Annotated in this window: 47 protein-coding genes and 1 pseudogene (2 of these 48 only partly in view); 25 read left to right on the top strand and 23 right to left on the bottom strand. The window is 71.4% G+C overall.

The annotated features are described in order from the left end of the window. From JOD64_RS04510 to JOD64_RS04525, 4 genes and pseudogenes are all read right to left on the bottom strand, one after another. A protein-coding gene (locus JOD64_RS04510) for a transglycosylase domain-containing protein (protein ID WP_239559409.1) crosses the window boundary here: on the bottom strand, positions 1-1894 show its 5' portion. Its footprint begins 311 nt before the window's first position; only the first 1894 of its 2205 coding nucleotides appear in the window; it begins with the start codon at positions 1892-1894; the stop codon falls past the left edge of the window. A gap of 178 nt (positions 1895-2072) precedes the next feature. Beyond that, positions 2073-2929 (bottom strand): annotated as a pseudogene (locus JOD64_RS04515) (hypothetical protein). A 151-nt stretch (positions 2930-3080) separates the two neighbouring features. Then, positions 3081-4187 carry an SPFH domain-containing protein gene (locus tag JOD64_RS04520; protein WP_204941047.1) on the bottom strand — a complete coding sequence of 369 codons (1107 nt, stop codon included), beginning with the start codon at positions 4185-4187 and terminating at the stop codon, positions 3081-3083. 5 nt (positions 4188-4192) lie between these two features. After that, positions 4193-4666 carry an NfeD family protein gene (locus JOD64_RS04525; protein ID WP_204941048.1) on the bottom strand — a complete coding sequence of 158 codons (474 nt, stop codon included), beginning with the start codon at positions 4664-4666 and terminating at the stop codon, positions 4193-4195. Positions 4667-4786: 120 nt separating this feature from the next. Between JOD64_RS04525 and JOD64_RS04530 the strand changes: the two genes are divergently transcribed. Next, complete coding sequence (locus JOD64_RS04530; RefSeq protein WP_204941049.1) at positions 4787-6100, top strand: serine hydrolase domain-containing protein; 1314 nt, start codon at positions 4787-4789, stop codon at positions 6098-6100. A 109-nt stretch (positions 6101-6209) separates the two neighbouring features. Here the strand turns inward: JOD64_RS04530 and JOD64_RS04535 are convergent, their stop codons facing one another. Further along, a complete protein-coding gene (locus JOD64_RS04535; RefSeq protein ID WP_204941050.1) occupies positions 6210-7022 on the bottom strand; it encodes a DUF3097 domain-containing protein in 813 nt (270 codons plus the stop codon). A gap of 167 nt (positions 7023-7189) precedes the next feature. Here JOD64_RS04535 and JOD64_RS04540 point away from each other — a divergent pair, with 167 nt between their 5' ends. Then, positions 7190-7984, top strand: a complete 795-nt coding sequence (locus JOD64_RS04540) for an Rv1486c family protein (protein ID WP_204941051.1) — start codon at positions 7190-7192, stop codon at positions 7982-7984. Between the two features lie 301 nt (positions 7985-8285). Here the strand turns inward: JOD64_RS04540 and JOD64_RS04545 are convergent, their stop codons facing one another. From JOD64_RS04545 to fabG, 4 genes are all read right to left on the bottom strand, one after another. After that, on the bottom strand, positions 8286-9065 hold the full coding sequence (locus JOD64_RS04545; protein ID WP_204941052.1) for an HAD-IIA family hydrolase: 780 nt from the start codon (positions 9063-9065) through the stop codon (positions 8286-8288). A 15-nt stretch (positions 9066-9080) separates the two neighbouring features. Further along, the gene (locus tag JOD64_RS04550) at positions 9081-10109 is read right to left on the bottom strand and encodes a ferrochelatase (RefSeq protein WP_204941053.1); all 1029 of its coding nucleotides are present in this window, start codon (positions 10107-10109) and stop codon (positions 9081-9083) included. Between the two features lie 110 nt (positions 10110-10219). Beyond that, positions 10220-10987 (bottom strand): enoyl-ACP reductase FabI, encoded by a 768-nt coding sequence (gene fabI / locus JOD64_RS04555; protein WP_204941054.1) that lies wholly within the window; start codon positions 10985-10987, stop codon positions 10220-10222. Between the two features lie 27 nt (positions 10988-11014). After that, positions 11015-11719 (bottom strand): 3-oxoacyl-ACP reductase FabG, encoded by a 705-nt coding sequence (gene fabG / locus JOD64_RS04560; protein ID WP_204941055.1) that lies wholly within the window; start codon positions 11717-11719, stop codon positions 11015-11017. Between the two features lie 155 nt (positions 11720-11874). On the opposite strand from fabG, the gene JOD64_RS33410 reads away from it, so the two are divergent. The 5 genes from JOD64_RS33410 to JOD64_RS04585 all read left to right on the top strand — a co-directional run bounded on the left by JOD64_RS33410 (position 11875) and on the right by JOD64_RS04585 (position 16294). Beyond that, entirely contained in the window at positions 11875-13110 is a 1236-nt protein-coding gene (locus tag JOD64_RS33410) for a sensor histidine kinase (RefSeq protein ID WP_204941056.1), read from the top strand. Further along, positions 13107-13769, top strand: coding sequence for a response regulator (locus JOD64_RS04570; RefSeq protein WP_204941057.1), 663 nt, complete (start codon positions 13107-13109; stop codon positions 13767-13769). Before JOD64_RS33410 ends, JOD64_RS04570 begins: the two co-directional genes overlap by 4 nt. Before the next feature lie 99 nt (positions 13770-13868). After that, a complete protein-coding gene (locus tag JOD64_RS04575) occupies positions 13869-14774 on the top strand; it encodes an alpha/beta hydrolase (RefSeq protein ID WP_204941058.1) in 906 nt (301 codons plus the stop codon). Then, positions 14771-16015 (top strand): acyltransferase family protein, encoded by a 1245-nt coding sequence (locus JOD64_RS04580; RefSeq protein WP_204941059.1) that lies wholly within the window; start codon positions 14771-14773, stop codon positions 16013-16015. The genes JOD64_RS04575 and JOD64_RS04580 overlap by 4 nt, the downstream gene beginning before the upstream one ends. A 63-nt stretch (positions 16016-16078) precedes the next feature. Beyond that, the gene (locus tag JOD64_RS04585; RefSeq protein ID WP_204946370.1) at positions 16079-16294 is read left to right on the top strand and encodes a hypothetical protein; all 216 of its coding nucleotides are present in this window, start codon (positions 16079-16081) and stop codon (positions 16292-16294) included. Here the strand turns inward: JOD64_RS04585 and JOD64_RS04590 are convergent. After that, the gene (locus JOD64_RS04590) at positions 16288-17478 is read right to left on the bottom strand and encodes an MFS transporter (protein ID WP_204941060.1); all 1191 of its coding nucleotides are present in this window, start codon (positions 17476-17478) and stop codon (positions 16288-16290) included. The genes JOD64_RS04585 and JOD64_RS04590 overlap by 7 nt on opposite strands. 73 nt (positions 17479-17551) lie before the next feature. On the opposite strand from JOD64_RS04590, the gene JOD64_RS04595 reads away from it, so the two are divergent. Continuing rightward, complete coding sequence (locus tag JOD64_RS04595; protein ID WP_204941061.1) at positions 17552-18424, top strand: LysR family transcriptional regulator; 873 nt, start codon at positions 17552-17554, stop codon at positions 18422-18424. Positions 18425-18428: 4 nt separating this feature from the next. On the opposite strand, the gene JOD64_RS04600 is transcribed toward JOD64_RS04595, so the two are convergent. The 3 genes from JOD64_RS04600 to JOD64_RS04610 are packed head-to-tail and all read right to left on the bottom strand — an operon-like array spanning position 18429 to position 21444. Then, positions 18429-19379 carry a VWA domain-containing protein gene (locus tag JOD64_RS04600; RefSeq protein ID WP_204941062.1) on the bottom strand — a complete coding sequence of 317 codons (951 nt, stop codon included), beginning with the start codon at positions 19377-19379 and terminating at the stop codon, positions 18429-18431. Continuing rightward, positions 19376-20371 carry a DUF58 domain-containing protein gene (locus JOD64_RS04605; protein ID WP_204945893.1) on the bottom strand — a complete coding sequence of 332 codons (996 nt, stop codon included), beginning with the start codon at positions 20369-20371 and terminating at the stop codon, positions 19376-19378. Before JOD64_RS04605 ends, JOD64_RS04600 begins: the two co-directional genes overlap by 4 nt. Further along, positions 20350-21444 carry an AAA family ATPase gene (locus tag JOD64_RS04610; protein WP_204941063.1) on the bottom strand — a complete coding sequence of 365 codons (1095 nt, stop codon included), beginning with the start codon at positions 21442-21444 and terminating at the stop codon, positions 20350-20352. The genes JOD64_RS04605 and JOD64_RS04610 overlap by 22 nt, the downstream gene beginning before the upstream one ends. A gap of 241 nt (positions 21445-21685) precedes the next feature. Here JOD64_RS04610 and JOD64_RS04615 point away from each other — a divergent pair, with 241 nt between their 5' ends. The 3 genes from JOD64_RS04615 to JOD64_RS04625 are packed head-to-tail and all read left to right on the top strand — an operon-like array spanning position 21686 to position 24082. Then, positions 21686-21919, top strand: a complete 234-nt coding sequence (locus JOD64_RS04615) for a hypothetical protein (RefSeq protein WP_204941064.1) — start codon at positions 21686-21688, stop codon at positions 21917-21919. A 17-nt stretch (positions 21920-21936) separates the two neighbouring features. Beyond that, positions 21937-22467 carry a PH domain-containing protein gene (locus JOD64_RS04620; protein WP_204945894.1) on the top strand — a complete coding sequence of 177 codons (531 nt, stop codon included), beginning with the start codon at positions 21937-21939 and terminating at the stop codon, positions 22465-22467. A 43-nt stretch (positions 22468-22510) separates the two neighbouring features. Beyond that, positions 22511-24082 carry a PH domain-containing protein gene (locus JOD64_RS04625; RefSeq protein WP_239559410.1) on the top strand — a complete coding sequence of 524 codons (1572 nt, stop codon included), beginning with the start codon at positions 22511-22513 and terminating at the stop codon, positions 24080-24082. A gap of 173 nt (positions 24083-24255) precedes the next feature. On the opposite strand, the gene JOD64_RS04630 is transcribed toward JOD64_RS04625, so the two are convergent. Beyond that, positions 24256-25329, bottom strand: a complete 1074-nt coding sequence (locus tag JOD64_RS04630) for a phosphatase PAP2 family protein (protein ID WP_204941065.1) — start codon at positions 25327-25329, stop codon at positions 24256-24258. A 138-nt stretch (positions 25330-25467) separates the two neighbouring features. On the opposite strand from JOD64_RS04630, the gene JOD64_RS04635 reads away from it, so the two are divergent. Continuing rightward, positions 25468-25872, top strand: a complete 405-nt coding sequence (locus JOD64_RS04635) for a thioesterase family protein (protein ID WP_204941066.1) — start codon at positions 25468-25470, stop codon at positions 25870-25872. Beyond that, on the top strand, positions 25869-26699 hold the full coding sequence (locus JOD64_RS04640; RefSeq protein ID WP_204941067.1) for an MBL fold metallo-hydrolase: 831 nt from the start codon (positions 25869-25871) through the stop codon (positions 26697-26699). Before JOD64_RS04635 ends, JOD64_RS04640 begins: the two co-directional genes overlap by 4 nt. Before the next feature lie 42 nt (positions 26700-26741). Here the strand turns inward: JOD64_RS04640 and JOD64_RS04645 are convergent, their stop codons facing one another. Both JOD64_RS04645 and JOD64_RS04650 read right to left on the bottom strand, forming a co-directional pair. Further along, a complete protein-coding gene (locus JOD64_RS04645; RefSeq protein ID WP_204941068.1) occupies positions 26742-27677 on the bottom strand; it encodes a carbohydrate kinase family protein in 936 nt (311 codons plus the stop codon). 119 nt (positions 27678-27796) lie between these two features. Further along, on the bottom strand, positions 27797-28948 hold the full coding sequence (locus tag JOD64_RS04650; RefSeq protein ID WP_204941069.1) for an XdhC family protein: 1152 nt from the start codon (positions 28946-28948) through the stop codon (positions 27797-27799). A 200-nt stretch (positions 28949-29148) separates the two neighbouring features. On the opposite strand from JOD64_RS04650, the gene JOD64_RS04655 reads away from it, so the two are divergent. The 4 genes from JOD64_RS04655 to JOD64_RS04670 all read left to right on the top strand — a co-directional run bounded on the left by JOD64_RS04655 (position 29149) and on the right by JOD64_RS04670 (position 34276). Then, positions 29149-29628 (top strand): (2Fe-2S)-binding protein, encoded by a 480-nt coding sequence (locus JOD64_RS04655; RefSeq protein WP_204945896.1) that lies wholly within the window; start codon positions 29149-29151, stop codon positions 29626-29628. After that, positions 29615-30610 carry an FAD binding domain-containing protein gene (locus JOD64_RS04660; RefSeq protein ID WP_204941070.1) on the top strand — a complete coding sequence of 332 codons (996 nt, stop codon included), beginning with the start codon at positions 29615-29617 and terminating at the stop codon, positions 30608-30610. Before JOD64_RS04655 ends, JOD64_RS04660 begins: the two co-directional genes overlap by 14 nt. After that, positions 30607-32838 carry a xanthine dehydrogenase family protein molybdopterin-binding subunit gene (locus tag JOD64_RS04665; RefSeq protein ID WP_204941071.1) on the top strand — a complete coding sequence of 744 codons (2232 nt, stop codon included), beginning with the start codon at positions 30607-30609 and terminating at the stop codon, positions 32836-32838. The genes JOD64_RS04660 and JOD64_RS04665 overlap by 4 nt, the downstream gene beginning before the upstream one ends. Positions 32839-33139: 301 nt before the next feature. After that, positions 33140-34276 (top strand): lytic polysaccharide monooxygenase, encoded by a 1137-nt coding sequence (locus JOD64_RS04670; RefSeq protein ID WP_307813236.1) that lies wholly within the window; start codon positions 33140-33142, stop codon positions 34274-34276. A gap of 85 nt (positions 34277-34361) precedes the next feature. Here JOD64_RS04670 and asnB read toward each other — a convergent pair whose 3' ends face one another. Beyond that, complete coding sequence (gene asnB, locus JOD64_RS04675) at positions 34362-36323, bottom strand: asparagine synthase (glutamine-hydrolyzing) (protein ID WP_204941073.1); 1962 nt, start codon at positions 36321-36323, stop codon at positions 34362-34364. 133 nt (positions 36324-36456) lie between these two features. On the opposite strand from asnB, the gene JOD64_RS04680 reads away from it, so the two are divergent. The 3 genes from JOD64_RS04680 (at position 36457) to JOD64_RS04690 (ending at position 42412) form a co-directional block, all read left to right on the top strand. Next, positions 36457-37938: an aminopeptidase P family protein gene (locus tag JOD64_RS04680; RefSeq protein WP_204941074.1), complete on the top strand. Its 1482-nt coding sequence runs from the start codon at positions 36457-36459 to the stop codon at positions 37936-37938. A 530-nt stretch (positions 37939-38468) separates the two neighbouring features. Then, positions 38469-40442: a hypothetical protein gene (locus JOD64_RS04685; RefSeq protein WP_204941075.1), complete on the top strand. Its 1974-nt coding sequence runs from the start codon at positions 38469-38471 to the stop codon at positions 40440-40442. Between the two features lie 305 nt (positions 40443-40747). Continuing rightward, entirely contained in the window at positions 40748-42412 is a 1665-nt protein-coding gene (locus JOD64_RS04690; protein WP_204941076.1) for a hypothetical protein, read from the top strand. Positions 42413-42570: 158 nt separating this feature from the next. Here JOD64_RS04690 and pulA read toward each other — a convergent pair whose 3' ends face one another. The 4 genes from pulA to JOD64_RS04710 all read right to left on the bottom strand — a co-directional run bounded on the left by pulA (position 42571) and on the right by JOD64_RS04710 (position 50570). Then, the gene (pulA, locus tag JOD64_RS04695) at positions 42571-48066 is read right to left on the bottom strand and encodes a pullulanase-type alpha-1,6-glucosidase (RefSeq protein ID WP_204941077.1); all 5496 of its coding nucleotides are present in this window, start codon (positions 48064-48066) and stop codon (positions 42571-42573) included. A gap of 121 nt (positions 48067-48187) precedes the next feature. Further along, the gene (locus JOD64_RS33725; protein ID WP_204941078.1) at positions 48188-48895 is read right to left on the bottom strand and encodes a cellulose binding domain-containing protein; all 708 of its coding nucleotides are present in this window, start codon (positions 48893-48895) and stop codon (positions 48188-48190) included. Positions 48896-48995: 100 nt separating this feature from the next. After that, the gene (locus JOD64_RS04705; protein ID WP_204941079.1) at positions 48996-49676 is read right to left on the bottom strand and encodes a hypothetical protein; all 681 of its coding nucleotides are present in this window, start codon (positions 49674-49676) and stop codon (positions 48996-48998) included. A 141-nt stretch (positions 49677-49817) separates the two neighbouring features. Continuing rightward, complete coding sequence (locus tag JOD64_RS04710) at positions 49818-50570, bottom strand: hypothetical protein (RefSeq protein WP_204941080.1); 753 nt, start codon at positions 50568-50570, stop codon at positions 49818-49820. Positions 50571-50589: 19 nt separating this feature from the next. Between JOD64_RS04710 and JOD64_RS04715 the strand changes: the two genes are divergently transcribed. Together JOD64_RS04715 and JOD64_RS04720 are read left to right on the top strand one after the other, a co-directional pair. Then, positions 50590-50778, top strand: a complete 189-nt coding sequence (locus JOD64_RS04715) for a hypothetical protein (protein ID WP_204946371.1) — start codon at positions 50590-50592, stop codon at positions 50776-50778. A 1191-nt stretch (positions 50779-51969) separates the two neighbouring features. Next, positions 51970-52614, top strand: coding sequence for a C39 family peptidase (locus tag JOD64_RS04720; protein WP_204941081.1), 645 nt, complete (start codon positions 51970-51972; stop codon positions 52612-52614). Between the two features lie 91 nt (positions 52615-52705). Here JOD64_RS04720 and JOD64_RS04725 read toward each other — a convergent pair whose 3' ends face one another. Beyond that, positions 52706-53362 (bottom strand): DedA family protein, encoded by a 657-nt coding sequence (locus JOD64_RS04725; RefSeq protein WP_204941082.1) that lies wholly within the window; start codon positions 53360-53362, stop codon positions 52706-52708. A 280-nt stretch (positions 53363-53642) separates the two neighbouring features. Between JOD64_RS04725 and JOD64_RS04730 the strand changes: the two genes are divergently transcribed. The 3 genes from JOD64_RS04730 (at position 53643) to JOD64_RS04740 (ending at position 57241) form a co-directional block, all read left to right on the top strand. Further along, positions 53643-56495: an aconitate hydratase gene (locus JOD64_RS04730; RefSeq protein WP_204941083.1), complete on the top strand. Its 2853-nt coding sequence runs from the start codon at positions 53643-53645 to the stop codon at positions 56493-56495. A gap of 120 nt (positions 56496-56615) precedes the next feature. Continuing rightward, a complete protein-coding gene (locus JOD64_RS04735; RefSeq protein ID WP_204941084.1) occupies positions 56616-56870 on the top strand; it encodes a type II toxin-antitoxin system Phd/YefM family antitoxin in 255 nt (84 codons plus the stop codon). Further along, positions 56867-57241 carry a type II toxin-antitoxin system VapC family toxin gene (locus tag JOD64_RS04740; protein ID WP_204941085.1) on the top strand — a complete coding sequence of 125 codons (375 nt, stop codon included), beginning with the start codon at positions 56867-56869 and terminating at the stop codon, positions 57239-57241. Before JOD64_RS04735 ends, JOD64_RS04740 begins: the two co-directional genes overlap by 4 nt. A gap of 6 nt (positions 57242-57247) precedes the next feature. On the opposite strand, the gene JOD64_RS04745 is transcribed toward JOD64_RS04740, so the two are convergent. Next, positions 57248-57671 carry the end of an RNA polymerase sigma factor gene (locus JOD64_RS04745; protein WP_204941086.1) on the bottom strand. The gene runs 812 nt beyond the window's last position, so 424 of the gene's 1236 nt are visible here — the last part of the coding sequence; the start codon falls outside the window, past its right edge — the gene reads right to left on this strand; its stop codon occupies positions 57248-57250.

Consider the following 57671-nt stretch of genomic DNA (forward strand, 5'->3'; position numbering starts at 1 on the left):
GCTCGGAGCTACCCGTCTTACCGGCCACCGGCCGGCCGTCGAGGATGTCGTTCACACCGGTGGCCGTGCCGCCGTTGCACTGCCCGAACGCCGACTGCTGGCCCACCGGGCACCGGGCGGCGTCGGTCGCGGCACGGGCGACGTCGGCGTCGAGGACCCGCTTGCAGGACGGCTGCCCGACCGGCACCTTCTCGCCGTTCGCGTCGGTCACCGAGACCACCGGCACCGGCGTGCAGTAGGTGCCTTCGGCGGCCACCGTGGCGTACGCGTTGGCCAGGTCCAGCGGGGTGGTGGCGGCCACGCCGAGGGTGAAGGAACCCCAGTTGGCGGCGTTGTCCTTGGCGAAGGCGGCGTCCGAGTCGGCGCGGAACGTGATGCCGAGCCGCTGCGCCATCTCGACCACCTTGTCCTGGCCGACCTGCTCGGCCAACCAGACGAAGTAGGTGTTCACCGAGCGACCGAAGCCGTCCCACATCATCCGGTACCCGTCCATCCAGTCCGGGTTGGCGTTCGCCGGGCACCAGTGGCCGTCACAGCTGCCCGGGCCCTCGGCGGCGTACCGGGTGGGCAGCTTGGCGGGCGCGTCGAAGCCGGTGGAGAGGGTACGTCCCGCCTCCAGCGCGGCGAGCATGGTGAACAGTTTGAACGTCGAACCCGCCTGGTACCCGTCGACGCTCGTCCCGCCGGAGATCAGCGGGTTGACGGTGTTCGGGTAGTTGGCCTGCCCGGCCGGGTTGCCGTCCAGGCTGTAGTGCCGGTTGACCGCCATCGCCAACACCTGCCCGGTGCCCGGCTGGACCGCCGCGATCGGCAGGGCGCGCTTGTTGTCGTAGGAGTAGACCTTGGTGGCCTGCTGCTGCGCGGTGGCCTGGACCTTCGGGTCCAGCGAGGTGACCACGGTGTAGCCACCCGAGCGCAGCGCCTGCTCGCGCTCCGCGACGGTCGCCCCGAAGGCCGGCTGGGTCACCCACCACCGGCGCAGGTAGTCGCAGAAGTAGCCCCAGTCGTCATGGCCCTGGGAGACGGCGGTGCAGCCGTTGGGCTGGGCGGTCGGATGCAGGGTCAGCGGCTCCGCCTTGGCCTGGGCGGCCTGCGCGGCGGTGATCGCGCCGGTGGCGACCATCGAGTCCAGCACGTACGACCGACGGGTCAGCGCCTCGTCCTTGTCGCCGCTGATCGGGCTGTACGCGTCCGGAGACTGCACCAGGCCGGCGAGCAGGGCCGACTCGGCGAGGGTCAGCTGCGCCGGCGGTTTGCCGAAGTACCGCTGGCTGGCCGCCGCGATCCCGTACGCCCCGGAGCCGAAGTACGCGATGTTCAGGTACCGGTCGAGGATCTCGTCCTTGCCGAGGCTCTTGTCCAGCGCACTCGCGTACCGGATCTCCTGGATCTTGCGGCCGACGGTGGGGTCCGTCGCGGCGGCGCGCTCCTCGGCGGTGCGGGTGGGGTCGGTCTTGAGGACGTTACGGACGTACTGCATGGTCAACGTCGAGCCGCCCTGCTCGGTGCCGCCGCCCTTGACATTGGCCACCAGTGCCCGGGCGAGGCCGCGCAGGTCCGCGCCACCGTGGTCGTAGAAGCGCCGATCCTCGGCCGCCACGATTGCCTGCCGCATCACCGGTGCGATGTCCGCCAACGCGACGTCGGTGCGGTTCACGTCGTAGAAGGTCGTGATCAGCGTCTTGCCGTCGTTGGCGTAGAGGTACGAGCGCTGCGGCGTGGCCGGGGTGCGCAGCGAGGCGGGCAACGAGGCGTACGACGCGAGCGCCGAGCGGGCGGTGAACCCGAGCAGCAGGTTGCCCGGCAGTGCGGCGACTGCCAGGGCGAGCCCGGCCAGCAAGCCGGCGAGCAGCACGGTGAACAGCCGCGACAGCGGCGAGCGGGGGGCGGCCATGCTCCCCAGGATTGCCACGAAAGCCGCCAACCGACCACCCCCGCAGCCCAATTGTCAGCAACTTCACGGCCCCCCACCAGCCCCCACCCAGCCCAACCCACCAACCCCGGCACCCCGCCCCCGCCCCGCGCCCCGCGCCCCGCGCCCCCGCCCCGCGCTGTTGATCATGAGGTTATTGTCACGACACGCCGAGGCGAAGGGCAATAACCTCATGATCAACGGGCCGAGGGCAGCCGGGCGGACCGGGAGAGGCCGGGGGCCGGGCGGTTAGGGGTTTGGGGTATTTAGGCTGGCGGCGGCTGCGTCTCGGGCGGTTTCGCGGGGCATCAGGCGGCCGGAGCGGTAGCCGATGCCGATGCCGGCAACCAGTACGAAGATCGCGCCGAACGTCTGCAGCGACCCGATCAGGGCGCCTCCCAGGCCGAGAAGTGGCGCGGCGATGATCAGCATGACTCCGTCGCCGAGGCTGAAGGTGCCCGAGCGGGCCACCGCCCACCCGGTGAGGAACCAGCCCACGCTGTAGAACGTCGCGCCGAGCAGGACCAGCGACCGCGCGGTGGTGCCGAAGACCGGCGTCTGCTCGGCGAGCCCGGCGAAGGGCAGCATCAGCACAGTGCCGGCGATGCTGACCAGCAGCCCGGCGGCGGCCACCCGGCGGCTGCGAGTCGCGGCCAGCAGCCCGGTGAGGGCCAGCAGCGCGAGCAGGCCGAGCCAGACCGCCGCCACCCAACCGATCAGGTACACCGCCTGGCCGTCGGCGGGGTAGGGGTCGTTGCCCACCCCTCCGTCACTGGCCATCGCCACCGCGCCGTAAAGGATGGCGTACGCGGGCAGCAGCCACACGGCCGCCCGCGCGAACCGACGCACCGACCAGGCCCAGCTGGCGTTCGTGGCCGGACCGGCGGGGGTCGGCTCGCCGACGAACGGCAGTACGCCGAACCCGCCACCGCTGCTCCGGGAGCCCAGCGGGGCTACCGGGTCGTGTGCGCCGGGCACCGGGGCCGAGGACCACATCCGATTCGCCGGATCCTTCATGCGTCACCTCGCTTGTCCACGAGTGGTGCGAGACGCGCCGGGGCGCCCCGATTGCCTGGTCACCACCCGTCCTAGGACCGATCGTGGCAGGCGTCGGAGCGCCCCATGAGTCTTTCTCGCTTTTATCCGGCTGGTCGGCCGGCGTACTGGATCAGCCGCGCTCGCGCTGGTCGGCCGGGTCTTCGGTCAGAGTGGCCGGGGACACCGGCTCCGGCGCGGGCAGCCCCTGCGGCTTGTTGCCGCCGGCGGCCTGCGCCTCGGCGACGCGTACCTCGTCGTGGATCTGCTGGGCGGCGTCCGCCGCGGCCTGCGCCGCCTCCGCGGCCTCGCGCTCCACCTGGCTCGCGTGGTCGGCCGCCTCCGGCGAGGGAAGGTCCCCCACCATCTGGCTCAGCCCACCGAGCGCGCCGCCCATCCCCTCCAGGGCCTTGGTCAGCTCGGCCGGGATGATCCAGACCTTGTTGGCGCTGCCCTGGGCGATCTGCGGCAGTGCCTGCAGGTACTGGTAGGCGAGCACCTTCTGGCTCGGGTTCGCCTGGTGGATCGCGTCGAAGACCGTCCGGATCGCCTTCGCCTGACCCTCGGCCTGCAGGATCCGGGCCTGCCGGTCACCGTCGGCCCGCAACACCGCCGACTGCTTGTCACCCTCGGCGGTGAGGATCACCGACTGCTTGTGGCCCTCGGCGGTGAGGATCGCCGCACGGCGGTCCCGTTCGGCGCGCATCTGCTTCTCCATCGAGTCACGGATGCTGGCCGGCGGCTCGATCGCCTTGATCTCGACCCGGGTCACCTTGATGCCCCAGCGGCCGGTGGTCTCGTCCAGCACACCCGAGAGGTGCCGGTTGATCTCGTCCCGGCTGGTCAGCGCGCGCTCCAGATCGAGCGAACCGATCACGTTACGCAGCGTGGTGACGGTCAGCTGCTCGATGGCCTGCAGGAAGCTGGAGATCTCGTAGGTCGCCCGGACCGAGTCGACCACCTTGAAGTAGAGCACCGTGTCGATCGAGACCACGAGGTTGTCCGAGGTGATCACCGGCTGCGGCGGGAAGCTGACCACCTGCTCCCGCATGTCGACCTTGGTGCGGACCGCGTCGATGAACGGCACCAGCAGGTTGAGGCCGGGGCTGAGGGTGCGCTTGTACTTGCCGAGCCGTTCCACCACGTCCTGGCGTTGCTGCGGCACGATCCGCACCGCCTTGGCGAGCGTTATCACGGCGATCAACGCCACCGCGATCACCAGCACCCCGATTAAGGTCATCCCGTTCACCCTCTCGCTTCCGGCAGCTCACCGGCGGAAGAAATATCGTCCTGCCACACCAGGGCTGTCGCGCCCCGGACCTTTATCACCCGAACCCGCTGACCGGGTACAAAACTCTGCGTCGTGTCGTACGAGCGGGCGCTCCACAGCTCCCCGTCAATCTTGACGAGACCGTGCTCGGCGTCCACTCGTTCCAGCACCAGCGCCGTGGAGCCCTCGATCGCCTCGACGCCGAACGGCTGTTCGCCGCTCTCCAGCGCGGACCGGCGGTGCCGGCGGATGACCGGCCGGGCCACCACCAGACTCAACGCCGATACCACCGCGAAGACCAACGCCTGCACGGCCACCGGCGCGCCAAGTGCCGCAGCACCGGCAGCAGCGAACGCGCCGACCCCGAACAGGATCAGAAAGAGCGTCGTCGTGAAAATCTCGGCGACCGCCAGCAACACACCCAACACGATCCACACCACGGCGTCCACACCACGATCGTGACACGCAAATGCACGCGCGGCCTCCCCACAAAGATCAGTAGGCTCGGCGAAGCCCTTTTCGGCCTTCCAAAACACCACGATTCGGCGGCCCGACCCGAGGAGATCCCGTTGACCCTGCTGCCCGAGACCGCCCGCCAGATCGACACCCAGGTCGCCCAGGCGCAGCTCGACGGCCGCGCCCCGTCGCTGGTGCTGGGCGTGGTCCGCGACGGCGCACTGGCGCATCTCGCCGCCGCCGGCGAGCACCCACGCCCGGACGTCGACCTGCAGTACCGGCTGGGCTCGATCAGCAAGACGATGACCGCCACCCTGATCATGCAGATGCGCGACGCCGGACGGCTGGCCCTGGACGACCCACTCGAACGACACCTACCGGGCACCGGGCTGGGCGCGGTCACCCTGCGCCAGATGCTCGGGCACGCCAGCGGCATCCAGCGTGAACCCGAGGGCGACTGGTGGGAGCGGACGGCGGGCGTCGACCTGACCACCCTGCTCGCCGGCCTGACCGCCGACATGATCGCCTACCCGCCGCACCGCACCTACCACTACTCCAATCTGGCGTACGCGCTGCTCGGCGGGTTGCTCGAACGACTCAGCGGGATGCCCTGGGCCGACCTGCTCAACGAACGGCTCCTCAGCCCGCTGGGAATGCGCCGCACCACGTACGCGGCCACCGAGCCGTACGCCCGCGGCTACGTCGTACACCCCTGGCACGACACGCTGCGCGAGGAACCCCGTACCGACACCGGTGCGATGGCTCCCGCCGGGCAGCTCTGGTCGACGATCGAGGACCTGGGTCGATGGGCCGCGTTCCTGGCCGACCCCGACCCGTCGGTGCTGGCCCCCGAGACGGTGACCGAGATGTGCTCACCCGTGGTGATCAGCGACCTGGAGGCCTGGACCCACGGGCACGGTCTCGGGGTGGAACTCTTCCGGGAAGGAAACCGGGTGTACGCCGGGCACGGCGGATCAATGCCCGGCTACATCGCCTCGTTGGCCGTGCACCGGCCCACCCGCACCGCCGTGGTCGGCTTCGCCAACTCGTACGGCCTGCGCACCGGCCACCTCGGCGCGCTCGGCCGGCAACTGCTCACCCTGGTGCTGGACCGCGAACCCGCACCGGTCACCCCATGGCGACCGGCCGCCACCGCCCCGCCCGCCGAACTGGCCGAGCTGACCGGCCGCTGGTGGTGGATGGGCACCGAGATCGAGGTGACCGCAGACCCCGCCGGAGATCTGCACGCCGGCCCGGTCGGCGCGCCGGACCTCCGCTTCGTCGCCGAAGGCCCGGACCGGTGGCGGGGGCGAAAGGGCGACCAGGACGGCGAGATCCTCACGGTACGACGCGACGAGCAGGGCAGGGCGGTCGCTCTGGACATCGCGACGTTCGTCCACACCCGCACCCCCGACCAGGAGCCCTGAGGCACGCGTCCCCCCGTCCGGTGCGGGACACCCGCGCTCCCGCCCGCCTCCGCACAACGCACGGGGAGGCGGGTGCGGCGGACGGGGCGGGCGCGGCGGGCTCGGCGGGTCAGGCGGGCTCGGTGACGAAGTCGATCAAGCGTTCCATGGCGTTGATCAAGGGTGTCTCCACGTCGGCGAAGCTGTTCACCCGGGACAGGATGTGCCGCCACATGTCGGCCGGCTCGGCAACCCCGAGGGCCGCGCAGACCCCCTCCTTCCACGGCTGCCCCGGCGGCACCACCGGCCACGCCGCGATGCCCAGCGCCGCCGGCTTGACCGCCTGCCAGACATCCACGTAGGGGTGTCCGGTCACCAGCACGTAGGGCGAGTTCACGCGAGCCACGATCCGGCTCTCCTTGCTGCCCGGCACGAGGTGGTCGACGAGCACGCCAAGGCGTCGGGTCGGACCGGGGCCGAAGTCGCGTACCTCGGCGTCGAGGGCATCGATGCCGTCCAACGGCTCCACGACCACGCCCTCGATGCGCAGGTCGTCACCCCAGATCCGCTCGACCAGCGCGGCGTCGTGGATGCCTTCCACCCAGATCCGGCTGGCCTTGGCCACCTGGGCACGGACGTTGTCCACGGCTACCGAACCAGAGGCGGTCCGCCGACGGGCCGCCGGCACCGACGGGCGGGTCGGGCGGCGCAACGTCACCGGTCGACCGTCGAGCAGGAACGCCGCCGGGAGCAGCGGGAAGTTGCGCCGTCGGCCATGCCGATCCTCCAGAACCACGGCGCCGGCCTCGAAGCCCACCACCGCTCCGCAGAACCCGGAGTCGGCATCCTCCACGACGAGATCCGGTTCGGCGTCCACCTCGGGGGTGACCTTCCGCCGCCGCCAGTCCCCCGCCAACACGTCCTCGCCGTATCGCCCAGCCATGACGATCACGCTAACCCCCGCACCACGGCCCCCGCCCCCGACACACCGCCGCACCCACGGGGCGACGCGGGCGGCCGGATTCAGGGCGAAGGGGGCAGTTCGGGGCAGGCCGGGCGACCGGAGCGGCAGTCGAGACAGGGCCGGTCGTGACCACGTACCCTTTCGGCATGTCCACCCCCGCAACGGGCGCGGCCACACTCACGCCGCGCCGGTCGAGCCGGTTCGTTGCCTGGGTGCGCGCGTGGCGCGCCGGCTTGGTGCCGTACGACGAGGTCGCCGACGCCATCGCCGGCGACGAGGAGCATCTTGTTGCGGACGCCCCCGGCACCTGGACCGACGTCCCGCTGAGTGCCGCGCTGCCCACCCTGGCCAAGCTCTCCCCGGACGACATCCGCCTCGTGCTGCCGGCGCCGGGCGACCCCAGAGGGCTGCCCGGCCCGGGCGACTTCGCCGGTGCGGCGCTGGTCGCCGGCGAGGCGGTGGTCGCGGGTGGGCTCGGTTTGATTCCCCAGGTACGGCTGCACACCTCCGGCTCGGGAGACTGCTTCGAGACGGTGCTCTGGCGGGTCTACCCGCTGCCGGCCAACGCGCCCGCCGCCTCACTCTCGCTGCCCGGCGCGGCCGAGGCGGAGGCCGAGCTGGCCGCCGCGCTGGCCGAGACGACCGCCGCCCTGACCCGTCTCGACGTGGCCCAGTGGCGGCCCGAGCTGGCCGGTGCGCTTGCTGCGCTGCGCCGCCCGGACGGCGCCACCGACCTGCCACCGGGCTTCGACCCGCGAGCCCGCCGGCTCTTCGCCCGTGCCGCGGTGCTCGACCGGGTGCTCGCGTTGGCCGGGCACGCCGCTCCCGGCGGCGCGATCAACAACTACGAGGCACAGCAACGGGACGCGGCCCTGCGCCCACTCACCACGGCCTGCCGCCAAGCGCTGGTGGCCGCCTGCAACGCCCCGCTGCGCCCCTGACACACCCGCCACGCCACGCACACCGCAGCGCGCACACCGCGCCGCGCCACACCCCGCACACACCACGCCGTGCCGCAGCACGCCACACCGCGCACACCGCGCCGCGTTGTGCCGTGCCGCGGCAGAGTCGGCTGTCCCCCGCATGATCGTGCTCGATCCAGGATGTAGTGGCCTCCCAATCTGGGGTTACCACTACATCCTGGTTACAGCGTGATCAGCGGCGCGACCAGCGGCCAGCGGCCAGCGGCCAGCGGCCAGCGGCCAGCGGCCAGCGGCCAGCATGGACCCAGGGCCGGGCGCGTCAGACCTCGTCGAGCAGGTCCGCGACCGAGTTGATGATCCGGGACGGACGGTACGGGTACCGCTCCGCCTCGGTGCGGCTGCTGATCCCGGTGAGCACCAGGATGGTCTCCAGCCCGGCCTCCAGGCCGCACAGGATGTCGGTGTCCATCCGGTCACCGATCATCGCGGTGCTCTCCGAGTGCGCGTTGATCGTGTTGAGTGCCGAGCGCATCATCATCGGGTTGGGCTTGCCGACGAAGTACGGCTCCACTCCGGTCGCCTTGGAGATCATGGCGGCGACCGAGCCGGCGGCGGGCAGGGCGCCCTCCACGGACGGGCCGGTGACGTCGGGGTTGGTGCAGATGAACCGGGCTCCGTCGTTGATCAGGCGGACCGCCTTGGTGATCGCCTCGAAGCTGTAGGTGCGGGTCTCGCCGAGCACCACGTAGTCCGGGGCGAAGTCGGTGAGCACGTAGCCGACCGCGTGCAGCGCCGTCGTCAGTCCGGCCTCACCGATCACGTACGCGGTGCCGCCCGGCCGCTGGTCGGCGAGGAACTGGCCGGTCGCCAGCGCGGACGACCAGATCGCCTCTTCCGGCACGTCGAGCCCCATCCGGCTCAGCCGGGCGGTCAGGTCACGCGGGGTGTAGATCGAGTTGTTGGTCAGCACCAGGAACGGCTTGCCGGAGGCGCGCATCCGGTTGATGAACTCCGGTGCGCCGGGCACCGGCTGGCCCTCGTGCACCAGCACGCCGTCCATGTCGGTCAGCCAACTCTGCACGGGCTTACGGTCATGCATGATGATCCTCAGAGGTCAGGGGCGTCGGGTCGGCACGCAACAGACGGTGGGGCAGGTGTCCCACATGGGCAGCTCGCCGAGGCGGCGGCGCAGCTGCGCACCGTCCGGGTCGGTTCGCTCGGTGACCAGCTCACGCACCATGGTCACGAAGCGCGGGTCGGTGCCCGGGGTGGCGGCCCGTACGAAGTCCAGGCCGAGCTGCTTGGCCGTCTCCAGCGCCTCGGTGTCCAGGTCCCACACGACCTCCAGATGGTCGGAGACGAACCCGATCGGGCTGACCACGACGCCGGTGGTGCCGCCCTGCGCGAGGCTGGCCAGGTGGTCGTTGATGTCCGGTTCCAGCCACGGCATCTGCGGCGGGCCGGAGCGGCTCTGCCAGACCAGGTCGTACGCCAGGTCGGGGGCGGCGGCCGCGGCGACGAGCCGGGCGGTCTCGCGCAGCTGCGCCTCGTACCGGCCGCCGTGCGGGCCGGCGTTGGCCGCCATGGAGGTGGGGATGGAGTGGGCGGTGAAGACCAGCCGGGTGGTGTCCCGTTTCGCCGCGTCGAGTTGGCTCAGGGCCGCCCGCACCGCGTCGATGTGCGGGTCGACGAAGCCGGGGTGGTCCCAGAACTGGCGCAGCTTCTCGATCACCGGGGCGTCCGGGCCGACTGCGGCCCGCGCGGCGGCGATGTCCTCCTGGTACTGCCGGCAGGACGAGTAGCCGCCGTACGCGCTGGTGACGAAGGCCAACGCCCGGGTGACCCCGTCGTCGCGCATCTGGGTCACGGTGTCGGCGAGCATCGGGTCCCAGTTGCGGTTGCCCCAGTAGACGGGCAGGTCGAGGCCGTGCGCGGCGAAGTCCGCGCGGACGGCGGCCAGCAGCTCGCGGTTCTGCTCGTTGATCGGGGACACCCCGCCGAAGTGCTGGTAGTGCTCAGCCACCTCGGCCAGCCGCTCCGGCGGCACGCCCCGACCCCGGGTCACGTTCTGCAGGAACGGCATCACGTCCTCGGGCCGTTCCGGCCCGCCGAAGGACACCAGCACCACCGCGTCGTACGACATGGGCTCATTCTTGCCGGTCGGCCGGGACCACCCGGCGACGCCCCCTGGTCCGGACGCGTAGATCACGCGGACCGCGGTCGGGAGCGTCGCCGGTCGAGCACCAGGGGACGTCAGGAGCCGATGGCGTGGTAGCCGCCGTCGACGTGGACGATCTCGCCGGTGGTGGCCGGGAACCAGTCGGAGAGCAGCGCCAGGCAGGCCCGCGCGGCGGGCTCCTGGTCGGTGAGGCTCCAGCCCAGCGGGGCACGCTCGGCCCAGGCGTCCTCGAACTGGTCGAAGCCGGGGATCGACTTCGCGGCGATGGTCCGCAGCGGCCCGGCGGCGACCAGGTTGCTGCGGATGCCCTGCTTGCCCAGGTGCAGCGCCAGGTAGCGGGACGCGGACTCCAGGCCGGCCTTGGCCACGCCCATCCAGTCGTAGACCGGCCATGCCTTCGTCGCGTCGAAGGTCAGGCCGACCACCGCGCCGCCGGGCGACATCAGCGGCAGCGCCGCCATGGCCAGCGACTTGTACGAGAAGGTGGAGACGTGCAGGGCGGTCGCCACGTCCTCCCAGGGCGCGTCGAGGAAACCGCCGCCCAGGCAGCTCTGCGGGGCGAAGCCGATCGAGTGCACGACACCGTCGATTCCGTCGACGTGTTCGCGTACCCGGTCGGCGAGGCCGGCCAGGTGCTCGGTGTTGGTGACGTCCACCTCGATGACCGGCGCCGGCTCGGGCAGCCGCTTGGCGATCCGCTCGACCAGGGAGAGTCGGCCGTAGCCGGTGAGCACGACCTGCGCGCCATTCTCCTGAGCGAGCTTCGCCACCGAGAAGGCGATCGAGGCGTCGGTGATGACACCGGTGACGAGCAGTCGCTTACCGGCGAGCAGTCCGGACATCGCAGATTTCCTCCGTAGTCAAAAGGGTTAGTGGCCCATGCCGAGGCCGCCGTCGACCGGGATGACGGCGCCGGAGACGTATCCGGCGCTGTCGGAGGCCAGCCAGGTGACCACGGCGGCGACCTCCTCCGGGCTGGCCATCCGGCCGGCCGGGATGGACTTGAGGATCTCCGCCTTGCGGTCGTCGGAGAGGCCGGCGGTCATGTCCGTGTCGATGAAGCCGGGCGCCACCACGTTCGCGGTGATGTTGCGGCTGCCCAACTCTCGAGTGATCGAGCGGGCGACGCCGACGAGGCCGGCCTTGCTGGCGGCGTAGTTGACCTGCCCGGCGCCGCCGGCGAGGCCGACCACCGAGGAGATGAAGATCATGCGGCCCCACTTGGCGCGGAGCATCTTGCCGGAGGCCCGCTTCGCGACCCGGAACGCACCGGTGAGGTTGGTGTCCACCACGTTGGTGAACTGCTCCTCGGACATGCGCAGCAGCAGCGTGTCGGCGGTCATGCCGGCGTTGGCGACCAGTACCTCGACCGGCCCCAGCTCGGCCTCGACGGCGGCGAACGCGGCGTCGATCGAGGCGGCGTCGGTGACGTCGGCGCGTACGCCGAACAGCCCGTCGGGTGCCTCGCCGCTGCGGTGGGTGACCGCCACCCGGTCGCCCTGCTTGGCGAAGGCCTGCGCGATGGCCAGGCCGATTCCCCGGTTGCCCCCGGTCACCAGCACGGTACGGGCCACTGTTCCCCCTTGCGAATGGTCAGCACGAACGCGTCGGAGCCTAGGCGCTACCGGCAGGTAAGCGCTAACGGGAGTCGCGTCACACTGGGGTACGACACCGGGATCAACCCCTGGTGGCACGCCCGGTGAGGGTGCCGGCCCGTAGCCTCCCGGTGGTGAACCGGCAACCGATCGTTGTGGCCCTGCGGGCCCTGCGGCAGACCCTCCTGGGCCCGGACGCCCGGCCCGAACGGCCACTGCTGGCCCGCTGGCCCCGACTGGCCCGTTACGCCGCCCCGGCCGGGCTGCTCGCCGCGCTCGGCCTCTTCTGGATCACGCTGACCGTGGAGAGCAACTGGGGCCTGCCGCCGCCGATCGCGCTCCTGTTCGCGGCGATGACGGTGGCGCCGCTGCTGGCGCTGCCCCGGCGTCCTCTGCTGGCCTGGCGGCTGGGCTTGCTGGCCCTGCTGGTGTGCACGTTCAACGCGCCGGACGACCAGGCCTGGCCGTGGACCCCACCACTGGCGCTCGGGTCGGTCGTGGTGGCGGCGGTGGTCTTCGCGCGGGTCGATCGGCCGGTGCTGGGGTGGCTGGTGACCATCAGCACGGTGCCGGTGCTCACTCTGGTCGACGCCGAGAACCGGGCCGCCGTCCTGGCGCTGCTCGGCGCGCTGGCGATCGTCGGCGACCTGATCCGGCGCAACCGCCTGTCCCGGCGGGCGCTGGCCGCGCAGACCGAGCTGAGTGAGCGGGAGCAGGAGCGCCGGGCGGTGCTGGAGGAACGCACCCGGATCGCCCGGGAGATGCACGACGTGGTGGCGCACCACATGTCGCTGATCGCCGTGCAGGCCGAGACCGCGCCGTACCGGCTGACCGACGTGTCCGCGCCGGCAGCCGCCGAGTTCGTCGCCATCGCCGGCTCGGCCCGCGACGCGCTGACCGACATGCGACGGTTGTTGGGGGTGCTGCGCAGCGAGTCCGCCGGCCCGCAGATCGCCCCGCAGCCCGACCTGGCCGACCTGGGCGCGATGGTGGACACGGCACGCCGGGCCGGCCTGCCGGTGACCCTGGACGCCGGGCCGGCGGACGACGGGCAGGTGCCCGCGCCGGTCGGGCTGGCCGCGTACCGCATCGTGCAGGAGGGCCTGGCCAACGCGGCCCGGCACGCGGCCGGCGCCGCGGTGCGCGTCACCGTCCGCCCCGGCCGGTCGACCCTGACGGTACGCGTGCAGAACGCGCCTCCCGACGACGTGCGCGCCCCGCACAGCGAGGCCGGCGCCGGGCACGGGCTGACCGGCATGCGGGAACGGGCCACCTCGCTGGGCGGTACGTTCACCGCCGGGCAACTGCCCGACGGGGGTTACGCGGTGGCGGCCGAGCTGCCGTACGACGTGGAGGGCGGGGACCGATGATCCGGGTGCTGATCGCCGACGACCAGGCGATGGTCCGGCAGGGCTTCGGCGCGCTGCTCGCCGCCCAACCGGACCTGCTGGTGGTGGGGGACGCCGCCGACGGCGCGCAGGCCGTCGACGCCGCTCGCCACCTCGATCCGGACGTGGTGCTGATGGACGTGCGGATGCCGGTCATGGACGGGCTGGAGGCCACCCGCAAGCTGCTCGGAGACCGGTCGGCGCAGCGGCCCCGGGTGCTCATCCTCACCACCTTCGACCTGGACGACTACGTGTACGAGGCGCTGCGCGCCGGGGCCAGCGGCTTCCTGCTCAAGGACGCCCCGGCGGCCGAGCTGGTGCAGGCGGTCCGGGTGGTGGCGGCCGGGGAGGCGCTGCTCGCCCCGGCGGTCACCCGCCGGCTGATCGCCGAGTTCGCGGCCCGCCCGGACCGCCGCCGGCCGCGCCCCACCGACCTGGCCGGGCTCACTCCGCGCGAGACCGAGGTGCTGCGGTTGATCGCCCGGGGCCGCAACAACGCCGAGATCGCGGGTGACCTGGTGGTCGCCGAGCAGACCGTCAAGACGCACGTCGGGCGGATCCTGGCCAAGCTGGGGCTGCGCGACCGGGCCCAGGCCGTGGTGCTGGCGTACGAGACGGGTCTGGTGGCCGCCGGCGAGTAACCCCGTGGAGCCAGCCGGCAAACGGCTCCCTGGGACGACGACCGAGCACCGCCCACTCGCGCACTGTGCCTCCGGACACCATTCCGGAGGGAGCACAAGATGCGACGACGAGGTGCCAGCCGTCTGGCGTTGGCCGCGCTGCTCGGCGTGAACCTGGTTCTGCCGACCCGACCCGAGCCGGTCGCGGCGGCCGGGTTCGTCGAGGCGTACCCGGTCACCGAGGCGGCGATGCGCGCGGCCGGCCCCCCGTACGCGGACTGGGCCGCCGACGGGCGTCGCTTCCTGATGTTCGACCCGCGTGGCGACGGCCGGGCGGTCGAGGTGCTCGGCGACCTGGCCGGAGCGGATCGGATAGCGGTACTGGTGCCGGGGGTGGGCAGCACCCTGGCCGACTTCGACCGCGGGTTGGGCGGGGTGGCCCGCCGGGCCCCGGCGGTGCAGGCCGGGCAGCTCTACCAGGAGTTGCGGGCGACCGACCCGACGGCGGGGGTCGCGGTGCTGGCCTGGCTCGGCTACGACCCGCCCGACGGGGCGTGGACGGCTGCCGGCGGCGTCAGCGCCCGGCGGGGCGCGGCCGGGCTTGCCGTGCTGCTGCGGGAACTCGCCGAGCGGCGTCCGACGGCGACGATCACGCTGGTCGGGCACAGCTACGGGTCGCTGGTGGTGTCCCTGGCGGCGGCGGACGCCCCGGCCCAGGTCACCGACGTGGTCAGCCTCGGCGGTGTGGGCGCCGGGGTGCAGCGTGCGGCGGATCTGCCCGGCGGGCGGCGGTTCTGGGCGGCCGAGGCACCGAGCGACTGGATCCGCTGGGTGCCACCGGTGCGGCTGCCCGGCCTCGGCTTCGGCCGTCGCCCCGGCGACCCGGCGTTCGGCGCCCGCCCCCTGCCGGTGGGCGGGGTGGCCGGGCACGACAGCTATCTCACGACCGGCAGCGCCACGCTCGTGGCGTTGGCGGCGGTCGTGCTGGGCAGCGTCGACGCCGACCGGGTCGGAGACGCCCGGTGAACCGGGACCGTACCGTCGACGCGCTGCGGGCGTACGCCATTGCCGGGGTGGTGTTGGGGCACTGGCTGGTCACCGGGTTGGTGCTGACCGGCGACGGTGGGCTGCACCAGGCCAGCCCGCTGACCACGTTGCCCGGGCTGGCCCCGGTGACCTGGGTGTTGCAGACGCTCGGGTTGTTCTTCTTCACCGCCGGGTTCTCCTCGACCCGGTCGCTGGCCCGTCACCAGGGCGGTCCGGGCGGTTGGTTGGCCCGTCGGCTGCGCCGGTTGCTGCTGCCGACGGTGGCGCTGCTGGGGGTGGGCGCCGCGGTGCTGCTCGCCGCCACCGTCGCCGGGACGCCCGACGACACGCTGGCCGTCGCGCTGCGGCTCGCGGTCAGTCCCTTGTGGTTCCTGTTGCCGCTGGTGTTCCTGGTCGCGGTGACCGGTCCGCTGCGTTCCGCCGTACGCCGATGGGGGGTGGCGCGCTGCGTCGCACCGGCGGTGGCCGTGGTCGCCGCGGTCGACCTGGCCCTGCGACTCCTGCCGGCCGGGACCCACCTGCCACCGGTCACCGTCGTGGCGGCCTGGTCGGTGCCGTACCTGCTGGGTGTGGCGCACGCCGACGGGCAGTTGGTCGGGCGACGGGCGGCGGGCGCCCTCGCGGTCGGCGGGGCCGTCGTGCTGACGGCGCTGCTGGCGGTGGGCTACCCGGTGAGTGCCGTCGGAGTGCCCGGAGCCGGTGTGTCCAACCTGAACCCGCCCTCGCTGCTGGTCGTGGCGCTGGCGGTCACCCAGGTCGGGCTGGGGCTGCTCGCATCGCCGGTCCTGGAACGGCTGCTGGCCCGGCCGCTGCCGGGCCGGGCGGTGACCGAGGTGAATCGTCAGGCCGTCCGGATCTACCTGTGCCACCAGCCGGTACTGGTCGCGGTGACCGCGCTCACCGCCCGCAGCGGGCTCGCCCTACCGGGGCTGCACACCGTGCCGGACGGCCTGGGCTGGGTGCTGGCGCGCTGCTGCTGGCTGCCACTGCTCGCCGCGGTGCTGGTCACGGTCGTGCGGGTCGGCCAGCCGGCGGGTGGCCTGAGGGGGCGGCGCCAACCGGGCGGTGGAGGGGTCGCCGACCGGTCGGCCGAGTGCGTCTCGTCGGCCCCCGAGGTGTACGATCATCGACGTTCCGGCCCGCCCGACTTGCAGGAGGTGATCGCTGTGCGAGATAGCGATCCTCCCAGTCGTGGCCGGGCCGATGGTCAGCCCTGCTGAGCCACGACTCAGTCTGGTGAGCTGACCCCGCTCCGCTCCCCCACCGCTTCGGCCCCTGCCGAGGTGAGTGTGCCGCGCCGTCCGACTCCGGGCGGTCGCCGGGAGCCGCCCGGTCACGACTTCGTGTGCGCGTCCCCACCCCTGCGGTCCGCCCCCGCACGCGGACCGTCCTGCCGCCACCCGGAGCCGTCCATGAGCCGCTACGTCGCCCCGCTGGGCTTCACCCTCGCCGCCGTCTGGGTGGCCATCGTCTTCGTGCTGGCCGGCGGCGGTCACTGAACGGCCGGTACGGGAACCCGCCAGGACCCGGCGAGGAGCGCGACGCCGATCTGCGCGACGCCGGCGACGACCAGCGTTGTTCCCGTGCCGACCAGGCCGATGATCGTTCCGCCGGCGAGCAGGCCGAACGACACGGCACCGTCGTGCACCAGGCTCTCTGCGGCGAAGGCCGCTCGTCGTTCCGCACCGTCCGTGCGAATGATGATCAACCGGTTCAGCGCCGCGATACCGAGCGGCATGGCGAAGCCGCCGATCGCCGCCAGGTAGGCGATCGACGCCAGCGACGCGGTGACCAGCGGCAGAGCCGTGAAGGTCGCACCGAGGACAGCCCAACCGGCAGCGATGGTCGCCAGTGGCGGCAGTCGGGGTACGAGCACCGGCGCGAGTAGCGCGCCGACCAGGGAGCCAACGCCGTACCCGGTCATGCCGGCCGCGATGAGCAGACCCGGTCGACCGGTCTCGGCACCGAGGATCGCCAGCCCCAGCGTGAAGGCGAACCAGACGAGGCCCCCGATCCCGCCCATGATCACGGCGCGGCGTACATCAGGGTGTCGGGACAGGACGTGTCGCAGGGCAGGCGCGTCGGTCGTTGCCCCAGCCGGGGCGACGGGGGCGCGGCCCCGTACGGTCAGCAGCGCGACCGCCCCGAGGCCGACGCCGAGCGCCTCGGCCCAGAGCAGCCGGAACGGGCCGTCAAGGGTGATCGCCCAGCCGGCCAGTGGCGGCGCCAGGATCATCGTGGCGCGATGGGCGAAGTCCTGCCAGGCGAGCATCCGGGCGGCGAGTTCGGTGCCAAGTCCGTCGCAGATGTCGGCGAGCAACGCCCGCTGGGCCGGGCCGCTGAGCGCGGTGCCACAGCCGGTGATCAGGCCTGCGGCGATCAGGTGGATCGGGCCGACGGTGCCGAGCACGGCGCCGATCGGCACGACCAGCAACCCGATCACCTGGACGGCGAGCACGCCGGCAAGCGCACGGCCGGTGGTGAGCCGCTGCCGGATGCGGCGAGCCCACCAGGCCGAGGTGAGCATGGGCAACCCGACCGCCCCGCCGACCAGCCCGGTGGCCCAGGTGGAGTCGGTCTCGGCGAGCGCCACGAGGGGCAGCGCGAGGGCTGTCGTACGCTGCCCCATCCAAGTCAGGAATGTCGTGGTCAGCATGACGGCGATGTCACGTCGAGCGGTCATGGAACCAATCCTGATCTTGGACGGGACCGTGGGGTAGATCGCGGATCGGCGGAGTAGCTCATAACCTTGGCTTATGAACTCATCGCCATCGGTCGAGGACCTGCGGCTCGTCGAGGCGCTCGCTCGACACGGCTCGCTCGGAGCGGCAGGGCGGGAACTGCTGATCAGCCAGCCGGCCGCCAGCAACCGGCTGGCGGCGCTGGAACGGCGGGTCGGCGAACGGCTCTTCGATCGGGACACCACCGGGGCGCGGCCCACCCCGGCCGGCAGGGCCCTCGCGACAGAGGCCGCACACGTCCTCGCCCACCTCGAAGAGATCTTCGATCGCACCCGGGCGGCAGCGCGCACCGAAACGCTCACGATCGGCACCTTCGGCAGCTTCGCCCCATGGCTGTTTCCGGCGCTGGAGGAACTGCTGGCCGGAAGGACCGTGCACCAGGTCACCGACCATGGCGACCGCTTGATCGACTGGGTCGGCGAGGGCTCGCTGGACGCGGCCGTCGTCGCGATCGCCAACCAGATGCGGCTACCCGGTACCGTGAGCGCGCTGCCCATCGGCGTCGACCGGCTGGCCGTACTCACCCCGCCCGACGTGACGCTCCGTGCCGGACGCCGGCCGTTCGCCGGGCTCGACGTCATCGGGTACACCTACGACACGTCTGCCGCGGCGCTGCACCGGCGGCTCTCCGAGCTGGGCGCCCGACCACGTGCGGCAGCCACCGCCGAAACAGCCGTACGGATGGGCCGCCTACTGCGGTGCCCGATCGTTCTGCCCCGTGGGCTGGGCCTCGCCTACGCCGAACCGCAGGAGCGGGTCGGGGCCGTAGCGGTGGCGGGTCGACTCATGCTCCACCTGGTTACCCGCCGACCCACGCCACCCGCCCTGGCCCGCGCCGCGCTCGTCCTCCCCGCTCGCCTGCCCCTGGATCCGTTGACGACACCCTGATGCTTCACAGCATCCGCGACGACCAGAGCAGACTGAACGCGCCCGCGCAGAGCGCCAGCAGCAACGCCACCCCGGCGTACCACTGGGTCACCTCACGCGGCTCGGTGCGGAACCCGATCGAGCTGCCCATGTCCTGATAGACCTGCTTCAGCTCGCTCACCGAAGCCGCCTCGTAGAAGTAACCCTCGGTGGTCTCGGCGAGTTCGGCGAGGGCCATTCGGTCCACCGGCACCCGCTGCAACTGCCCGCCGATGTCCACCTGGCCGGTGTCGGTGCCGAAGGCGATGGTGGAGACCGGAACGTTCGCGGCCTGCGCGGCCGCCGCCGCTTCCTCCACCGCCCGACCCGAGGTCCGGAAACCGTCGGAGAGCAGCACGATCCGCGCCGGCGGAATACCCGCCGCGCCGTCGGCCGGCACCGACCGGATCGCCTCCAGGCAGGTGAACACCGCCTCGCCGGTCGCGGTCGCCTCGGCCAGCACCAGCCCGTCGATGGCGCTGGTCACCGCGTCCCGGTCCTTGCCCGGCGGCACCAGCACGTTGGCCGCCTTGGCGAACGACACGAGACCCAGGTTGTAGCTCTCCGGCAGCTCACTGACGAACTGCTTGGCCGCCTCCTGGGCCGCCTCCAGCCGGTTCGGCACCACGTCGTCGGCCTGCATCGACAACGACACGTCGATGGCGAGCATCACGGTGGCCCGCTCCAGCGGCTCCTTGGTGTCCACCGCCGGGCGGGCCAGCGCGGTGGCCAGCACCAACAGGCAGAGCAGGAACGCGGTCGCCGGAACGTGCCGACGCCAGCCCAGGCCCTTCGGCGCCACCGTACGCAGCAGGTCCACATTGGTGAACCGCATCGCGTACGCCCGGCGGTGCAACTGCCGCCAGACGTAGAACGCGGCGAGGGCGAACACCGGCAGCACAGCCAGCAGCCACCACGGTTGCAGAAAACGGATCATCGTGTCGTCCCCCGGGTACGCGCGTGCCGCTGCGCGGCAACGAATCGCACCATGTCCAGCAGCCAGTCTCGGTCGGTACGCAGACGCAGGTGGGCCGCCCCGGCGCCGCGCAGGGCGGCGGCGATCGTGGCCCGTTGGGCGGTGGCGGCGTCGGCGTAGCGCTGCCGCAGCCGTGGGTCGGCGGTCTGCACCTCGTGCAGCTCGCCGCTCTCCGGGTCGACCACCGGCAACACGCCCACGTCGGGCAGCTCCAACTCGCGCGGGTCGACCACCTCGATCGCCAGCACGTCGTGGCGGACCCGCAGCTTGCGCATCGGCCGCGCCCACTGCTCGGCCGGCGCGAGGAAGTCCGAGACCACCACGGCCACCCCGCGTCGGCGGGGTGGACGGTTGAGCATCTCGATCAGGGCGCCCAGGTCACCTCGGCCGGGCTGGATGGTGGTGCCGGCGACGGCCCGCAGCAGGCCCTGCGCCTCCTTGCGGCCGGAGCGGGCCGGCAGCCGGGTGAGCACCCCGGGCCCGGCCGGCGGTGCTCCGCCACGCCAGCGTCGGGCCGGAACGGACACGCCGCCACCGGTGCCGATCACGGCGCCGATCCGGTTACCCCCGCGCACGGTCAGGTGGGTGATGGCGGCAGCGGCGGCCACCACGACCTCCCGCTTGAGCCACTGCCCGGTGCCGAAGTCCAGGCTGGCGGAGAGATCCAACGCGAGCCAGGTCTCCAACTCCCGGTCGGCGACCGTACGCCGCACGTGTGGTGTCGTGGTCCGTGCCGTGACCGGCCAGTCCATCCGACGCACGTCGTCGCCGGGGCGGTACTCCCGGGATTCGCCCGCCTCGCTGCCCGGTCCGGGAAGCAGGCCGGCGTAGTCGCCCTGCAGCAGACCGTCGAGCTTGCGGGTGACGAGCAGTTGCAGCCGGGACAGCACGGCCTCGCTGCGATCGGGGGCGGGACGAGGGGTGGGTGAGGTCACGGCCGCTGCCCGGGCCAGCCAGCGCCCGGCGGCGGCGTGGTCGACGGGGTGGCCTGCTGGCGGGGCGCGACCGCCGGGAGCGGGATGGTCGACATCACCCGGTGCACGATGTGGTCGGCGGGCACGTCGTCGGCGAGCGCGTCGTAGCTGAGCACCAACCGGTGCCGCAGGATGTCCGGCGCGATGTCCTGCACGTCCTGCGGCAGGGCGTAGTCGCGCCCACGCAGCAGCGCCAGGGCACGGGTCGCCCGGACCAGGCCCAGGGAGGCACGCGGGCTGGCCCCGTACTGGATCAGTTGAGCGACGTCCGGCATGCCGTGCTCGGCGGGGGCGCGGGTCGCCAACACCAACCGGACCGCGTAGTCGACCAGGGCGTTGTGCACGAAGACCTGGTCCGCCTTGCGTTGCAGGGCGATCAGCTCGGGGGTGTCGAAGACCGCGGTCGGCTCGGGCGCGGTCACGCCCATCCGGTAGACGATCTCGCGTTCCTCCGCGTCGGTCGGATAGCCCACCACGATCTTCATGAGGAACCGGTCCCGTTGCGCCTCCGGCAGCGGGTAGACGCCTTCCTGCTCGATCGGGTTCTGGGTGGCCATCACCAGGAACGGGTCGGGCACCCGGTGGCTTTCGCCGCCGATGGACACCTGCCGTTCGCTCATCACCTCGAGCAGCGCGGACTGCACCTTCGCCGGAGCCCGGTTGATTTCGTCGGCGAGCAGGAAGTTGACGAAGACCGGGCCCAACTCGACGTCGAACTTCTCGCTCGACTGCCGGTAGATCCGGGTGCCCATGATGTCGGCGGGCACCAGGTCCGGGGTGAACTGCACCCGGGCGAAGGAGCCGCCGACAACCTTGGCGAGGGTTTCCACCGCCAGGGTCTTGGCGACCCCGGGCACCCCTTCGAGCAGGCAGTGACCCCGGGCGAGCAGCGCGACGAACATCCGCTCCACCATTCGGTCCTGCCCGACGATCACACGTTTGATCTCGAACAGCGCCTTCTCCAGCAGGGTGGCGTCCTCTGCGGGTGTGGTCACCGGCGAAGGTGCCGCTCCGTTCGGCGTCGGGGCGTCGGGCATGGTCGGCTGGGCCACCGGTCCTCCACAGCGTTGGTCGGTCGTCGCGGCTGATGCGGTATCAAGACTCGCACGCCTTGCTGAGTGTCGAGGTGGGGAGAAGCCGATTTTCGCCGCGCCGTCCTCAGCAGCCGAATCGCGCATCACGGGTGCACATGGACCGGCCCGCCGCGTGTACGATTCACCCCGTCGCCGGGCGGCTCCCCCCGTGGTCGCCCGGCGCTCAACCTCTCCGTCCCGCCGCCCTAGACTGGCCGGGATGAGCATCCCCTCCCCCGCCGACGACGACGCCCTGGTCTGCTCAGCCCGGGGTTGCCGGTCCGCCGCCGTCTGGGCCCTGGAGTGGAACAATCCCCGTCTGCACGACGCCGCTCGGCGCAAGACCTGGCGGGCCTGCGCCGAGCACCGGACCAGCCTCGGCGACTTCCTGGACGCTCGCGGCTTCCTGCGTGCCGTCACTCCGGTGCCGGGATCGCCTACGCTCGACACGTGAGCACCCCCGGCGCCCCACTGCCTCCCGGATCCGACGCCTCGACGGCCGCACCGGTGGCCCGGGGGCCGCTGGAGCCCTGGCCGAACACCGTCCACTGGCAGCCGATCTCCACGGACCTGATCTGGGTGGAGCTGATCCGGCTGGCGGTCCTGGTCGCCATCGGGCTGGCCGGAACGGCGGTCGGGTGGGTGTTGAGCGACCACTGGCTGTTCGGGCTCGCCCTCGCGGTCGTGCTGCTGCTCGGGGTGTGGCGGGCCATCGCGATCGTCCGCGCGGTTCGGGCCTGGGGGTACGCCGAGCGGGAGAACGACCTGCTGGTCCGGCATGGGCTGCTGGTTCGCCGGCTCTCCATCGTGCCGTATTCGCGGATGCAGTTCGTCGACGTCAGCGCCGGGCCGTTGGAGCGCGCGTTCGACCTCGCCACCGTGCAGTTGCACACGGCGGCGGCGGCGAGCGACGCCCGGGTTCCCGGGCTGCGCCCGGCGGAGGCGTCCCGGCTACGCGACCGGCTCACCGCGCTCGGCGAGGACCGGGCGGAGGGGCTGTGAACGCCCGCGCGGACGACCACCGACCGTGCCGAGGGCCAGCCCGATGAGCGACCGCCCCGCCGAGCCGAGCACCGTGCCACCCGCGAGCGCGGCACCCCACGAGCAGGCGCCACCCATCGGCGCGGCACCCCACGAGCAGGTGCCACCCATCGGCGCGGCACTCCACGAGCCCGTGCCGCCCACCGGCGCGGCACCCCACGGGCCCGTGCCGCCCACCGGCGCGGCACCCCACGAGCCCGTGCCGCCCACCGCCGCCGCGGCGCCGTGGCCGACGCCCCCGGGCGGCGGCGAGGCCGAGCCCCGGCAGCGACTGCATCCGCTCAGCCCACTACTGCACGGTGCCAAGTCCCTGTTCGTGGTGATCGTCGGTTTGTCCTGGTCGACGCTGTCCCGGGTGGGCTTCGGCTGGTTCGCGGCGATGGTGGTGGTGCTGGCGCTCGGCGCGACCATGCTGTCGGTGATCAGCTGGTACAACACCGGCTACCACGTGGTGGGCCGCGAACTACGGGTGTACGAAGGGCTGCTCTGGCGGCGTACCCGGGCCATCCCGTTGGAGCGGCTCCAGGCCGTGGAGGTGGTCCGGCCACTGCTCGCCCAGCTCACCGGCCTGGCCGAACTGCGCCTGGAAGTGGTCGGCGGGGGCAAGACCGAGGCGCCACTGGCGTACCTCGGGGTGGCCGACGCGGCCCGGCTGCGCGAGCGGCTGCTGGCATTGGCCGGGCGGGTGACGCAGCCGACCGTGCCGGGCCACGCGGTGCCCACGGTGGTCCCGGTCCCGGGGTCGGCGCCACCGGCGACCGCGCCGGGCCGACCACTGCACGTGGTACGCAACCAGAACCTGCTGATCAGCCAACTGCTCACCCCGCAGTCGTTCCTGCTCCCGTTCGGCGTGGCCTTCGTCGTGGTGCAGTTCCTCACCGCAGGGTCGTGGTCGTTCGTCGCGGTGGCGAGCACGCTGACCGCGATGGCCGGTGTGTTGCTGCAACCGGCGCGCCGGGTCCTCGACGACTGGAACTTCCGGCTGGCCCGCGACGACGGCACGCTGAGGGTGCACAACGGCCTGCTGGAGACCCGGGCGCAGACCGTGCCGTTGGCACGGGTGCAGACCGTGCGGGCCACCTGGCCGCTGCTCTGGCGGGTGAACGGCTGGCTGCGGCTGCGACTGGAGGTGGCCGGGTACTCCGTCGCGGAGGCCGACGACCGCAACCGGCCCGACCGGCTGCTACCGGTCGGCGACCTGCCCACGGCGACGATGATCGTCGCCGAGGTGCTTCCGGGGGTACGCCTCGACGCGCTCGCGCTGAGCCCGCCGCCGCGCCGGACCCGTTGGCTGCATCCGCTGGGCCGTGAGGCGTTCGGTGCGGGCCTGTTCGACCAGGTGTTCGTCACCCGGTCCGGGCGGCTCACGCGGCAGTTGGTGATCGTGCCGTACGCCCGCATTCAGAGCGTGCGGGTGGTGCAGGGGCCCCTCCAGCGCCGCCTGGGGCTGGCCTCCGTGCACGCGGACACCGCGGGCGGGTCCGGTGCCACAGCCCAGGACCGGGACCTGGCAGAGGCGTGGACCTTGGCCGCCGACCTGAACGCCCGAGCCCACACCGCCCGCCACCAAACCTGACCCCCACCCCACCTGACCCCCACCCCACCCCGCCCGCCCCGCCGCGTTGATCATGAGGTTATTGCCCCGACACGCCGGGCGAGAGGGCAATAACCTCATGATCAACGGGGTGAAGGTGGGGCAGGGCGCGGACGGGCGCGGGCGGGCGGGGACCGGTGGGGGTCGGGGGTGGGTCAGCGGTCGGCGGGTTGTGGTGGGGTCGGGTGTTCAGCGGCCGTTGGTTCGAGGGCGTCGTCGGGGGCGGTGGTCTGTTGCGGTAGTGCCCCGGCGGTCGGCTCCACCTCGGGCCTCGGGTGGCGGGCCCGCCAGGCAGCCCAGCCGCGCTCCGCCAGGCCGACGATCAGGAAGGTCAGCCCCACGTACGTCCAGCCGACCAGCACGTCGATGACGTAGTGCTCACCCGAGTAGACCAGGGTGAAGGTCATCGCCAGCGGGTACGCGAGCAGCAGTGGCCACCAGCGGCGGCGGGTCGCGGTCAGGAAGAACAGCACCACGAACAGCGCCCACGCCGTGTGCAGCGACGGCATCGCGGCGACCGGGTTGGAGGCGATCTGGCCGGCGTTGAGCACGTTGCCGGCGCCGTGCATGCCGAACGCCTTCCAACCCCGGGTCGAGATCCGGGCGACCTCGGTGAGCAGCCCGTTCTGCGCCGCCCACCAGGGCGGGGCAGCCGGGTAGATGAAGTAGGTGACCAGGCCGGCGGCACAGAGGAAGCCCCAGCGCCGCATGTACGCGGCCCAGCGGTGCCGGTCGCGCAACCAGAGCACCGCGGCGGCGGTCAGCGCCACCACGAAGTGGGAGAAGTACACCCAGCTCGCCGCGACATCCCACCAGTGCACCTGCGGGTGGTAGAGGTGCTGCTGTAACCAGACGGTGGGCACCTCACCGCCGGTGGCCCAGCCGAACATGAACCGGTCGGCGACGATCAACTCCATCGCGTGCGGCGTGGCCCCGTTGTCGGCGAAGCCGCGCGAGAGGTTGTACACCACGAACAGCAGCACCACCGGCACCCAGTCCCGGGCGAAGCGCAGGTGGCTGCGCCACGGCCGTTCGCTGTTCCAGGCGATGGTCGCCAGCCAGATCCAGACGAAGGCGTACGCCGGGTCGGTGGGCAGGCCGATGGCCAGCCACGCGGCGAGGAATGCGGCCGCCCAGACGGTCATGGCGACGACGCGCCGACGACCCCCGTCCGGGGACGCGGGCGGGTCGGTCCGGGCGGGGGGCTGGGGGTCAGTCACGACGGCCATCGTCGTCAAGGTTAACGACGGGGGCGGCATCGACCGACGGGGACCACCCGGCGAAGCCGTGCACAGGTGCGGGACGCTCGGCGCCCGGATCCTCGGGCGCGTGTTCGGCAGGCTCGGCGAGCACCTAGGCTGACGACCATGCAGGAGCAGCCCGAGCCGGCCTTCGCGCCGGGTCTGACCGCCCAGGTCGAGATGACCGTCACCGACGCGGATACCGCCCAGGCGGTCGGTTCGGGGGACGTACCGGTGCTGGGCACGCCCCGGGTCCTCGCGCTGGCCGAGGCGGCCACCGTCGCGGCGACGGCGACCGGGATGCCGCCCGGGTCGACGACCGTGGGGACGCGCGTCGAACTGGAGCACCTGGCGCCGACCGTGGTCGGCCGGACGGTCCGGGCGCAGGCCCTGCTGGCGACGGTCGACGATCGCCGGCTGTCGTTCGAGGTCACCGTCAGCGACGGTGACCAGACGGTGGCCCGGGGCCGGGTGGACCGGATCCTGGTGGACCGGCAACGCTTCGTCGAGCGCGCCGGGCGCACGTCGTGAACGCCGGCTTCGTCGAGATCGCCGACCGGGTGCACGTGCTGCGCGAGCCGCTGTTGCGGGTCAACGTCACGCTGGTCGTCGGCGACGACGAGGCGCTACTGGTGGACACGCTCTCGTCGGCCGCCCAGGCCACCGACCTGGCCGCCGCCGTCCGGGCGGTCACCGACCGTCCGTTGACGCTGGTCAACACCCACCACCACTACGACCACTGCTTCGGCAACGCCATCCTCGCCGGCGATCCGCCCCGCCCGGTGTACGCCCACGAGCTGGCCGCCGTCGCTCTGCGCACGGAGCCGGAGCGGCTGCGCCGCGAGGCGTACGAGGAAGTCCGCACCGAACACCCGACGCTCGCCGCCGAGCTGGCCGACACCCCACTGCTCGCCCCGACGCACACCGTGCAGATCGAGACGTCGCTCGACCTCGGTGGCCGGCGGGTGCTGCTGCGGCACCCGGGGCGGGGGCACACCGAAGCGGATCTGGTGGTCCATGTGCCGGACGCGGACGTGCTGGTCGCCGGGGACCTGGTGGAGCAGAGCGGCCCGCCCGCCTTCGAGGACTCGTACCCCCTGCAGTGGCCGGAGGCGGTCGCGGACCTGCTGCGGCTGACCACCGCGCGCACGGTGGTGGTGCCGGGCCACGGCGACCCGGTGGACGTCGACTTCGTCCGCGCCCAGCACGCCGAGCTGGTGCGGCTGGCCTGGCTGATCCGGGCCGCACACACCGGCAGCGCGCCGCCCGAACGGGTCGCCGCCGAGGCCCCCTTCGGTGCCCGCGCAGCCCTGATCGCCGCCAACCGCGCCTACAACCAACTAAACGGCACCCTCTAGGGCGGCAGCGCGGGACAGCGCCGGGCAGCGCGGGAGCGCGGTTCAGGCCGCGAAGCGGCGGTCGACGTCGGCGCGGGTGGGCATGGCGGTGGCGCCGCCCGGGGATTCGCAGACCAGGCCAGCTACCCGCAGGGCGAAGGCCACCCGGTCGATCCAGCCTTCCGGGCTCTCTGGTTCGCCGTCGGGCAGCAGGTCGGCGATGAGCGCGGCCATCACCGAGTCGCCGGCGCCGGTGGCGTCGATCGCGTTGACCTTGGGTGCCGGCACCAGGACCGGGTCGGCGTCGGCCGCGGCCAGCACCGCACCGGTCGCACCGAGCGTCACCACCACCGTGGCGGCCCCCAACTCGCGCAGGTACGCCGCGACCCCCTCGACCGGTTCACCCGGGTAGAGCAGCCCGGCGTCAGCGGCGCTCAGCTTGACCAGGTGTGCGCCGGCGGCGAACTCGGCCACCACCTCGCGCAACCCTTCCAACGCGGCGGGCCCGTTCAACAGTCGGGGACGCACGTTCGGGTCGAAGACCCGCAGACCGGTGGCGAGCGACCAGGCGCGTCGGGCGGCGGCCAGCGTGCCGGGTTGGAGCAGCACGATCGAGCCGCAGTAGAGCACGTCGGCGCCCTCCAGCAGCGCGAGATCCAGATCGTCGGGCCCGAGCAGGCCGTAGGAGGCCGGTTCGCCGTAGAAGCGGAAGTCGGGTTCCGGCCCGGCGTACGTGACCACCGCGAGCGTGGTCGGTGCGGGCACCGTGACCGCACCGACCACCCCGACGTCGGCCGCGGTCAGGAAGGCGCGGATCCGCCCACCCAGCACGTCGTCACCGAGCGAGCCGACGAATTGTGCCGAACCGCCGAGTCGGGCCACCCCGACGGCGACGTTGAGCGGTCCGCCGCCGATCGCCTGCCGGTAGACCCGTTCCCCGTCGCGCTCGCTGTCGAGCAGGTCGACGAGCGCCTCGCCGAGCACCACCGCGTATCCCATGCCGATCCTCTCGTCATCGCCAACCACCATCGGCCGCCGCACGCCGAGCCGATCGCCGTGGCACCAGGCTGGCACAGCGCGCGGCCCGGTGCGCACCGAAGGCGATGCAACGACGGGCGTTACCCCGGCTGGTGGATCGGCCCGTCGAGTGCCGCCAGCGGGCGACCGCTGCCGCCCCAGCGGGCGGCGACGATCTGCGCGGCCACACTGACCGCGGTCTCCTCGGGTGTACGCCCGCCGAGGTCCAACCCGATCGGGGAGGCGAGCCGAGCGAGTTGCGCCGCGTCGAGCCCCGCCTCGCGCAGCAGTTTGTGCCGCTCGTCGTGGGTGCGCCGTGAGCCCATCGCACCGACGTACGCCAGCGGGTGGCGCAGCGCCAACTCCAGCAACGGCACGTCGAACCTCGGATCGTGGGTGAGCACGCACACCACCGTCCGCCCGTCGACCCGTCCGGCGTCCAACTCCGTCCGCAGGTAGCGGTGCGGCCACTGCACCACCACCTCGTCCGCCTCGGGGAAGCGCCGTGCGGTGGTGAAGACCGGCCGGGCGTCGCAGACGGTGACCCGGTAGCCGAGGAACGCGCCGATCCGGGCCACCGCGGCGGCGAAGTCGATCGCCCCGAAGACGATCATTCGGGGTGGGGTGGCGTACGCGGTCACGAAGAGGCTGACGCCGCCGCCGCGGCGCTGCCCGTGGTACCCGTACCGGAGCATCCCGCTGCGTCCGGCGGCGAGCAGCCCGAGGGCGTCGGCGCTGGCGGCGTCGTCGAGCCGGTCGTCGCCGAGCGAACCGAGCACCTGATTGCCGGTGAGGACCCGCCGCCGGCCCAGCCGTCCCGCCGGGTCGACCGGCACCGCGCCCGGCGGGTCTCCGGCATCGGCCGCGACGCAGGTGACCACCGCCGCCGACCGGCCGGCGCGGCGCGCGGCGGCGACAGCATCCAACTGCGCCAGCGCGTCGGGTTCGATCCGTTCCACGAACACGTCGAGCACCCCGCCGCAGGTCAGGCCCACGGCGTACGCGTCGTCGTCGCTGACGCCGTAGCGGGTCAGCTCGGGTACACCGGTGTGCAGCACGCGGTTGGCCCGGTCGTAGACGTCGGCCTCCACACAGCCGCCGGAGACGCTGCCGGTGACCGTGCCGTCGGCGGCGACCAGCATGGCGGCGCCGGACGGCTGTGGCGCGGACCGCCAGGTATCCACGACGGTGGCCAACGCGACCGCCTCACCGGCCTGGCAGCGTCGGTGCACCTCGTTGAACACGTTCGGCACGCGCTACCCACTTCCGTCCCGTCGGCAGTTTGACCGGGTCCAGCGGTCGGCCCGGACACCCTTCGTGGTAAGCCCACAATTCGCCCTTAAGAGAAGAATATGGTCAGGTGATCGGGAGAGGGGCTGAGCTGGTGAAGTCGTACGAGGCATTGCGTACCGTGCCGAATCCGGACCACGCGGTCGTCCGGGGTCCCAGTGAGGTGGAGGTCCACCTGCAGGTCAACGGGGCGAGCCGGAGGACTCGCATCGAGCCACGGGTCAGCCTGCTCGACGCCCTCCGCGACCGGCTCGAACTGACCGGGACCAAGAAGGGCTGCAACCAGGGCGCCTGCGGCGCGTGCACGGTGTTGGTGGACGGTCGCCGCGTCCTGGCCTGCCTGACCCTGGCGATCACCTGCGAGAACCGCGAGGTGACCACCATCGAGGGGTTGTCCGACGGGGACACCCTGCACCCGATGCAGCAGGCCTTCCTGGACTGCGACGCGTTCCAGTGTGGGTACTGCACCCCCGGGCAGATCCTGTCCGCGGTGGCCCTGCTGGGCGAGGGGCACGCCGGGAACGACACGGAGATCCGGGAGTGGATGAGCGGCAACATCTGCCGCTGCGCGGCGTACCCACACATCCGCGCGGCCATCCGCCGGGTCCGCGACGAGAAGGGTGGCGGCGATGCGGCCCGTTAGCTATTCCCGAGCAACCGATGTCGACACCGCCATCGGCACGGTGAGCGCCGACCCCGAGAGCACCTTCCTCGCCGGCGGCACCACCCAGGTCGACCTGCTGCGCATCTACGTCGAACAGCCGCGCCGTCTGGTCGACATCAACGATCTGCCGCTGAATCGGATCGAGGAACTGCCCGACGGCGGGTTGCGGCTCGGCGGGCTGGCCCGGATGAGCGACGTAGCCGAGGAGCCGGAGCTGGTGCGGCGCTATCCGATGGTCGCCGAGGCGCTGCTGCTGGGCGCCTCCCCGCAGCTGCGCAACATGGCCACCCTCGCGGGGAACCTCATGCAGCGGGTGCGCTGCACCTACTTCCGCGACACCGAGGCGGCCTGCAACAAGCGCGCCCCCGGCACCGGGTGCAGCGCGCTCGACGGCATCAACCGGGGGCACGCGGTGCTCGGCACCAGCGAGCACTGCATCGCCACCCACCCGTCCGACCTGGCCGTGGCGCTGGTCGCGCTGGACGCCGTGGTGCAGACCGAGGGGCCGGGCGACGCGCGGAGCATTCCGATCGACGACTTCTTCCTGCTGCCCGGTCAGACCCCCGAGCGGGAACACCCGCTGGCCCACGGCGAACTCGTGACCGGCATCGACCTGCCACCGACACCGGTGGCGGCCAGGTCCCGGTACATCAAGATCCGCGACCGCGAGTCGTACGAGTTCGCGCTCGCCTCGGTCGCCGTGGCCATGTCGGTCGACGGCGGCCGGATCAGCGAGGTTCGGCTCGCCCTGGGCGGGGTGGCCACCAAACCGTGGCGGGCCCGGGCGGCAGAGCAGGTGCTCGACGGCGCTCCGGCGACGACCGACTCGTTCCGCAGGGCCGCCGAGGCGGAGCTGGCACCGGCGGTGCCGCACGGAATGAACGCCTTCAAGATCGAGTTGGCTCGGCGGACCATCATCCGGGCTCTGGAGCAGATGACGCAGCGGGAGGGGACGACATGAGCCCGGCGATCGGCGGCACGCTCAACCGGGTCGACGGCCGCGCCAAGGTCCGCGGCGACTCCCGCTACTCCGCGGAGGTCCCGGTAACCGGCCTGGTGCACGCGGTGCTGGTCAACGCGACTATAGCCAGCGGCCGGATCAGCGCGATCGACACCGGCGAGGCCGAGCGCGCCGACGGGGTGCTGGCCGTACTCACCCACCGCAACCTCGGGCGGCTCGCCAACGTGCCCAAACTGCTTCCGTCGCTGGCCGGGCTGGCCGCGCCCGGGCAGAGTTTCTTCCCGATGCAGGACGAGACGATCCACTACGCCGGCCAGCCGGTCGCCGTCGTGATCGCCGACACCATCGAGCGCGCCGACCACGCCGGCACGCTCATCAAGATCGAGTACGCTCCCACACCCTCCATCACCCTGCTCGACCAGGCCCGCGACCAGGCGTACGTGCCTGAGAAGATCTTCGGCGGACTGCTGCCCGGGCAAGGGTCCCGTGGCGACGTGGGAAAGGCGCTGGCCGAGGCGGAGGTGTGCGTCGACGCGACGTACCGCTTCGCGCCCAACCACCACAACCCGATCGAGCCGTCGGCCAGCACGGCTGTCTGGGAGGACGTCGACCGGCTGACCATCTACGACTCGACCCAGGGGCCGAACTCGGTCCAGTTGACCGTCGCCGAGCTGCTCGGTCTGCCACCGATCTCGATCCGGGTGGTCAGCCACGCCGTGGGCGGGAGCTTCGGGTCCAAGGCAATGGTCTGGCACCACCCGACGCTGGCCGCGCTGGCCGCGCGACACGTGGGCCGACCGGTGCGGCTGGTACTCACCCGGGAGCAGATGTTCACCTCCTGTGGGCACCGCGAGGAGCAGGAGCAGCGGATCACCGTCGGCGCGGGCGCGGACGGCCGCATCACCGCGCTGCGCCACCACAAGCTGTCGCTCACCTCGCATTTCGACGACTGGGCGGAGCCGTCGTTGCAGAGCCCGGCGGTGGCGTACGTCAGCCCGAACTACGAGGGGATCTACCACCTGGTCCGAGGCAACACCATCACACCCACCTTCACGCGGGCGCCCGGCGAGGCGACCGGCATGTTCGCGTTGGAGTGCGCGATGGACGAGCTGGCGGAGCGGATCGGGATCGACCCGCTGGAGCTGCGGTTGCGCAACTACACGGAGACCGACCCGGAGAGCGGCCACCCGTGGTCCAGCAGCGGGTTGCCCGAGTGCTACCAGCGAGCGGCCGAGCTGTTTGGCTGGCACGAGCGCGACACCCGGCCCCGGCGCGACGGTCAGTGGCTGATCGGCAGCGGCATGGCCAGCGCGCTCTATCCGGTCACCCAGCCGGTGAACCCGCAGCGCGCCCGGGCCCGGCTCTACAACGACGGTACGGCGGTCGTCGAGGCCGGTGTGTCGGAGTTCGGCACCGGCGTCTTCACCGCGATGACCCAGGTCGCCGCGGACGCGCTGGGCCTCCCGGTGGAGCGGGTACGGTTCGTCGGCGGCAGCAGTGACCTGCCGAACGTCACCGCCGCCGTGGGTTCCGCCGGCACCAGCGCGGTCGGCTCCGCCGTACACCTCGCGGCGACCCAGCTGCGCGATGAGCTGATCGGGCGCGCGGTGGCCGACGCCCACTCGCCGTTGCATGGCGCCGATCCCGGCACGGTGGTGGTCCAGGACGGTCGGATGGTGCGGCGTGACCGGCCGGACGTCGGCGAGACCTACGCCGACCTGCTGCACCGCAGCATGATCCCGGACGCGGAGGTGCTCAGCTCCTGGACGCCGCCACCGCAGGACGCCGGGTACGGGGTGCACACCTTCGGCGCGCAGATGGCCGAGGTGGCGGTCGACGCCGACCTCGGGGTGGTGCGGGTACGCCGCATGGTCGGGGTGTTCGCACCCGGCCGGGTGCTCAACCGCAAGACCGCGCACAGCCAACTGATGGGCGGCATGCTCTGGGGGCTCAGCCAGGCGCTGTTGGAGTCCACCAGGATGGATCCGCGGCTGGGCCGCTGGGCCAACGCCAGCCTCGGCGACTACCTGGTGGCGGTCAACGCGGACGCCCCCGACGTGGTGGTGGACACCATCGAGGTGCACGACGAGGTGGTGAACCCGCTCGGGATGAAGGGCGTCGGGGAGATCGGCGTGGTGGGCGCGGCCGCCGCGATCGCCAACGCCGTGTACCACGCCACCGGACGCCGGCAGTACGAGCTGCCGATCATGCTGGAGAAGCTGCTCTGAGGGCGACCGACGCCGGTCTCTCACATCGAGGAACACCTATTGCGCTCGACCCGGGCGGCATGGTGGGATGACGCGTACCGGGCGGTGCGAGGGCTGCGGCGCCGCCGGTTGCCGGGTTCGTCAGACGCGAGGGCGCCGGTCCGTGACAGGACCGTCGATGGCGCTCGTCCACCGGCCGTTTCCCGCCGGGGCACGTCGCCGTGATCGTCGCACCGCTGACGTCAGCGGGGCGATCAGGCCACAACCCACCCGATTGCGGCGGGGCGGCTCGAGCAGCGCGCCTCGCGAGTCAGGAGAACCCGTGAACCGTTCCCGTACGGCCGCGTTGCTCATCGCGGCCGTGACCTTCGCACTGGGCGCTGTCGCCCTGGCGTCCAGTCCCCAGCCGGCCGCCGCGCATGGTGCGGCGATGACCCCGGGCAGCCGTACCTACCTGTGCTGGCAGGACGGCCGCAGCCAGACCGGTGAGATCAGGCCGAACAATCCCGCGTGCTCCGCCGCGGTGGCGCAGAGCGGGGCGAACTCGCTCTACAACTGGTTCAGCGTGCTGCGGTCCGACGCTGGCGGCCGGACCACCGGCTTCATCCCGGACGGGCAACTGTGCAGCGGCGGCAACTCCGGTTACCGCGGCTACGACCTGCCCCGCACCGACTGGCCGCTGACCCACCTGACCGCCGGGGCGCGGTTGGACTTCAAGTACAGCAACTGGGCGCACCACCCGGGCACGTTCTACTTCTACGTGACCAAGAACAGTTGGAGCCCGACCCGGGCGCTGGCGTGGAGTGACCTCGAGGAGCCGTTCCTGACGGTGACCAACCCGCCGCAGCGCGGCGCGGTCGGCACCAACGACGGTCACTACTACTTCAGCGGCAACCTGCCGTCGGGCAAGAGTGGCCGGCACATCATCTACTCCCGCTGGGTGCGCTCGGATTCGCAGGAGAACTTCTTCGGCTGCTCCGACGTGACCTTCGACGGCGGCAACGGTCAGGTGACCGGGGTGGGTCCGGGCACGGGTTCGCCGTCGCCCGACCCGACCACGCCGCCGCCGAACCCCACCACCCCGCCGCCGAACCCGACCACCCCGCCGCCCAACCCGACCACCCCGCCGCCCAACCCGACCACGCCAGCGCCGGGCGGTGACTGCATGGCGGTCTACAAGGTGAGCAGCGCCTGGCAGGGTGGCTTCCAGGGCGAGGTCACGATCATGAACCACGGCAGTACGCCGTTCTCCGGCTGGACCGCGAGTTGGGCCTGGCCCAACGGGCAGTCGATCAGTCAGATCTGGGGGGCCACGCAGACGTCGTCCGGCTCGTCGGTGACGGCGACGAACGTCGCCTACAACGGCACAGTCGCACCGGAAGGCACCACGACGTTCGGCTTCCTGGCCAGCACCACAGGAACGAACGGCCTCCCCACAGTCACCTGCGCCCGCCGCTAACCACCCCCTAATGATCAAGAGGTTTGCGTCACCGGAACGGCTCCGGATGACGCAAACCTCTTGATCAACAGGGTCGGGCTGGGGGTCAGCGGACCATGGAGCCGACCACCGGCTTCGTGAGCAGGGCGGACTGGTTGCGCTGGATGCCCGGGTCGAGGGTCTTCGCCACGAAGATGGCGTGCCAGATGCAGAAGATCAACACCGTCCACACCTTGCGGGAGTGGTCGGCCTCCTCCCGCTTGTGCTCGTCGAGCAGCCGCAGCGCGTACGACAGGTCGAGCAGGTCGCCCGCACCCGAGGTGCTCAGCACGTGCCGGGCCCACTCGTACATCTCGCCGCGCAACCAGACCCGGGTGGGGGTCGGGAAGCCCAGCTTCTTGCGGTTGACGATGGCCGGCGGCACGACACCCTGCAATGCCTGGCGCATCGCGTACTTCGTGGCGTCGGAGCGCGGCGGCAGCTTCAAATCGACCGGGATCTTCGCCGCGACGTCGAAGACCGCACGGTCGAGGAACGGCACCCGCACCTCCAGTGAGTGCGACATCGAGATCCGGTCGGCCTTGACCAGGATGTCGCCCCGCAGCCACGTGTAGAGGTCGACGTACTGCATCTTGGTGACGTCGTCCAGCTCGGTGCACTCGGCGTAGATCGGGGCGGTGACGTCGGTGTAGCGCACCGAGGGGTCGTAGCGCCGCATCAGGCGCTGCTTCTCCTCCTCGGTGAACATCCGGGCGTTGCCGTAGTAGCGCTCCTCGATCGGGGTGGTGCCGCGCTCCAGGAAGCTCTTGCCCTTGACCCCCTGCGGGATCGCCTTGGAGACCGCGCGCAGGCCCTTCTGCACCCCGCCGGGCAGACCGTTGACGGTCCCCAGCGACAGCGGCTCCCGGTAGATGGTGTAGCCGCCGAAGAACTCGTCGGCGCCCTCACCGGAGAGCACCACCGTGACGTGCTCGGCGGCCTTCTTGGCCACGAAGTAGAGCGGCACCAGCGCCGGGTCGGCCACCGGGTCGTCCAGGTGCCAGACGATCTTCGGCAGCGCGTCGATCATGTCCTGCGGACCGATCTTGGTGGGGATGGTGGTGACGTCCAGGTGCCGGGCCGACTCCTGGGCGACGTCGATCTCCGAGTACCCCGGTACGTCGTAGCCGACAGTGAACGTGAGGATGTTCGGGTTGAACTCCCGGGCCAGCGCCACCACCGCGGTGGAGTCGATGCCGCTGGACAGGAACGAGCCGACCGGGACGTCGGAGCGCATGTGCATGCGCACGCTCTCCCGCAGCGTCTCCCGGATCTCGTGGTACAGCTTCTGCTCGTCGTCGACCGGTGCCGGCCGGAACACCGGCCGGTACCACCGCCGTACGTCGATCCGCCCGCCCGGGGTCCAGTTCAGGTACTCCCCGGAGCCGATCCGGCTGATGCCCTTGTGCAGCGTGCCGGGCTCGGGAACGTACTGCAGGGTCAGGTAGTGACTCAGGTTGGCCGTGTCGACGCCCGCGTCGCCCTGGTAGTTGCTGTGCGCGAACGGCAGCAGCGCCTTCTTCTCCGACGCCAGGTAGAGGCCGTCGGCGGTCTCCAGGTAGTGCATCGGCTTGATGCCGAAGTAGTCGCGGGCACCGAACGCGCGCCGCTCCTGCCGGTCCCAGATGACGAAGGCGAACATGCCCCGCAGCCGGGTGAGCACCTGCTCGCCCCAGAAGTGGTAGCCCGCGACGATCACCTCACCGTCACCGGCGGTGGCGAACTGGGCGCCGAAGTCCCTGATCAACTCCTCGCGCAGCTCGATGTAGTTGTAGATCTCACCATTGAAGGTGAGCAGGTAACGGCCGTTCGCGTAGGGCAGCGGCTCGTGGCTCGACGCGACGTCGATGATCGCCAGCCGCTTGTGGGCGAACACGCCGTCCGCGTACCGGCCGGAGGCGTCGCCGACCACCTCGACCCCGGTCTCGTCGGGGCCGCGGTGGTGCAGGCATTCCAACGCTCCGGCGATGTGGTCGCGGTGCGCGGCGGCGTTGCCGTTCGCGCTGAAGAAGGCCAGAAGTCCGCACATGGTGGTCATCTTCCCACGCGTGTTGTCGGCCCGTCGCAGCCGTCCGTCGATCCGCCTGCCTGCCAGCGGGCGTAACCGCGAACCGGGCGCGCGGTACCGTCGGGACCAGCAACGAAGCGGAGGGAGCGGCGCAATGACCGAGGGACGCACCGACGGTACGCCGACGGACGGTACGGAATCGCACGATCCGGACTTTCCGGAGGCTTTCCTGTCGTTCATGCGGCACGGCTGGCGCGACACCGCGCTCCCCGTGGCGCCCCGGCCGGAGACGCCCAACTACGCCAAGCGGCGGGCGGCGCTCTCGGCGGCGTTCCCCGGCGAGACACTGGTGATCCCCACCGGCACCGACAAGGTCCGGGCCAACGACACCGACTACCCGTTCCGGCCGGGCAGTGACTTCGCCTACCTGACCGGCGACCACGACGCGGACAGCGTGCTGGTGCTGCGCCCGAACGGCTCAGGGCACGACGCGACGCTGTACATGCGGCCCCGCTCGTCCCGGGAGACCGACGAGTTCTTCCGCAGCCGCAACGGCGAGCTGTGGGTGGGCCGGCGGCACACGCTCAGTGAGAAGTCGACCGAGCTGGGCCTGCCCACCGCCGACCTGACCGGCCTGGAGGCGACCCTCGCCGACCTGGCACCGGGGCGTACCCGGGTGCTGCGCGGGTTCGACGCCCAGGTGGACGCGGCCGTCCGCCCGTACGACGGTGCCCGCACCGAGGGTAAGCCGGCCCGGGACCGGGAGCTGGCGATCGCCATCTCGGAGATGAAGCTGGTCAAGGACGAGTGGGAGATCGGCCAACTCCAGGACGCGATCGACGCCACCGTACGCGGCTTCGAGGACGTGGCTCGGATCCTGCCGGCGGACCGCGCCGTCTCGGAGCGGCTGCTGGAGGGTGTCTTCGCGCTCCGGGCCCGGCACGACGGCAACGACGTCGGCTACAGCTCGATCGTCGGCGCCGGCGAGCACGCCACGATCCTGCACTGGATCCACAACCACGGCGCCACCCGACCGGGTGACCTGCTGCTCATGGACATGGGCGTCGAGGGCCGCAACCTCTACACCGCCGACGTGACCCGGGTGGTGCCGGTGAACGGCCGGTTCACCGCTCTGCAGCGCCAGGTCTACGACATCGTCTACGCCTCACAGCAGGCCGGCATCGAGGCCATCCGGCCGGGTGTGAAGTTCAAGGACGTCCACCTGACCTGCATGCGGGTGCTCGCCGAGGGCCTGGCCGACCTGGGCCTGCTGCCGGTGAGTGTCGACGAGGCGATGGACGAGAAGTCGACGGTCTACCGGCGGTGGACGCTGCACGGCTTCGGCCACATGCTCGGCATCGACGTGCACGACTGCTCGAACGCCCGCAAGGAGACGTACCGCGACGGCGCCCTGGGCGAGGGCTACGTGCTCACCGTCGAGCCGGGTCTGTACTTCCAGCCGGAGGACGAGCTGGTCCCCGCCGAGCTGCGCGGCGTCGGCATCCGGATCGAGGACGACGTGCTGGTCACCGCGACTGGCGCGGTGAACATGTCGGCCGGGCTGCCGCGCACCTCCGACGAGGTGGAGACCTGGCTGGCCGAGCAGCGCGAGGCAGGCCCCCGCCTGCCTTGCTGACACCTGAACGAACGGCGACTACCGCCGGCGAGGCCCTGGTCAGCGTGCTGCGACGCGTCGACCGGGGCCTCGCTGGCGTGTGCCCCTCGACCGCCCCTCACGGGTCCGCGTGCCCGGTCCACGGCGGCGCGCCGGCCCGATAGCCGGGCATTCTCCCCGTCAAGACCATGATCGACACCACATCGGCGATACAGGGGTATCAATCGCCCCGGATACCCCAATGTCGGCGATCTGGAGTGGATCATTTCGGCACGGCCAGGCTACGGCCGCGCCGTCCGAACCCCGGGTAGCGAGGCCTCCCGCTAGGGCATCCGTCGGTGTTTGTGCTGCCTGCACCCCTTTCCGCCAACCCGGACGCGTTGCGCTTCCTAAGCTCAGCTGAGCCGAATGCGTGGTTATCTCAGATACGTCCGCATCGCGAAGATGGTTCTCATACGGTGGGGATCAGAGGCTGCAACCCATTTGTAGCTGGTCGTGGCGCCTCGGGCGGTGCGGCCCCGTCTGGTAGCAGGAAAGGGCGGAAGGCTCTGATGTCCAACGACGTAACGAGTACCGACGGCGGGGCCTCGACAGCTCCGCCAACACGACGACGGCGAGCGCTCTGGGTCGCCGGCGTCGCCGGGCTGACCGGCGTGGTCGGTCTGGCCGCCCTGGGCGGAGTGGCCGCCCGGGACGACAAGCCCACCTCCAGCCGCGCGTCCGACGCGCAGCCGTCGACCAACCGGCAGAACGTCAGCGACGCCGGAGGCGCGGACGACGGTGCCAAGAAAGACGGCGCCAAGGAGGACGGTGGCCCGGAAGACGAGTGGAGCGGCGACGACTGGAGTGGTTTCGACGACCGGTCCGGCAAGAACGACCAGGCCAAGAAGAACGACCAGGCCAAGAAGGACGAGAAGGACAAGAAGGACGAGAAGGACCGCACCAAGCAGGTCCCGTGCGACACCGACAAGCTGATCCAGGCCATCGTGTTCGCCAACAACGAGCACGGCGGTGTGCTGGAGCTGGCCAAGGGCTGCACCTACAACCTGACCCGCAACGACTACCAGGGCAACGGCCTACCGGTGATCACCGAGCGGATCACGCTCAAGGGCGAGCACACCACCATCGGCCGCGACGCCACCGCCGACTACTTCCGGATCCTCAACGTCGGCCCCGGCGGGCACCTCACCCTGAAGGGCCTGAGCATCAAGGGTGGCCAGACCCTTCGGCAAGGGATGACCGCCGACCCGGCGACGGTCTGGGCGCCGTATTCGGCACTGGTCCGCTCGACTGCGGCCGACACGGCAGCCAAGCCGGACGTCCCGGAAGCGCCCGGGGGCAAGCCAGGCACAACGCCCGGTTCGGGCCCGGCGGCAGCAGCCAAGCCAGCGGCGGCGGCGGCCACCACAGCGGCCAAGCCAGCGGCAGCGGCAGCGGCCAAGCCCGCGACACCGGCAGCCACACCCGCGGCAGGAACGGCAGCAGCCAAGCCCACGGCAGCCAAGGTTCCGGCGGCAGCCACCAAGGCCACCGCCACCGCGGCAGAGACCAAGGCCACGACGGCGGCAGGGACCAAGGCCGCCACGACGGCGGCGAAGCCCGTGGTCGTGGTGGCGAAGCCGGCTGCGGCCGGACCTGCGGTGCCGCTGGTCGAGCAGCCCGGGTTCACCGACGGTGCCGGGGTGCTGGTGCAGCCCGGTGGTCGCGCGGAGATCCTGGACAGCGAGCTGCTCTACAACCAGTCCGGCGGCAACGGCGGCGGGCTGGCCAACTTCGGCAGCACCAGGCTCAGTAAGACGACAGTGGCGCACAACACCGCCTTCTTCTTCGGCGGCGGCATCTTCAATGCCGGGTTGCTCCAGGTCGACGAGTCGAAGGTCAAGGACAACAACGGGATCATCGGCGGTGGCGGCATCTCCAACGGCGCCGCCGAGATCTTCACCGATGACGTCGACGGCGGCTCGGTCTGGGTCTACAAGAGCGAGATCACCGAGAACAAGACGCTCGGCTTCGGCGGCGGCGTCCTGGATGTCGAGGGCACCACGACGTTGCACGAGACGAAGGTCAGCGACAACACGGCGCTGCTCGCCGGCGGCGGCGTCGCGGTGGCCGACAGCCAGCTCACCCTCAAGCAGGCCACGGTGTCGAAGAACAGCACCGCTGGCGTGGGCGGCGGTGTGGCGGTCGCATTCGACAGCGCCGCGACGATCGAGAACAGCAAGATCAACGACAACACCGCGGGGTTCTTCGGCGCCGGCCTCTTCAACGAGGACAGCGTCACCACGCTGCGCGACAGCGAGGTGGCGGGCAACCGGGCCGTCGGTCGGTTCGGCAGCGGCGGCGGCATCTACAACACGGACGGTGGCGAGATCACCCTCCACCGGACGAAGGTGACGTACAACTTCGCCACCCGGCCGCCCGGTGGCATCTCCAACGGACTCTTCAGCGTGGTGAGACTGGACGACGAGTCTGAGGTGTCCGCCAACCGCCCCACGAACTGCCTGAACGTTCCCGGCTGCTTCTGACCGGAACGGGGTGGCTGATCCACATAGAGGGTGCGTCCCTTCGAGCCGGTCGCGGCGCGGAGGGACGCACCCGTTTTGGCAGCTCAAGGGGGGTCGACGCCCGCATTGGGCGGCACTGGCCCTGGCGGGGTGTCCCGGCCCGTCCGGATGGGACATGAACCGAATGCGGGGTTCTTTCGGATAAGCCCGCGAGGCGAGGATCCTTCTCATACGGTGGTTTTGGGAGCTACAACCGATTTGTAGCAGGGGACGTCCGTCTGACGGCGGCGACCCTGTCTGGTACGAGGAGAGGGCAGAGAGCTCCGATGTCCAACTACCTAACGAACAACGAAGCCTCCGGGCGGGCGACGGCCAAGCGCCGCCGCAAGCTCTGGCTCGCCAGTGGCGTGGCCGGTTTGACGGGCGTGATCAGTCTCGCGGCGGTGGGCGTCGCGGGCAGCGCCGGAGCGGTCGGCCTGAACTGGAACACCGCGCAGGTCACCAAGGACGGCGACCAGCGGGGTGACGAAGGACGCGACTGGGACAAGGACAAGGGCGAGGACCGGAACAAGGACAGGGACAGGGACAAGGACAAGGACAAGGACCACGAGCGCGGAAAGGAGGTGCCCTGCGACACCGACAAGCTGATCCAGGCGATCGTGTTCGCCAACAACAAGCACGGCGGTGTGCTGGAGCTGGCCAAGGGCTGCACCTACAACCTGACCCGCAACGACTACCAGGGCAACGGCCTACCGGTGATCACCGAGCACATCACGCTCAAGGGTGAGCACACGACGATCGCTCGGGAAGCCACGGCGGACTACTTCCGCATCCTCAACGTCGGCGCCGGTGGCCACCTCACCATCAAGGGCCTGACCATCAAGGGTGGGCAGACCCTCGAGCTGTACAACAGCGTCGAGCCGGCCGCCGTCTGGGCGGCCTACTCGGACTCTGAGGCGCTCGCGGCCCAGGTGAAGGCGGGCGTTCCGCTGAACGAGGCGCTCGCCGCCCGTCAGGCCAACCCGAAGGCGGGCCTGAAGGCGGCGCCGAAGGTCGCGCCGAAGGCCGCGCCGACCGCTCAGGCGGGCGTCGTCACGCCGCTCGTCGAGTACCCGGACGACACCGACGGCGCGGGCATCCTGGTCCAGCCGGGCGGCACCGCCGAGATCCTCGAGTCCGAGGTCGTCCTCAACCAGTCGGGCAGCAACGGCGGTGGCGTGGCCAACTTCGGCACCACGAAGATCTGGCACAGCACCGTCACCCGTAACACCGCCTTCTTCTTCGGCGGCGGTGTCTTCAACGCCGGCCTGCTCAAGGTCGAGGAGTCGAAGATCACGGACAACGTGGGCATCATCGGTGGTGGCGGTATCTCCAACGGCGCCGCGGAGATCTTCACCGACGACGTCGACGGCGGAACGGTCGAGCTCAAGAAGGCCGAGATCACCGACAACAAGACGCTGGGCTTCGGCGGTGGCTACCTCGACATCGAGGGCAACACCACCGCGTACGAGACCAAGTTCGCCTCGAACAGCGCGCTCCTCGCCGGCGGTGGTCTGGCGGCGGCGGACAGCCAGCTGAACCTGCACCAGGTCACGATCGAGAAGAACAGCACCGCCGGTGTCGGTGGCGGTGTGGCCATCGCCTTCGACAGCGCGGTCACGTTCGAGAAGAGCAGCATCAAGGACAACACCGCCGGCTTCTTCGGCGGCGGGCTCTTCAACGTCGGCAGCGTCACCACGCTGCGCGACAGCGAGGTCGTCGGCAACCGGGCCCTGGGCCCGATCGGGGTCGGCGGCGGCATCTTCAACATCTTCGGAGAGGTCAACCTGCTGAAGACGAAGGTCGCCCACAACTTCTCCACCTTCGCGCCGGGCGGCGTCTTCAGCTTCTACGGAGAGGTGAACGTGGACGACAAGTCCGCGATCACCGCGAACCGCCCGACCAACTGCCTGGCCATCCCGGGCGGGACCATCGAGAACTGCTTCGCCTGATCACCCATCGGGTGACGGTGACACAGCACCCTCCGGGTGACGGTGGCACAGCACCCTCCGGGTGACGGTGGCACAGCACCCTCCGGGTGACGGTGACACAACGGCAGCAGACCGGGACCGGCCCCCTTCCGCACGACGCGGAAGGGGGCCGGTTCATGTCACTTCTGGACGAAGACCGCCACGCTGCGCGCCGGGACGGTGAACGTGCCCGCCGCCCGGTCGATCGAGGCCGTACGCAGCACCGGGTCGGCCGAGTCGACCAGCACCGGGTGCAGTGCCACGTCCGCACCGCGCAGACCGGTCAGCGTCTGCTTCGCCGTCTGCGGGGTGCTGTTGAAGACGACGGTCACCGACTTCCACGGCCCGCCCAGCCCACGGGCGTCCAGGGTCATGGTCAGTACGCCCGGCGTCTCCTGTGCCCCGGACAGGGGGAACGTCACCCGCTGCTGTACCTGCTCGGCGGTGGCCAGCCCGAACACCGGCGACGACGCCCGGATGCGCAGCAACTCCGCGTACCGGGCGTCGGTGGTGTTGATCGCCGCGCAGTTCGGCACCAGCGCCGGGTCCGCCAGCAGGGGCGACGCGTACGACCACTTGTCCTCGTTGTCAGGCGCGGGCGGCAGGCCGGCGCCGAACCCGTTGCCCTGTGCGCAGTTCCAGCGGATCTGGTTGAACCAGTCACCGGAGTTGAACGAGTTGCGGTCCAGCGACTTCGACCGCAGCCGTTCGGTGCCGGCGGTGACGAACCCGGTGCCCTGTCCCAGCACCACCGTGCCCAGCGCCAGCACCTGCATCCGGGAACGGTCCGCCGCCGTGGTGGCCTGCGGCAGCTTGTACGCCAGCGCGTCGTACAGGATCTCGTTGTCGTGCGCGTCGACGTAGGTGACGGCCTCCCCCGGCGCCGCGGTGTAACCGGCCGGGGAGCCGTTGTAGTCCACCTGCGCTCCGGTGACCTGCTGTCCGGTGGTGTCGGTGAAGCGGTACCCGCGCAGGTTACCGGTCAGACCCACCTTGATCAGGTCGTGGGCGTGCAGCAGCCGGACCTTCTGCTCGGCCGGTGACCCGTTGACCACGTCACCGTTCGGGTCGGTGTAGAGCCCGGAGGCGAAACCCTGCACCCGCGGGTTCGCGTCGAATGGTCCACCGCCGCGCACCGCGTCGCGCAGCCGGTCGTTGAACGTGCCGATGCCGGTGCCGGCCATGTTGGCCTGGGTGGCCTGGACGAACCGGGCGTCGTCGGCGACCTCGCCGAAGTTCCAGCCCTCGCCGTAGAGCATGATCGCCTTGCCGTCCACGCCGTCACGGGCGACGGTCAACCGGTCCAGTGCCCTGCGGACGGCCAGGATGTTGGCCTTCGGGTGGTGACCCATCAGGTCGAACCGGAATCCGTCCACTTTGTACTGTCGAGCCCAGGTGACCAGCGAGTCGACGACGAGTTTGCCCATCATGGCGTGCTCGGGCGCGGTGTTGGCGCAGCAGGTGGAGTTGGCTACCGTGCCGTCTTCCAGCAGCCGGTGGTAGTAGCCGGGCACGATCTGGTCGAGCACGGACTTCGCGTCGGTGCCGGCCGCCGATGTGTGGTTGTAGACCACGTCCATGACGACCCGCAGACCCGCGTCGTTCACCCCGGCAACCATCCGGCGGAACTCGGTGGTCCGCGCCGCGCCGACCGGGTCGACGGCGTAGCCGCCCTCCGGCACGGTGTAGTGCAACGGGTCGTACCCCCAGTTGTAGCCGTCGGTTTCGGCGACGACGGCCACACACTTTTGCTGCTCCGCGGAGTCCGGCGGGAGCGCCGCCAGGTCGCAGGCCGGCTGGCGCTGGTCGGCCCGCTTCTCCGGGATCGTCGCGAAGTCGAACGCCGGCAGCAGGTGCAGGTGGGTGACACCGGCGTCGCCGAGCGCCTTCAGGTGGGTCATGCCGGCGGTCTTCGGGTCGGTGAAGGCGAGGAACGTCCCTCGCCGCTCGGCCGGCACGGTGTCGTCGGCGATGGAGAAGTCCCGTACCGACAGCTCGGTGATCTGCGCCTTCGCCGGGGGCACCGGCGCCGGTTTGCGTCTCGTCCGCCAGCCCGCCGGGGCCAGTGCCGGGTCGTTCAGGTCGATCAGCTGGCTGTGCGTGGAGTCCGCCGCCAGGGCCACCGAGTACGGATCGGTCACCGACGCGGTGACCATCTTCTGCGTCGCCGGTTGCCAGGCCTGCACCTGGTACCGGTAGTACTTCCCGACCCAGGTGGAGTTGCCGCGCGCCGACCAGACACCGGTGCGGTCGTCGCGGCGCATCGGCACCGTTCTGGGCTGGGCGGTGGGTGAGTCGAACAGTTGCAGCGTCACCGTCCGGGCGGTCGGCGCCCACAGCGCGACGTTCGGCGTCCGACCCGCGAACGTCGGCCCGAGGGTCGCGTCGGAGGCCCGGGAGTACACGTCGTCGAGCACGCCGGGGATCTGCACGCCGGTCGCGGCGAGCAGATCCCCGGCGGCGTCGCGTTCGGTGACCAGCAGTTGCCCCCGCAGCGCCGCCGGGACCGCGGCAAGGTCCGCCCGGTCCAGGGTGAAGCTACGGTACGACCACAGGTGCGGAAACGCGGAGCGCTGGGCCTCGGTGAGCCCGTTACGCTGCGCCCGCAACGGCAACGAGGTGTACGTCCCGGTCAGCTCACCGTCGACCACGCTGACCCCGCCGGTGGGTGCGGTGATCAGCGCGTACGTCTTGCCGTCGGTCGGCGGAGTCTGCCAGGCCACGGTGGACCGGTCGATCCAGTGCGCCTTCTGCTTGCTGATGTCGGTGTCCCTGCTGGCGCTGGTCACGGTCGACGGCAGCAACCGGCCCGGCGTGGCGGCGAGCAGCCACACCTCGCGTCCCGCGCTGGTGAAGTCGAGCCGCTGGTCGTCGGGCAGGTCCTTGGTGTCGCCCTGGTGGATGATGTAGTTCAGCCCGGTGGCACCAGCCGCCAACCCCACCCGGAACACCGCCCCGAACGCGTCGGTCGAGGTCGGCTTCAACGGGCTGGACCACTCCGTCGGGTTGGCCGCGCCGTCCCACAGGTGCAGACCCCAGCCGTCGTAGTTGCCGTCGGCCCGCCGGTAGTGGATCACGGCGGTGCCCTCCTCGGCCGGCGGGTCCGGTTCACCGGTGGCCGCCTGCCGGCTCGGGTAGATCGCCGGGTCGCCCTGCTTGAGCCAGACCTCTCCGGTGGACGTCACGTCGATGCTGCGGTCCTGCGCGACGTCCTTGGTGCCGCCCGCGTCGACCACGAGGAAGCTCACCGACTTCGCGCCCGGCTTGAGCTTCACCCACGCGAACCGGCCGTAGGAGTCCTCCCCGGCGAACGGCTGACCCTTGGGAAACTCGGTGACGTACGCCGGGTCGATGTCACCCCAGGCGTACAACCCCCAGTCGTCGTACCCACCGGCGGGGCGCTGGTAGTGCACCACCGCCCACTCTCGGGACTGACCCTGCGGCGGCGTACCCACGACGGCGGTGGACCGGGCCGTCGCGGTGCGGCCCCGGCCGTCGCGGACCACCGCCTTGTACTCGACCCGGGTGCCGCCGGCCAGCCCGGTCAGGTCGTGCTGCACCGTGTACGGCGCGTGGTCGGCGCTGCCGAGCAACGTCCACCGGCCGCCCGCGACCCGGGCGGCGACGGTGACCGTAGCGAGGGGGTCACCGGTCACCTGGGCGGTGACCGCGGCCCGGGTGGCGACCGGCGTGTTCGGGGCGGGGGCGGTGATGGTGATGCGCGGCGCTCCGGCCGGGCGTGCGATGGGGGTGCCGGCCCGGTACACCACCGCCGACAGCGGCGCCACGGTCAGCGTCAGCTTCCCGTCGGCGCCGGCCTGTTCGTCACCTGTGCCGCCGTAGATGCCGGTGAAGGTGGCGCCGGCCGACCAGGTGTCCACGGTGACAGTCTGCGCGGTGTCGGCGTTGTTCGCGGCCACCACGTACTCGGTGCGGTCGGCGGGGGCGATCCGGGAGGCGGCGAAGACGCCCGGCCCGTCGGCGGCGTACCGGGTGACCTGCACGCCGTCGCGCAGCGCCGGGTGGGCCTGGCGCAGCCGGCCCAGCTCGGCGATGGTCCGGTACAGCGGGTGGCTGGTGTCGAACTGGTCGCTGGCGTGGGTGCGGTCGGTGCCGAGCAGGTCGTCGTCGAGGTAGTCGGGAACCTTCGACCCGAACATGTCCTGCCGGGCGTCCTTGTCCCCGCCCGGGCCGGTGAAGCCCTGCTCGTCGCCGGAGTAGACGACCGGCTGGCCACGCGTGAGGAACATCAGTTGGTGCGCGAGCTGGTCGCGGCGCAGGTGGCTGGTCGGGTCGGTGCCACCGGCGGCGACGAACGAACCGATCCGGCCCATGTCGTGGTTGCCGAGGAAGGTGGTCAGTCGACCGGCGTCGGTGTCCCGGGCGGAGTAGAGGTCGTCGCGGGCGTACACGTCGGCGAGCGCCTTCGCCGAGCCGGCACCGGCGGTGTACCCGCGCGCGGCCTCCTGGAAGGCGAAGTCGAGGGTCGCCGGCAGGCCACCCTGCCGGACGTAGCTGGAGCTGATCTCCGGATCGGCGCTGTACACCTCGCCGAACATGAAGAAGTCCTTCTTGCCGGCCTTCTCGGCGGCCCGCTCGATGCCCTGGCTGAACTGCGGCCAGAAGTCCATGTTGACGTGCTTCACGGTGTCCAACCGGAACCCGTCGACGCCGGTCGCGCCGATCCAGTCCCCGTACGCCTTGGTCAGCCCCTGGACCACCTCGGGGCGCTCGGTCCACAGGTCGTCGAGACCGAAGAAATCGCCGTACTCGCTGTTCTCGCCGGCAAAGGTGGAGTCACCCCGGTTGTGGTACATGGTGGCGTCGTTCAGCCAGGCCGGGACCTTGACGCTCGCGTCCTTCGGCTCGGCGAACGTCGGCGTGTACGGGAACGACTCGTTGTCGACCAGCGGGAACACGCGGCTGCCGTCGGCGTAGTTACGGTCCTCGAACGCCCGCCCCTGCGCGTCGGTGTAGGGCGAGGTCGCCTTGTCCACGTACGCGTACTTGTCCTCGGCGTACTTGATGACGTCGGCGGTGTGGTTGACGATCACATCGAGGTAGATCTTGATGCCGCGCCGGTGGGCGAGCGTGACCAGCCTCTTCATTTCCTCGTTGGTGCCGAAGTGCGGATCCACCTGGGTGAAGTCGGTGATCCAGTAGCCGTGGTAGCCGGCCGAAATGTCGTTGCCGGCACCCTGCACCGGCCGGTTCTTGAAGACCGGGGCGAGCCAGATAGCCGTGGTGCCCATGCCCTGGATGTAGTCCAGCTTGTCGATGACGCCCTTGAGGTCGCCGCCGTGGTAGAAGCCCTTGTCGGTGGGGTCGAGTCCGGTCCGCAGCCGGTCACCGGTGAGACCGCCCAGGTCGTTGCGGGGGTCACCGTTGGCGAACCGGTCCGGCAGGACGAAGTAGAACTGCTCGGCCTGCGCGGAGTTGCCGCCCGCCTTCAGCAGCGCCTCGGCGGTGGGTTCGTCGCGCCACTGGGCGGCGCCGCCGACGGCGAGGGGGGCACCGCCGGACGACCGGGGAGCCGCGGCGGCGGAATGCGCGGCGACCGGAGTGCCGCCGAGCGTGAGAGTGAGCAGGGAGACGAGGGTCAGCAAAGCGGTGCGCGGTATCGGCGGGGGTTTCATCGACGCCTTCCTCTGGTCGCTGATTGGCCGCACGCTAACCCTTGCCGAAAAATTCTGCAATACCTTGCAAACACGGTCGCAACAAAGCAGCAACCTTGCAGAAGCGCCGTGTTCGTCGAGGTCAGAACCCGCTGCAGCGCACCCCGTCGACCGTGCACACCCGCGGCGTACTGGAAGTCCGCTCCATGTGGAACCGCAACGACACCGAACCACCAGGCCGCACGTCCACCCCACTGACGTACGTGAAGCCACTGCCGGCCTGCCGGACCGTCCCCTGTGGAACGCCCTCCACCCAGGTGGTCACCAACCGCCCACCGGAGAACTCCAGCACCACCGTCCAACCACGGCTCTCGGTGGACGCGTTGACCATCGACACCTCGCCGATGAAACCCCCGTCGAAGCTCTGCACCACCCGGTACCGCCCACTCACCGCCGGCCGCCCCTGCGGGGCCCGGCTCGGCGACCGCGTCACCGTCGGCCCACTCGTCGGGCCGACAGACGGGCTCCCCGACGGTGACCGCGACCCGGCCACGGCACTCGGCGGCAGCCCACTCGCACGCCCCGACAACCCCGGCAGCACCGGGGCCGGCGACGACGCCGAAGCCGACACCGACGTGGGTGCGCTCGGCGCGACGACCGCCGACGGGAGCGGCAACGCCGGCGGCACCGGCGGGCCGTCCGGCGCGGGACTACGGCCCCGGTACGCGCCCAGGGCCACGAAGAGCAGGACCACCATCACGACGACACCAGCGCCCACCACGATCCAGGGCGACGACACGATCGCAACCGGACCGTGGGGCAGCCGTGGGGCACGACGAATGCCGGACATGAACCTCCCTCAGCGGACCGTCCGGGCAGCCTAACGACCGACGGCCGGGGCCGGAAGCGCCGACAGCCCAGTCCCGCCGCGCCACCGACCCGTCCCCAACTCAGCCGAGCCGACAGTCGACCCCGTTGATCGTGCACCGCTGCGGCCGCTCCGCCGACTCACCCCAGCCGAGACGCAGCCGCAACGTCCGAGAGTCACCCGGGTCCAGCGAACGGGTACCACGCAACACGAACTCGCCGTTGCCGCGCCCCCACACCGAGATTCCCGAGCCGTCAGTGACCCGCAGAGCCCGCAGGTCGTCGTCGAACGCCAACTCCACCTGCCAGTCCACCGACCCACTCGACTCGTTCTCGATGGACAGCACCGCCGCGTCCCCGTCCCAGCCGTCCGTCCCGACCTGGTATCGGGCCTTGACCGTCTCGGCCGCCGGCACCACCGGCACCGCCGGGGCGCTCGTCCGCCCCGGAGTCGGCGAACTGCTCACGGTGGCACGCGGCGACGGTGTCCGACTGCTGCGTGACGGCCGCGGCGACACCGAGCGCCGCTCCACGCCGGCCGGAGTCGGCCCACCGGTGGCCGACGCGGCGGCCGGCACGGTCGGCAGGAACACCGGAGGCCCCGCCTGCGGCGCGACGTCCCGCTCCCTGCCCCGGAACGACAACAGCGCGATCACCAGGAGCACCACCAGCGCACCCACACCAAGCAGCACCACGACCCACGGCGCCGATGCCAACACCCGAGCCGCCCGCGACCCTGCCGCACCGTCCGGCCGCACCGCCATCAGGTCTCCCCTCGTCCCCACCGACGCGACAGCGTAGCCAGCACCGCGCCGACCGGAAACCAGGCGGGTACGGATCAGGCCAACCGGCCGACGCACCCCGGAAAACGGCTCGACCCAGCGGACGACCCGGTCGATCCAACCTCAGCGCTGCGGCACCCGCACCTCGATCTCCGAACCCAATCGGGCGTCGGCGGCCAGACCCAGGTCGTCCCCGCTCCAGAACCGCCCCGGGTCGTACCAGTTCGGACGCCGACCCGCCGGCAGCAACCCCATCTCCTCATAGGTCACCGCCACCACCTCGGCGCAGTATGCCGTCTCCAACGCCCGGTCCCGCTCCCCCGCCGACGACGCCGGCGTCTCCCGGCCCGCCCGAGGCGCCGGCCGACCGGGGCGTGGCAGCGCCGACCGACCAAGGCGTGGCAGTGCCGGCCGACCAAGGCGTGGCAGTGCCGGCCGGCCGAGGCGTGGCATCGCCGGCACCCGACCACGTACCCAGCGCCACGCCAGTTGGGCCGTCGACGGAAACGGCGTGCCGTCCAACCGCGCGATCGTACGCAGCACCGCCCGTTCCATCTCCCCGTCGGCCGGCGGGTCGAGTTGCCGCAGCCAGGCCCGTTGGCCGTACCGGTTGGCCCAGACGCAGACCGCGTCCCGCAGGTCGTGCAGCTGGACGCCACGCTGGTGGGTGCCCGACCACAGATCCGGCAACGACCTGCCCAACTCCGCGTGCCACATCAACGGCGGCATGTCATCCAGCACCACCGCCATCCCGACATGGTTGACCGGACTGTTGGTGGTGAGCTGGATCGCCCGGTCCGGCACGCTGCGACCCCGGAACACCCACACGTCGCCGGTGCGGGTCAACTCGACCGCCTCATCCAGGCTGATGCTCATGAGGGTCTAGCCTAGGCCGATGCGGCAACGAATTCGGTGGTGGAAGGTCCTCGGGTTGGCCGGCCTCGCCGGCGTCGCGGCCTCCGGCGTGGTCATCGCGCGGGCCGAACGACGTCGGCGCGCGTACACCCCGGAGGAGATCCGGCAGCGGCTACTGGAACGGCACGCCCAGGCCGGCGAGGCCGCAAAGCCCGCCGACCAAGCCTGACCACCCGCCGCCACACCCCCGCGGCCCGCCGCTCCCCGTGACCCGCCGCTCCCCCGCGGGCCAGCGCTCCCCCGCGGGCCAGCGCTCCCGCGGGCCAGCGCTCCCGTGGCCCAGCACTCCACCGGGCCCAGCGCTCCGCCGTGGCCCGGCGCTCCGCCGTGGCCGGCCGCTCCCCCGTGGCCCGGCGCTCCGCCGTGGCCGGCCGCTCCCCCGTGGACGGTCAACGGTCGCCCAAATCCGCCTGCCGGTCGTGGTAGGTCAGCCCCACCTGCCGGTGCGTGGTGCGTCAGCCCACCTGCCGGTCGTGGTGCGTCAGCCCCGAATGATCGTGCTTCATCCTGGTTGTAGTTGCCTCGTTCGTGGTTGAGGGCCCTATTTCCTGGATCGAGCACGATCATGGCGTGATGAGCCGTGCCGCAGTGGCGGTGTTCAGTCCCGGAGGTGGCTTTCGGGGCGGTGCGCGGGTGTCGACCCGCAGCGAGCTTCGCTGACGCTGCGGCCGCACAGGCGTATTTGTCCGAGTCTGCCGTGCTCCGGTCTGGGTGGCCAGCTCCCCAGGGCCCGACTTGCGGTCACCTACGGTCGCCTGCGATCGCCCGCGGCCGCCTACAAGGCACATTGGGCGTGATCGACTCCATGTCGGCGATGTGGCGGTATCTCCTCGGCCGGATACCGCCATGTCGCCGACATGGAGTCGATCACCGCCCGTCGCCCGTTGCGCGGGGTCGGCCTGCGTTCGGTTTGTTCCGTGTGGGGGGTTTCGTCCGGTGGGTGGGGTCACCGTGGCGATGGAATCGGGGGCCGGCCCGGGTCGTTATACCTGGCATGCCGCCGTAGCCCCCGGGCTTCAGCGTGCGGCAGCCCCCGGGGAACACCCGTCGGGCCGCCCCGGTTACATCCCCAGTACCCGCCGAGCTAGGTGCGGCAACACCCGCTTCGGTGTGTGGCAGGCTCCGGGAACACCCGCCGGGCCGGCCCGGTTACACACCCCGGCCACCGAAGTAGCAAGGCCACCCCCGGGCAGTGCGGCGGAAATAACCCCGCCGTCCCGGACCGTTACACCCGTCTTGAGAGACCCGATGCCGGCCCCCTGTTCGGGCTGCCGGGTGAACCCCCGAGAACGACTTCCCGCTGCGCACCCACCCCCGGATGCGCGCTGCGGACACCCCCGATGCAGAGGAGCACGCCATCATGCGTACCGATCTGATCCGTAAGACCGCTCTCACCGCCGCTGGGCTCGCCTTCACCGGAGGCGCCATCGCCGGCCCCATCACCGCCGCGTACGCAGCGGACGCCCACACCCAGGGCGACCGTAAGCCCACCAGCGAGCGGGAACTGAACGTGCGCTACCAGGCGCAGCCGAACTTCTACGACTGCGGCCCCGCCGCGACCCGTAACGCCCTGTCCGTGCAGGGCAAGGACATCAACATCGACGACATGGCCAAGGAAATGGGCACCACCGAGGCCGGCACCAACTCGATCAACGACATCACCCCGGTGCTGAACAAGGAAACCGGCAAGACCGACGCCTACCACAGTGTCGAGATCAGCAACCCCAACGCCGATACCAAGCAGACCGACCGTCTGCGCGCCGACGTGGTCAAGACCGTCGACAACGGCCGCGCCGTCGTCGCCAACATCGCCGGCACCAGCACCGACACAGGCGGTGGCGTGCACTCCTACGAAGGCGGGCACTACATCAGCGTCGTCGGCTACCACGACAACGGCAACACCGTCACCATCGCCGACTCCGCCGACCCCAACACCGCCGCCTACCAGATCAGCATCGAACACCTCGCCGACTGGATCGCCACCCGCGGCTACGCCACCAGCTGACCCGCCCAGCGCACGACCACAAGGCTGACCCGCACCACACCGAAGGGCCGGACCCCCCACCCGGGGCCCGGCCCTTCGGCATGTTCAGAGGTCAGTGCTCGCTGCTCGCCTGGACCGGCTCGACACCAGGAGCCACCTCGACTGGCTCGACGCGATGAGCGCGTCGGCGTAGCCACCAGGTGCTGCCAAGGCCGGCGAGTACCGCGAGGATCAGCCCGGCCCAGGAGATGTCCTTCAGCCAGTGCTCGGCCGCCCGGCCGACCGAGTACAGCAGGTAGGTCGTGCCGAACGCCCAGACCAAGCCGCCGGCCGCGTTGGCCAGCAGGAATCGGCGGTACGGCACGTGCAACGCCCCGGCGAGCGGCCCGGCCAGGATCCGCAGCAGTGCGACGAAGCGACCGAAGAAGACCGCCCAGACTCCGTACCGGGCGAAGCTCTGCTCGGCGCGGGCGAGCTGCGGTGGGCCGAGGTGCTTCGGGAACCGCCGGCCCAGCCGGGCGAGCAGCGGTCGGCCGCCGCGGCGGCCGACGGCGTACCCGATGGAGTCGCCGACGATGGCGCCGACCGCCGCGGCGGTGGCGACCCACTCCGGTTCCACCACGCCGGTGGCGGCGAGCAGGGCCGAGCTGACCAGGATGATCTCACCGGGCAGGGGGATGCCCATGCTCTCCACGCCGATCACCCCGCCGACAAGCAGGTAGACCGCAATCGGCGGCAGCGACACCAGCCAGTGCTGGACGTCGAACATCGGTTGACCCCTTCCCGGCGGGCCTTGGCGGGCCTCGAACCCTACCGGTGGCGGGCCGGGATTAGGTGCCGCTGGTGGGACGCGTACGAGCGCGCACACCCCGCAAGTCGTCCTAGGAGGCTAGGGGTGAGGTGGAAGCGGGAGCCGGCGCTCAGGTTGCGCAACTAGCAAGACGGACGTACGGTTTTGTTGAGAGCGGAATCGGCGGTAAGTGTCACCTAACCTCGGCGGCACCCCAACCGGTGCGACAGACTGCTCAGGACTACTCACGGTCGCTGGTGTGAAGGAGTACGACGTGGCGAGCCTCGACACCTTCGGTGCGAAGACCCAGCTACGCGTCGGAGACGCGAGCTACGAGATTTTCAAGATCGACAAGGTGGAGGGCTACGCCCGACTGCCGTACAGCCTGAAGATCCTGCTGGAGAACCTGCTGCGGACCGAGGACGGCGCGAACATCACCGCCGACCACATCCGCCAGCTCGGCGGGTGGGACCCCACCGCCGCCCCCAGCGTCGAGATCCAGTTCACCCCGGCGCGGGTGCTCATGCAGGACTTCACCGGTGTGCCCTGCGTGGTCGACCTGGCCACCATGCGCGAGGCGGTGCGCGACCTGGGCGGCGACGCCAGCAAGGTCAACCCCCTCGCCCCGGCCGAGCTGGTCATCGACCACTCGGTGATCGCCGACCTGTTCGGCCGTGAGGACGCGTTCGCCCGCAACGTCGAGCTGGAGTACGAGCGCAACAAGGAGCGTTACCAGTTCCTGCGCTGGGGTCAGTCCGCGTTCAACGAGTTCAAGGTCGTCCCGCCGGGCACCGGCATCGTGCACCAGGTCAACATCGAGTACCTGGCCCGCACCATCATGGAGCGGGGCGGACAGGCCTACCCGGACACCGTGGTCGGCACCGACTCGCACACCACGATGGTCAACGGCCTCGGCGTGCTGGGCTGGGGCGTCGGCGGCATCGAGGCCGAGGCCGCGATGCTCGGCCAGCCGGTCAGCATGCTGATCCCCCGGGTGGTGGGCTTCAAGCTCTCCGGCGAGATGCCGGCCGGCACCACCGCCACCGACCTGGTGCTGACCATCACCGAGATGCTGCGCAAGCACGGCGTGGTCGGCAAGTTCGTCGAGTTCTACGGCCCCGGCGTGAGCGCCGTGCCGCTGGCCAACCGGGCCACCATCGGCAACATGTCCCCGGAGTACGGCTCCACCGTGGCGATCTTCCCGATCGACGCGGAGACGGTCCGCTACCTGGAGCTGACCGGCCGCGACGCCGCGCAGGTCGCGCTCGTCGAGGCGTACGCCAAGGAGCAGGGCCTCTGGCACGACCCGGAAGCCGAGCCGGAATACTCCGAGCGCCTGGAGCTGGACCTCGGCACCATCGAGCCGTCGCTCGCCGGCCCGAAGCGCCCGCAGGACCGGGTGCCGCTGGGCGCCGCGAAGACGCTGTTCCGCTCCGCGCTGACCGACTACGTCGCCGACGACACCGTCGGTGAGCGCGACCTCAAGCCGGGTGTGCCCCGCGAGGAGCTGCCGCGCGGCGCCAACGGCCCGGCCGACGAGGCCAGCGCCGAGTCGTTCCCGGCCAGCGACCCGCCGGCCAACGAGTTCAGCGACCCGGCCGACGAGCCGCGCGACCTGGAGACCGCGGCGGTTGGCGCGGGTGGCCGGGCCAGCAACCCGATCCGGGTCACCGGTTCCGACGGCGTGCAGTACGAGCTGGACCACGGCGCCGTGGTGATCGCCGCGATCACCTCGTGCACCAACACGTCCAACCCGCAGGTGATGATCGGTGCCGCACTGCTGGCCCGTAACGCGGTCGAGAAGGGCCTGACCCGCAAGCCGTGGGTGAAGACCACCCTGGCGCCCGGCTCGAAGGTCGTCATGGACTACTACGAGCGGGCCGGTCTCACGCCGTACCTGAACAAGCTCGGCTTCAACCTGGTCGGCTACGGCTGCACCACCTGCATCGGCAACTCGGGCCCGCTGCCCGAGGAGGTGTCCGCCGCGGTCAACGAGCACGACCTGTCGGTCGTCTCGGTGCTCTCGGGCAACCGGAACTTCGAGGGCCGGATCAACCCGGACGTCAAGATGAACTACCTGGCGTCCCCGCCGCTGGTGGTCGCGTACGCCCTGGCCGGCACGATGGACATCGACCTGGCCAACGAGCCGATCGGTGAGGACACCGAGGGCAACCCGGTCTACCTGCGCGAGATCTGGCCGAACAGCGCCGAGATCCAGGACGTCATCGCCCAGGCGATCGGCGCCACCGGGTTCAGCGCGGCGTACGCCGACGTCTTCGCCGGCGACGAGCGGTGGCAGTCCCTGCCCACCCCGACCGGTGACACCTTCGCCTGGAAGAGCGACTCCACCTACGTGCGCAAGCCCCCGTACTTCGAGGGCATGCAGCAGGAGCCGAGCCCGGTCGTGGACATCGCCGACGCCCGGGTGCTGGCCAAGCTGGGTGACTCGGTGACCACCGACCACATCTCCCCGGCCGGCGCCATCAAGGCCGACTCCCCGGCTGGGACGTACCTCGCCGAGCACGGCGTGCCGCGTCACGAGTTCAACTCGTACGGCTCCCGTCGGGGCAACCACGAGGTCATGATCCGGGGCACCTTCGCCAACATCCGGCTGCGCAACCAGCTGGTGCCCGGGGTGGAGGGCGGTTTCACCGTCAACCACCTCACCGGCGAGCAGACCTCGATCTACGACGCCTCCGTGGCCTACCAGGAGGCCGGCATCCCGCTGGTCGTGCTGGCCGGCAAGGAGTACGGCTCCGGTTCGTCGCGGGACTGGGCGGCCAAGGGCACGATGCTGCTGGGCGTCCGGGCGGTCATCGCCGAGTCGTACGAGCGGATCCACCGCTCCAACCTGATCGGCATGGGCGTGCTGCCGCTGCAGTTCCCGGTGGACGTCACCGCCGAGTCTCTCGGTCTCACCGGCACGGAGTCGTTCACGATCACCGGGGTGACCGCGCTCAACGACGGCGAGACCCCGCGCACCGTGCGGGTCAACACCGACACCGGCGTGGAGTTCGACGCCGTGGTGCGGATCGACACTCCCGGTGAGGCGGACTACTACCGGCACGGCGGCATCCTGCAGTACGTGCTGCGCCGCATGATCGCCAGCTGACGCACCGACGTTTCACCGCAGGCCCCTCCCCACCGACGTGGGGAGGGGCCTGCGGCGTTCGGCGTCGCTCCTCGCGCCCGGCCGATCAGCGGACTAACCTGTTAGCTAAGGAGGTGCGTGGTGTCCGGTGAAGCTGCGGCGCAGTTCAACATCCACGACGCGAAGACGAACCTGTCCCGGATCATCGAGCGGGTCGAGCACGGCGAGGAGATCGTGATCAGCCGGGCCGGCACCCCGGTCGCCAAGGTCATCCCTCTTCGTCGGACGGCCCGTACCGGTCGTGGCTCCCTCCGGGGCCTGCTCGACCTCAACGAGGATTGGGACTCCGACGAGGTCAACGACGCGATCGCCCGTGACTTCGGGCTGTCGGGATGAGGCTCCTGCTGGACACGCACGTGCTGCTCTGGTGGCTGAGCGACGATCCGATCCTCGCCACGGAGATCAAGGACCGCATCGACACCGAGCCCGAGGTGTACCTGAGCCCGGTGACGGTGTGGGAGGTGGCGATCAAGCATTCGCTGGGTACGTTGGCCGGCCCCGCCGACCTCGCCGAGCGCGTCCGCGACGCCGACCTGCGGGAGTTGCCGATCCGTCACGACCACGCCGTGGCGGCCGGACAACTCCCACTGATCCACCGCGATCCCTTCGACCGGATGTTGGTCGCGCAGGCCCTTTGCGAAGGGCTCACTCTGGTCACCCGAGACGACCGCATCCAGAAGTACGACGTACCAGTTCTGGTGGTGTGAGACCGGCTACGGTGCGAGTTCGTGGGCCCGGTCGAGCAGCGCACGGCGTTCGGCGGTCGAGCCGACCGCCGCCGCGGCCTCCCTGAACAGCGCGGCGGACCGCAGTCGGTCACCCTGCCGGGCGACCAGATCGGCCCGCACCGCCACGGCGAGCGGGTTGCCGTCCAGCCCTCCCCCGGCCTGTGCCGCGTCGAGCAGGCTCAATCCAGCGTGCGGCCCGTACGCGTAGCCGTGCGCGACGGCGCGGTTGAGCGCGATCACCGGTGAGGGCCGGATGCCGATCAACGCGTCGTAGGCCCGTGCGATCGCCGGCCAGTCGGTGGCGTCGGCGGACGGTGCGGTGGCGTGGCAGGCGGCGATCCGGGCCTGCCAGGCGTACGGCCCGTCGTGGCGTACCCGAGAAAGGGCGTCCAGGCCCTCGGCGATGGCC

The sequence above is a fragment of the Micromonospora luteifusca genome, from assembly GCF_016907275.1.
In the GTDB taxonomy this organism is placed as follows: domain Bacteria; phylum Actinomycetota; class Actinomycetes; order Mycobacteriales; family Micromonosporaceae; genus Micromonospora; species Micromonospora luteifusca.

What these genes read in the sequence shown, in the direction of transcription:
- JOD64_RS04520 (WP_204941047.1), bottom strand. Translation starts at nt 4,187, where the DNA reads ATGACCTTAATCGGGGTGCTGGTGATCGCGGTGGCGTTGATCGCCGTG.
- JOD64_RS04535 (WP_204941050.1), bottom strand. Translation starts at nt 7,022, where the DNA reads ATGGCTGGGCGATACGGCGAGGACGTGTTGGCGGGGGACTGGCGGCGG.
- JOD64_RS04540 (WP_204941051.1), top strand. Translation starts at nt 7,190, where the DNA reads ATGTCCACCCCCGCAACGGGCGCGGCCACACTCACGCCGCGCCGGTCG.
- JOD64_RS04545 (WP_204941052.1), bottom strand. Translation starts at nt 9,065, where the DNA reads ATGCATGACCGTAAGCCCGTGCAGAGTTGGCTGACCGACATGGACGGC.
- JOD64_RS04550 (WP_204941053.1), bottom strand. Translation starts at nt 10,109, where the DNA reads ATGTCGTACGACGCGGTGGTGCTGGTGTCCTTCGGCGGGCCGGAACGG.
- fabI (WP_204941054.1), bottom strand. Translation starts at nt 10,987, where the DNA reads ATGTCCGGACTGCTCGCCGGTAAGCGACTGCTCGTCACCGGTGTCATC.
- JOD64_RS04570 (WP_204941057.1), top strand. Translation starts at nt 13,107, where the DNA reads ATGATCCGGGTGCTGATCGCCGACGACCAGGCGATGGTCCGGCAGGGC.
- JOD64_RS04575 (WP_204941058.1), top strand. Translation starts at nt 13,869, where the DNA reads ATGCGACGACGAGGTGCCAGCCGTCTGGCGTTGGCCGCGCTGCTCGGC.
- JOD64_RS04590 (WP_204941060.1), bottom strand. Translation starts at nt 17,478, where the DNA reads ATGACCGCTCGACGTGACATCGCCGTCATGCTGACCACGACATTCCTG.
- JOD64_RS04595 (WP_204941061.1), top strand. Translation starts at nt 17,552, where the DNA reads ATGAACTCATCGCCATCGGTCGAGGACCTGCGGCTCGTCGAGGCGCTC.
- JOD64_RS04600 (WP_204941062.1), bottom strand. Translation starts at nt 19,379, where the DNA reads ATGATCCGTTTTCTGCAACCGTGGTGGCTGCTGGCTGTGCTGCCGGTG.
- JOD64_RS04615 (WP_204941064.1), top strand. Translation starts at nt 21,686, where the DNA reads ATGAGCATCCCCTCCCCCGCCGACGACGACGCCCTGGTCTGCTCAGCC.
- JOD64_RS04625 (WP_239559410.1), top strand. Translation starts at nt 22,511, where the DNA reads ATGAGCGACCGCCCCGCCGAGCCGAGCACCGTGCCACCCGCGAGCGCG.
- JOD64_RS04630 (WP_204941065.1), bottom strand. Translation starts at nt 25,329, where the DNA reads ATGGCCGTCGTGACTGACCCCCAGCCCCCCGCCCGGACCGACCCGCCC.
- JOD64_RS04635 (WP_204941066.1), top strand. Translation starts at nt 25,468, where the DNA reads ATGCAGGAGCAGCCCGAGCCGGCCTTCGCGCCGGGTCTGACCGCCCAG.
- JOD64_RS04645 (WP_204941068.1), bottom strand. Translation starts at nt 27,677, where the DNA reads ATGGGATACGCGGTGGTGCTCGGCGAGGCGCTCGTCGACCTGCTCGAC.
- JOD64_RS04660 (WP_204941070.1), top strand. Translation starts at nt 29,615, where the DNA reads ATGCGGCCCGTTAGCTATTCCCGAGCAACCGATGTCGACACCGCCATC.
- JOD64_RS04665 (WP_204941071.1), top strand. Translation starts at nt 30,607, where the DNA reads ATGAGCCCGGCGATCGGCGGCACGCTCAACCGGGTCGACGGCCGCGCC.
- asnB (WP_204941073.1), bottom strand. Translation starts at nt 36,323, where the DNA reads ATGTGCGGACTTCTGGCCTTCTTCAGCGCGAACGGCAACGCCGCCGCG.
- JOD64_RS04680 (WP_204941074.1), top strand. Translation starts at nt 36,457, where the DNA reads ATGACCGAGGGACGCACCGACGGTACGCCGACGGACGGTACGGAATCG.
- JOD64_RS04685 (WP_204941075.1), top strand. Translation starts at nt 38,469, where the DNA reads ATGTCCAACGACGTAACGAGTACCGACGGCGGGGCCTCGACAGCTCCG.
- JOD64_RS04690 (WP_204941076.1), top strand. Translation starts at nt 40,748, where the DNA reads ATGTCCAACTACCTAACGAACAACGAAGCCTCCGGGCGGGCGACGGCC.
- pulA (WP_204941077.1), bottom strand. Translation starts at nt 48,066, where the DNA reads ATGAAACCCCCGCCGATACCGCGCACCGCTTTGCTGACCCTCGTCTCC.
- JOD64_RS33725 (WP_204941078.1), bottom strand. Translation starts at nt 48,895, where the DNA reads ATGTCCGGCATTCGTCGTGCCCCACGGCTGCCCCACGGTCCGGTTGCG.
- JOD64_RS04705 (WP_204941079.1), bottom strand. Translation starts at nt 49,676, where the DNA reads ATGGCGGTGCGGCCGGACGGTGCGGCAGGGTCGCGGGCGGCTCGGGTG.
- JOD64_RS04710 (WP_204941080.1), bottom strand. Translation starts at nt 50,570, where the DNA reads ATGAGCATCAGCCTGGATGAGGCGGTCGAGTTGACCCGCACCGGCGAC.
- JOD64_RS04715 (WP_204946371.1), top strand. Translation starts at nt 50,590, where the DNA reads ATGCGGCAACGAATTCGGTGGTGGAAGGTCCTCGGGTTGGCCGGCCTC.
- JOD64_RS04720 (WP_204941081.1), top strand. Translation starts at nt 51,970, where the DNA reads ATGCGTACCGATCTGATCCGTAAGACCGCTCTCACCGCCGCTGGGCTC.
- JOD64_RS04725 (WP_204941082.1), bottom strand. Translation starts at nt 53,362, where the DNA reads ATGTTCGACGTCCAGCACTGGCTGGTGTCGCTGCCGCCGATTGCGGTC.
- JOD64_RS04740 (WP_204941085.1), top strand. Translation starts at nt 56,867, where the DNA reads ATGAGGCTCCTGCTGGACACGCACGTGCTGCTCTGGTGGCTGAGCGAC.